The following is a 55,471-nucleotide window of genomic DNA, read 5'->3' on the forward strand; positions in this document are numbered from 1 at the left end:
CAGGCGCGGAACTCATCGTGGCGCGGGCATCATTGCCCATAGTGACGCCGGATAGATTTAAGCAAGCCCATCATTAATCAAAAATCAGTGTTGCAAAAATGGGGGTGACCATAGATTTTTCCTTACGGACCAGCTCTTTTTCCAGTTGTTTAATCCGTTTCTGACTCTGCTTCAGGGAAGCCTTATCATCAGGCGCAGTCACCTGTAAAAATCCCTGTTTCCACTGACTTATCTGCTCAGGGTAGAGACCCTTTTTACGGCAATATTGCGCGAGTTCCGTTTCAGTGAACGTGGCGGTTTCAATAATCACGGCCAGACGGGCTTCCGCTGGCCATTGTTCTGTGGTTTTGTCTGCGCCGGGCACCGGTTTCCCCTCTGCTTTTGCCTGATTACGCCAGTTATAGAGGGTAGCTTCCGATATTCCTTCCAGTTGAGCAACTGCCGTGACGGTCATGTTGTAAGGTGGCAGTAATTTAGCCAGTGCCGCTGATTTTCGTTCGGGCGAAATGCGTTTCATGGTGTTTCCCCACCGCCCCATTAGAGTTTTTGATGGGGGTGACATCTATCCTGACAGAGGGGGCTCCAGGGCCAGTAGAACTTGATTAATAGCAATTGATTGTTATTTAAGCTATAATGGATTAGCATCAGTGACCCATGGAGGGTGCTATGAACCAGACAAAACAGCAGCACGCTTACCAGCGAGGAGTCCGCCTTGCGAGGCTTTGGAACAAAGTTTTGTACTGGGATCGGCGCTGTGTAGCTCTGGTAAACAAGAAGCATATCCCATCATGGGTTGGGCATATCCCCGTTGTTTTCCTGCTTGCCATTTCTATCGTGACTTGCTTAGCCGGCGGGTTACTTTTCGTTGGAATAGCGATATTGATATGGGCGTTCTTACTGCTTCCTTCAGTAATCGAAGCAATAAAGCCTACTGCGAATGTAAAAGTCACAAATTGGGAAGAAAAGAGCCATAATTTTAATTATGGCTCTAATGGGTCTAACGGATCTGATGGTTCAACAGGCTCTTGACTATTTTCCACCTGAGGAAAGTTTTGACGCTGCAGCATCGCCGACAAGCCCGCCAGTCTGCTGAGGTTTAGAAACTCCATCAGAAACCATACGCGCCATTTCCCCAATACGCACACCGGCCCATGAGAAAGCAGCAAGCCAAACCATCGGCAGTACGATAAACATAGTTCCCATCACCAGATTCATGATCAGATCATCGGCGCTGTTCTGGAACCCGGCCACGTTCCAGCGGCTGTGGGTATCGGAGCTGTAAAGCGCCTCCAGCAACCAACTGTCCAGCCACCGCGCCAGCTCCCACCAGAACGTCAGAAAGTTCAGCGCAAACACCACAAACGTCACGGTAATCACGGTTTTGTACTCGTACGCCGCAAACGCCAGGATTAAGGGGATCATCACATAGATGGCCATCAATAACACCGCCTGCACCATCGGCAGTGCCTGACGCATCGCATCAAAGGCGGGGAACGCCGCCAGGCTGCCCAGGGCGGTGCCGCCCAGCGATGCGATACGGTTGACGGAGTTGTCTAGCGTAAAGTCCGCATTGCCGCCATAACCGGCATAGGCACGCCCGCCCTGGGAAACCGTCAGGTTATCCGGACTGACCAGACGACGCACCACCGCTTCCTTATAGTCCGCGTCGCTTTGCCCCATCATCTTCAGGGCTGCGGACATGCGCAACAAAACGCCCGAATCGACCTGCGCCAATACACGGGCTTGAAGGCCAGTATCGGCCGTTGCCCACCATTCGCTGCACGTCGGATATCCGCCACGGCCGGTGTTTGGCCGGCCGTTGTCCCGAGAGTCGTTCCAGGGAAAACTTGCCCGCGGTGTTTTTGACTGCAGAGTAGCGTAATAGCCTCCATTCAGGAACGTGCTGGAGCCCAGCCATTCAATATCCCGTAACGTGGTTTTATCTGTCGTCTGCCCCTGGTCACGGTTCTGCCAGGTATAGAGCGCCAGCGCGTAACAGTCATTTGTAAAATCCTGCAGCTCTTTTGCCAGCGCCGGATTATTCACCCGGCTATGCTGGACCTCGAAACGCACCTGCCGCAAATCCGGTCGGCACGGAATGCTGGCCACCGCCGCCTGAGTGATCCCCTTGGAGAGCTTGTGAACCAATACCCACCACACGGGTACCTTTGCCGTCTGACCATTCATGCTCGATATAATATTGGCATACCCGGTTTCATCCGGTTTTTTCGGTGTCCAGGTGCCACATGTCGATGCCCGACTACTGTCATATTTGATGGTGTCCAGGCTGACGTTGATCAGCGGCAGGCAGCAGGCGATCATTACAAAGAAAGCACCGTAAAGCAGATTCTCGATGCGCGGCAGCGAAAGCATCCCTTTATTACCTTCGTCATCACCTTCTTCCCGCACTTTCAGCCAGATACCGATAACTCTAAACAGTAGTGGCAGCACGAACAATCCAGTGCTGACCAGCAACTCCCACAGGCCGTTATTAACCAGCCAGCCGAGCAACGTCAGGAAGTATTCCAGGTAGCTGTTGGTCATCATAACGGCAGCCCTCCACCGAAAATGGTGTATTCACAGACCAGCGCAAACACCGTGCAGGCCAGAGCCATACGTTTCAATGGCCCCTTGTACGCCGGCTTGCAGCCCGGCGCATGCCATACCTTCCAAAATCCCCAGACCAGGGCTGCGTAAAGCGCCAGACGCCAAGCCAGCCAGCTGTAACGGGTCCTCTGCATCCACTCGCGCAATGCGGTGCTATCGTTGGGGTGATTGACGCCCCAGTGCGCTACCACCAATGCAATCGCCATCATGGCCACAAGTGTGCCCAGCAGTTGCAGAATACGCTTTGCCCGATGCCTGAGTTTATCGCGGCGGGGTGACAACCCCTTTTTCTCTGTTACGGTCATCAATGTATTTCCCCTGATTACTGGTCGCTTTCTGGCACGGACAACTGGTTGAATTTGGTATCCGGGCTGTCGGTTGACTGGCGCTGAGGGTTGGTTTCGACACGGTTGTTCTCACGCTCAATGATGGTCAACACCGCGTTACGGGAGATCTCACGTTTCATTTCCATCTCGTTTTTCAAGGCGGCAATTTCCCTGTCCAGCGCCTCGATTCGACGCCCACCTTCATCCATAGCGGTTTTCAATGCAGATGCGTTCGGCTCCGACATCCCGGTGGTGATCATGCGGCGCATAATGAATGCAGTTTCGATAGTGTCTGCCATCGCCAGTTCGCTGGCCAGACGGCCCACTAATGCCGCATTATCTGGATCTCGCTGCAGCGCCTTAATAACGCCGGCAGTTACCGCCAGACTCCCGGTTTTTAATGCAGTCAGGTTGGTCGCGTTGGGCTTTTCTGTCCCGTTGACCAGTTTGGCCAACAGTTCATTATTGGTTTTGGTGGCTTCTTCCAGCATTGGCGCAAAGCCGGTTCCGGCCACGGTGCTGCCCGGCTGCTCTGAACTGTCACCACTGGTACATTGGTTGGCGTCTTTGCAAGTCCGCAGCGACGCGTCTCCCAGCACCTTCACGACCGCAGCGGCAGCTTCTTCGCTGTTGGCATATTTGGCACAGGCGCCACCGGTACAGTTGCTGCCCGTGACGCTGGCGGTACTCCTTACATCTTGCCCATTCATCATGTTATAGCCTGCAGCGGCCAGGTCATGCGTCGGTTTAATGGACGGCTGCCCGGCTCCACCGCGCTTCTGACCACCGATCCAGGTTTGGCCGGATTCCCCCGTAACCTTTTCAGTGGCGTTCATTGAACGCACCGCATCCGCATCGCCGCTGTTGACCAGGCTCTTGGCTTCCTCCATCGCAGCCGCCTGGCTCCAACTGCCGGTATCGGCCATGTCCATCATTCGCTTGGAGAGGTTCTGGCAGTTCAACTGAGCCTTATCGAAAGCGATGCCACCCTGCAGCACCCCATTGGTGAGCATTTCATACAAGCCCGGGTTGGCTCGTTGGATGACCATCGCCGGCAGGCTGGCTACCGCACCAGTCGCTCCCTGGATAACCTCACTCATCAGATTTTTGAAGCCAGCGGTAACGCCGTTGAGCTGGTTGCCGATCGTGGTTTTCAGGTCAAAATTCCCGCACATCAGATCCGAGCTCCAGCCCAGATTCATGCCGAGGCGCTGCATATTGCTACGCGTCGCTGGCTGCGAAATCACCGATCCGCCGCCCAGGGAGTAGAACAATTTATCCGATACGGCTCCGCTGGAGTTCAGTCCATAGCCCATATTGCTTTCATTTATCTGGGGTAATGACACCCCAAATAACGTGTCATTATCATCAGCCAATACGCCCGTACTGGCCGAGGCGCCAGCCACGAGTAAGCTCCCGGCCATCCACAGGGACAAGGCGCTTCGCTGTCTCGCAACGACCTGATTTTTTTCTTTTTTTTGCATTATTCGTTACCTCATCAAAAATTTGTGCTGTACAGGAACGTCTGGCCGCGCCTTCGGCAGCAACTGTAGGGTTGCCATAGGGCAAAAGCGGCATTGGCATCCGTCGCTGGGGTGTGGTCACCGTCGGGGAATACGGCACAGGACTGGCTAAGCTGCGGGGAAAGGCGCTGCCATTTGTGGTTTTGAGTGCCGGTGTTTTCCTGGACAGCATCCGGTGGCCAATAGCCTGCAGAATGTTGACCAACCAGTGGCTGGTAAACATGGGGTTGTCCCGAACGGGTGATAATGTCCGCCACCCGCTGCGCCACCAGAGCACCGGCCCTGTCATCATCAACCTGCGTGACGAACCCCGATCGGGGATAGACGTTTCCCCACATGTTGCCGGCAGCCTGACTGCCGACCTCGCGTTGCCCGGGGACCAAGGCTTCCGGATACAGTGACTCCGGCATGCCGGTACGCCATACCAGGCTATCCAGCGTGCTGAGAAAATAGGGAACGAACGGCGTCGCCGCACTGTTGCACGAATAGCCAGGGATACTGCCGCCAATCAACGACGTCGCCGGATGGCCAATGGCATCGGCATATTTAAAATGCAGGTTGGTTTTACGCTGTCCTGGCGTTTTCTGTTCGTTGTTGCCGCCACCGGCAGACAGGCCACTCAGCGCACTGGTGATCGTGTTCTCCAGTCCGCCGGCGGCCTGACTGACAAAGGCCATTTCCTGCCATGGGTTACCGCCTGGGACGTTGTAAGATGAGATAACCGCTTCCGGAATAAAGTGGGTGACTTTGACGGAGGTTCGCACCGAACAGCCGAATGGTGTACAAAACAGCCAGTAGCAGATGCCGGACACGCGCCAACTGATACAGGACTGAGAGACAGCGCTGGCAATAATCTGGGCGCTGTTAAGCGAAGCATTAACGGCAGGCACGCTGGCTGCGGACAGCATGATAGCCACACTGAGAGACTTGAGATTAAGACGTGGTTGATTTGGCCATTGCCCGGGGATCAAATGGAGATGAGTAAGTTGCATATCACTGCCCTCCCTGAGCCTGGATGCGCAGCGCCCTGGCGCGTGCAATATCGGCCGTGCCATACACCACGTCCTGATCATCAAACACCACCGCTGGGACTTTTTTAACGCCCAGTTCCCAGGCACGAACCACGGCACGGTAAACCGTCGCTAGTTGCTGTTCCTGAGCTTGCCATTGCGGGGATTGAAGTACCGCCTTCGCTTGCTGCTCGGCAAGTTCAGGACTGGAAGAAAGTTCACCGAAAATCTGTGTCTGCAGTTGGTCTGGCCCGTCAAGATAAATGACGGAGACTGACGCATCACTATTCGTCGGGGGATGGAGGGAATCGGTATAGAGCACTGTGCCGGCAAGCACCGATGCCGGCATCAGCAGTGGGAACAATGTTAGTAACGTGCTGATTTTCATGGCCTGCACTCCTGCATGGATAGAATCCATACAGGGTGCTACGGGGAGCTCAATAAGGCAGCAAAGAAGTCTTTATTGGATTGTGAAAATTTCACCGACAACTGCTATCATAAATCCTGCAAGGCTTATGGGTACTGGAGACTCGAATGGACAATGAAGTTGTCGAAAAAAAATTAGCCAGAAACGGTTTCTCGGATAAGGAAATCACACGGTTACGCGAAATTACAGAAAAAGAGAATGAAACCTATCTGGATCTGCTTCGCGATTTGCGTAAGCGGTTCTTTGCTGGCATGTCCATGATTGTTGTTATGCTGGTACTTTTCTTAATTGCGGTTATCACTTCACCCTCTGAGCATGGTATAGGTATGGGGATTGCTTCAATTATTGTATTCGCGGCCGTGTATTTCATAACGCCGATGAAACTGGCAACAAAAGCTTATCGATATCTCAACAATAATCATTAGAGCGATTTTCCGCGCAGCTATTTAGTATCCTCTTGGGGAACTGCTCCCGTACGGATATCATATATCAACTTGATTTTTGGACCATTACTAATAACTTTTAGCGCCAGCGCAGCTTTGCTGATGGTACGAAAGTAATTGGTATAGTCTGAGTCTATATAGCGATACAAGCGCCATGCATCGGGTTTAAGCGTGAGCTTAAGCAGTCCGTATGCAGATAACGCAATGTCCATACCGGTATAAGCTTCCCTACCAATACGGGGATCAAATCCCATAAATTCAGCTGTGGCGACATAACCCTGCTTAATTAAACCCGTATGATTTTCGTGGCCCATAAGCGCATAAACCTTTTCTTCGATAGAATTAATACCGTGCAACGTCAGCATAAAACCTGCGCCTACACCAATGATATTACCGGTTGCAAATGAGCCGGCCATCAGACCATAACCAGCCACAACCTGGGCTGTACCCAACACAATACCAATGCCATTGATAAGATATCCAATCTCACGTTCGTAACCTTTTACCAGCTCGATAGACGCATGAACAACGGCTTCGCCCGTACGCAACATCCGATCTTGAATCGTCAGGTATTCTCTTTCTATTTTAAGGCTCTGAATACATTCCTGGCACTGGGTATCTGACGCACCTGAGCGAATGGTTTTTAACTGATTGTTGATGAACGTACGAACCTCCTGCATAAAGCGCATACGTACCAAGCCATCTTTAATGTTAATCAACGACACCTGGCTGGCGACATTATGAAGTGCTCTGGCCTCAAGATTTGCCATCGTCAGGAAGTAATCAGGGAAACGGTTCGGGGTCCAGATGTCCATACACACCTTTTTGCGTTCAGTTGTCGAAATGTGTGCCCTTATAATACACACGAACACTAAAGGATCCATAATGTGTTGATGCACCCAATAAAAAACCGGCCAGATGACCGGTGAAAGTAATGTGCTATTTTTTTTTGGAAAAAACTAATAGATTCAATGCGGAATCGCGCTAACTAACCTGAAACCTTTCGCACAGGTCATTTAGATGGAGCAGTAGGTACACCACGTCGGCCGCATCCGGGACGGTGATGTACCAGCGTGGATGGCTGTATTCCTCAGGCTGTGGCCACAGAGTATTGCCGGTCACCGTTATCAGGACATCAATGCACCGCCCGAGGCGACCTTCCAGATGCAGCGCCACACTGGTGCGGCTTCCAATCCGATGGGGATGCGCGGTCAACGAGACCGGCCCCGACAGCCGATCGCGGATAGCCTGACAAAATACATCCAGCGTCCGGGCATCGGTTTCACTGATACTGGCCGCCCCCTGGGGCGGCAGGGTAAACAGAGACGGCTCCCGATACAGGTTATGCGAACGAACCGCGAGGGCGGGGTATTTCAGTGTCATCATGCAGCCTCATCCCCCTCGACTGTCAGCAACCCACGCAAACGGTCTAGCTTTTGCGCCACCTTACGGGCAGCTTCAAGCTCGCTGCAGCCAAATTTCTGCATCAGCGCGCGACGCTCAGCTTTTTCTTCCTTTTCAGTCATTCCCAGAGCCAGGTACAAGCTAGGCGGTACTGCACGGAACAGCGCCTCCACTTTTTTTGACAGTATCACCCCTTCGGTATAGCAACCGGACAACTTACTGGCTGACAGCAGCACCGCTTTTTGTTCTTCGGTCAGGGCTTTGAATCGGGCAATGTCATTAACCTCCTCCGGAGGCATCGTCAGACAAACCCACCACTCCGCCATGTTCAACATCTTCTCGGCGATGTCCGGGAAGTCTTTCAGGTTCTGCGTGGCCAGCCACAGCCAGGCGCCGAGCTTGCGCCACATCTTGACGATTTTGGTCATGTACGGCGCCAGCAGCGGGTTCACAGTCACGATGTGCGCTTCATCCACGGCAAACACGATATCCCGCTCCGAGTACTGATCACGTTCGGCAATGTTGTTGATGGTGTTGGTCAGGCTCACCATAGTCAGCGCCATTTGTGCTTCATAGCCTTCACGCGCCAGGTGGCCCAGGTCGATCAGCGTTACATCCGCCTCCGGCCACAGACTGCCTTCACGATTGAACAATTCGGCTTCAAAGCTGCCCGACTGTGTGAACATCCCCAGCGATTCCGCCATTTCGGCGGCTTTTGCCCGCCGTTGCGCATTACGCACATCGTTGCCGTCATCTTTGGAGATATCGTACAGCGCTTTCTGCAGGTCGGTCGGCAACATTTGACGCCCCTCTCCATACGTCTGATGAGCCGCCATCAGCAGGGCTTCACGGATCATAGCGCGATCGGCGCGTTTCAGTTCAGCCTCTTCCTTCGCATCCCCACCGGTGATCATCATACGCGCTGAAATTTCCATTTCGCCCAGGTAATCACGCTTGTCCTCATCTTCATCATCAGCATCGAGATCCGGCAGATCGTTTTCATCCAGATTCAGGGCGGTTTCTTCAACCAACTTATGTGCGTAGGTGAATGGCGGCAGTGACACACCACTACCTGGCTTGATGCTCACTTTGTTAACTGTGAGCCCCTGGTTTTCATAATAATCTGCCAGCAGGCCAAAACTGTTGCCCGCTTCCGCAATAAACAACCGGGGACGGTGTATGGCCATCAACTGAGACAGTACCGCGCACAGCGTCGCGGATTTCCCTGCGCCGGTCGGACCAAAATACAGCATGTGCGCATTCTGACTGCGATCGTGCTTGTTCAACGGGTCGACCGTCAGCGTATCGCCGCCACGGTTGAAAAAGCTCATCCCCGGGTTACCGGTACCGGTTTCTCGCCCGGTTACCGGCAACAGACCGGCCAGGTGTTGTACCCAAGTCAGGCGGGTATACCAGTGTTTTTTATCCGTCTCCGGGGTAAAACACATCGGCAGCGCCCGCAAATAGGTATTGAGAGGCGCCACGTCAAATTCGGGACGAATGGGCTGCATGCCGGCGCCGAGCAACACGTTAGTCAGTTCCACGCGTTTGTGATTAAGTTCGTTCAAGTCACCGGCGCGCAGCAGGAACGTGATGCCGGCTCGGTACAATTTGTGGCGATTACCCAGGTATTCTTTCACCTGCGCCACATCCTGGCGCACGCGACCAGACTCGGTATTTTCGCCGACAGCATTCTTGGACAGCTTGTTGAAATCGTTCTCCAGCGTATCCTGCGGTTGCACCACAATGGTCATGCACACCATTGTCCCTTCCGGGAACAAATCCATCAGTGCATTGATTTTTTTCTCACCGCGTTTCATTTCCCCGGTGATCGTACCCGGCTCTGGCGGGCGACGCAGCTTCTCAACCGGAATGGCGCAATGTGCCTGGTTATCAAACCACCACACGCCGTTGTCTGGATCGGAGCGGGGCGGGGTAAACCACAACGTTTCGGCAAAATCGTTAATCACCGGCATCTCGCCATCCGGCGTTTCTCGACGGTCAAAATAGGCCGCCTCACGGTAGAGTTTTTCTTTGCTCACCCATTCGGGATTAGGATTAAAGTGGCGCAATAACCAGTCATGCACCTGTGAGCCATTCTGCCGCACACAGAGAATACCTGCGCCTGCGAGTGCGCCGGTGACGCGTTCGCAGGCCTGATCGAGCATCGCTATTGGCGGCATCGGATCAGCGTTGTTTTTACCTATCCAGCGATAGACCACCATGCGAGTGCGACGCTGCTGGCCACGCCATGGCTGATCGGTGATAAGGGTATCCTTAAACAACCCCTCTGGTCGGGCAATACCTCGCAGATGACGCTCGGTTTCTTTCAGCCAGGATTCTGACAATTTACTGCCCTGCGCATGGGGTTTAACGTAGGCTCTGAGGTGGTCGATATAGGCTTCAACATTGTTTTCATCCTGGCAGAAAAATTGTACCACCCAAGGGTTTTCGTCATGTTCATCGAACGAATCCTGCAGCGCATCCTCGATCGTGTCGCGCATCTGCTCAAGTCGGTCGTCAGTACGCCCTTCTGTCGCCACAGGCGTGACATCAAATACCGCGCCCACGGAAACACCGTCATCCAGTAAAATACATTGCTCGCGATCCAAAAATTCTGCCCAGGGCAGGTAATCAATGATGGAGGGATTGGCGTGATACAACTGCTTTTCATCATCAATCGTCATTTTTCCCGGGCGCGTCAGCGCCTCTCGCCCAGCGACGATCAGGGAAACACCTTCCTCAGCGGCAGTGAGCGGGCCGGTCGTATCACCAGCGGGAAGTGCCGGACTTTTTCGTATCAGGCGCTTTTTATCAAACAGAGGAAATCGCATCAGTAGGCCTCCGTCCGCTCACCCGGCATCGCGTATTGAACCTGGCTGTAGAAGGGGAACACCGTACTGTACCCCGGAACAGGGGTGTTACCGTCAGCCAGGTGCGGGAACACGTACATCACCAAGTCGGGATTCGGCAGCCGCGGGAACTGCTGGCTGATTTCACTTTCCTGAGTACGGCTGTAGCTGTGATCGTCTGCCAGGGTTGCCTGTTGTTCGCTCTCGGTAAGCGGACGACGTAGGCTATCCCGGGCAGCAACCGCATTGCGCGAGGAGCCGCCGCCATCTTCTCCCTGCCACAGTTCAAGCATCGTGCTGTCGCCTGCAGGCAACATTTCATCTTTTGACGTTGAACACCCTGCCAGCATCATCACGCTGACCATCATCGTCGCGAGGAAGCTTCTGATTTGAAATTTCTGCATATTCATGACTCTCTCATAACCCAATAAAGCAGCAGTAACACGCCCAGCCAAAATGTGCTGCAGGACAACATGACAAGTCTCCAACACCAGGCACGGCTAAGGCTAATGCTCATGTTTTCTTTACAAAACCAATGCATACATTTTCACCGACCATTGTTAATCAAGCCCGCTCGCACTACTGCCGGAGCCTGGAAGACTGAAGTCGTCATAGCGGACCTTGCGTCCCTGGTCTTCATAGTCGATTGCCAACTGGCGGGTGATATGGATAGCCAGCTTCTGGCCTGGTGGTACATAAATGGCATCAAACATCATCCCGTAGCGCTCACGTACCCAGTCGGCCGTTTCCTTCATACTGCCGGACAGTGCCTTGCCCAAAACAGCCTGGCCGGCACTGCCTGTCATGGTCGAGGTGATGCCGTTGACATTATTTTGGGTGGTGTATTGCCCCTGACTGAATGCATCACCGGCAGCACTGGCGCCAGAAAGCGCCGCAATGGTAGGCAGGTAGGTCGAGGCATTAGACTTACGCTCACCACTAATACACGGGATACCATTGTCATCAGAAATCCAGCCAATGCCGGCATTGGTGCTCACATCCTTGCCGTTGCCGCCGCCATTGCTGTTACCGCTGCCGGTATTGGCGTTGGTTTTCGGCAGCGTACGAATCGTGCCATCGGCAAAGACAAACGTAATGCTGTTGACCTGGCCACGCACGCATGAGAGCGTCCAGTCCCCGCTGGCGGTGCCTGATACGACGGCACCTTCGACGTCCGGCAATTCAATGCCGTTAGCCGTCAGGTTGTCTTTACCGATGAGCAACTTAAAGGGGTAGGGATCAGTGACCGTCCCGTTAATTGGCACCCGCCCCAACAGTGCGGTCATCGCGCGGCTACCCACCAATGTGGCATTCTCCGGCAGGGTATATACCGGCTCAGCGTTCTCCTCCTCCCCTTTTTCATGGGGGTGGCCTTTTACTTGCTGCTCATACGCGGCTTTTTGCCGGGTTAACGCATTGTCAGCCAGGAAAGACGTCGGGAACTGAGGCCCTTCTTTCGCACTATTGGTATTGCGTGGATCGGGTTCTTTCTGATCTTTTGGGTTCACCCACAGCAGGCCGTCCTGGCCGGAGGCAGCGCTTCCGTCACTGGCTCCCATGCCATCCAACCCCAGCCCTAACGGGATATCTGAGTCGTTTTTCTTCTTATCCTTATTGTTGGCCAACTGATCGGTCAGACTCTGAATTTTACCCATCAGCGTCTGCTGCTCCTGCTGGAGCTGCTGCTGACGCTGCTGAGCCTGTTTCTGGAACCCGGCAACCGCCTCGCTCACCTGACCCGAAACGTTCTGATTACGCTTGCGCAATTCCTCATTTTCTTTCAGTACATTAGCGATATTTTTTTGCAGTTCCGCTTGCTGAGTACGCGTGGTACGCAACGTGCCAACCAGAGTGCGAAGCGTATCCTCCGGGGTATCCCCCTCAACACCTAACGCACGCAGTTCGTCTGGAGACATATTGGCTAGTACGCTTTGATCGTGCGGGTTTTTTTCAGGTGATTTGTTACCACCGCAGCTTTTCAGCCCGACAACAATCGCAGCCGCCAACACCCCACCCACAATCACCTTAGGCAGCATATTGGATTTAACGCTCGCCATACTCACCTCCTTGCTTCACCGCTTTACGCACAACGTTAGGTTCTGCAACAAAAGCGCCGTCCGGACGCCCGGCCGTGACCAGATACAGCGTAGTCGTGTCCTCTGGCGTGCCGACCGGACCGAGGAAGCGATGCTGGAATGTCGCCGTCACAAACTGTCCCTGCAGATTGCGTGGATCCAGGACGATCTTGCGGCTGGCGGTGTTTTGTACCTTGAGCGCGACGACATTGCGACGGCCGATCCCCCATCCTCCCAGTGGCGTGACCGCTACCGGCGCTGACGGGTACAGCGTGGTGATACGTTTTGGCAGGTGAGGGTTAACCGGATGAATACCCGGTACCGCCTCAACCGTTCGCACAGGGCCGTATAGGCTTTGCGCCGCATAGCGTGTCAGCACAATCGGAAGCGGGGCGTTATATTTCACCGCTTTGCGTTTCGTCTGGGTACCGTTATCAGTGCCGGGAGTTGAATTTTCTTCGCCAGTGGTGACGGCATTGTCCTTATCACTGCTGACCGACGTCACATCACCGCTGTAAACAAGACGCACCGGTTCAGTGGGGCCATTTTCTGCGGCCGTGACATCAAGGAGAATGAATTCACCACTCTCCACATCCTGTAACTGCAGCCGGGTTTGCGGAAAGGCGCTGTCGGCTTTCAGATATACCGCGCCACCGCTGCTTTGCACTCGTAACTTATCGTTCAGCGCCGGCGGGAAACCAACGCGCACATTTTTATCGACGAACAATACCCGCTCCTTACCCACGGCCAGCGGGATTTGCAAAGGAATACGCTCCCATTTCATCAACTCGTCTGCCTTGGCGGTCGGTGTGGTAAACGTTACCATCAGTGGTAGAAGCCCCAGGGCAAGCGCCAATACTCGTACGTTCATCATTGGAACACTCCTTTCTTCTCCGGCGTAGCTTCTTGCGGTGCCGCTGTCAGGCGCTGAGGAATACCGTCGTAACAATCCAGTGCCATACCGAACTCATTACGTTCCGGATCGCCTTCCCAGCGAACGACTTTCAGCGGATAACGTGTCAGTGCACGCTTCACCGGCTCCCCGGCAAACGACTCATCGGCCACCAGATCAAGACGCACAACCCAGTTGTCCCGGCCTTTGACCGTAACCGGAGCCTGGTTGTAGCGTCCGTTATAGCCATGCTCCGGAATTTCAAACACCACGCGAGTTCTGCCGGTTAACTCACCGTTATCACTGCGTTTTTTTGCTTCCGCCCTCAGAAACCCTTCGCACGATGGCGTCAGATAAGCGGACAGTGTGTTAATTTTGGCCGGGTAATCCACGTCACCGTTTTTAGGCCACGCATTGAGTTGCTGGAAAATATAAAAGGCGAAGCTGTACACGGTGCTTGGTGGTATTTCCCACCAGGCACGGGTAGAACCGCTACGCAAATCAGGAGGGTTATGGATGGTGAGATTTTCAGGTGCCCGTATCCAGCCGACACAGCTCACCAGAAGGAAAAAGACCAGCACACCGCAGGCAATGCGTAACGTGAGAATATGCTGGTCGCGGTTTTTCACCGCATGTCGGAAACGGCTCATTTTAACCTCTTAACAGCTCGACTGCGTCGTAACGACCAGCCTTGTTTGTCGATAATCAGGGTGGGATCCCCCCACCCTATGCGACGTTTGCGCTCCTCGAGACGCTGCCAGATATAGTTCTCCGGTTTACCGCGCTTGAGACGCGTCAGCCGGCTACCGCCAAACCAGATAACGAGGAGAGGCGTCACCAGCATGCCGGTGGGGACAACGACCCAGCCGGCAAGCGGAAGTAACGGCAGCGACACAAGCAGACCCAGTCCCACGCCAGCCAACGCAGCCAGACCCATCTCCGGAGTGGTAAAGCCCCGGAAAACCACCGGTTCGGCATTGAGGCGATCGGGTAAAAAACGGATAGTCTGCATGGCCTGCGACCTCAGAACAGAATTTCGGCAGATTTGCCAACCAGCCAGATAACAATGACCAACAACACGACACCGACCAGCACAATGGCGCCAAATTTGGCCCAGTCAGCCTTACCGTTACGCACTTCTGCAAAGGTTTGAATAGCCGAATTGGCGACAATCAGAAAGGCCACCGCGGCCGCGACCAGACCAATGACGACAATCCCATCCTGGAAGTAGCCTTTGATGGTTGCCATCAGGCCGCTGCCACTACCTGACGAGGGAGCTTCTACGGTAGGTAACGCAGCCTGCGCAGGTTGGGTAGCGGTATAAGCCAGTGACGTGGCCACGGCCAGTCGTGCAGCAATATGACGAAAAAAACGTACAGCGTTCATAATCGATTCCTTTTGGTGAGAAAAATACTTCAGCTGGCGAACATCCAGGTTGATACGAGCAACAAAATCACGAGCCTGACGGTGAAATGGATAAGCGCATTGTTACGCACTTTCTCGTTGCTCCACCCTTGCCAGATATCAACCAATGCCCAGGCGGACCAAACGAATAGCGTTGCCAGTAGTCCGCCAAGGCAGATCAGTGAAAGGATGCTGCTATCAACCCCGCCGCTGGCGGTGTTGAATGCCTGCTCCTGCGCGCTACTCATGGCCATCAGGGGCGCTCCCGTCGGTAATTGCCGGCGACAGCGCCAACATCACGCGGTTGCGCCCGGGACGGTTCCAGATAACGATCGATACCGGAGTTGATGGTTTTGAGGTCGGACGTGGCGCGTTGATAGTCAAAGTAAAAACGGCCTTGTTCTGACGGATCCGCCTGAACAGCGGCGACACGGGCACGTTCCAGCGCCGACTGCACCTGAATCAACATGCGTTGGGCAGAAGCCAACTCATCCTTTTCAGATGCCTGCGATGGCAAAGCGGCCAGAAGTGTCAGACCCAGCAAACAGCCGGCGTTAATACGTCGGGTTATAACGGGGATAGGCATACGAGCACTCCTTAGTGATTTAGGGTGCTGTCAGGGTGCGGTATAAGGCGGAGAAGGTCAGCGGTTAAATCTTTATGGTTTTTTGATAATTTTCGGGAAAAGCACCAACTGATATGAATCAGCAGAAGTATACTTCTCACTGTTTAGCAAAAGGAGAAGCAAGGAAATGACACTGAAAGAAATCAATGATATTGCAGTAGTTCTTTTATATAGCGTTATGCCGATAGCCTTCGCTGTGGTGGCATCGGGGATTATCATCTTCATCGGTTGGTATATAACAACTCTTCGCTATCGTAGAATCATAAGAATAGCCATACAAAACAATAAATTAAAAAATGAAGACTTACACATATTCTTGAATAAAAAATATATAAGCTATAGCTCACTCAACCTGGTTTTAAAAAATTTATTCGAAGAAGAGCTAAAAAAAACTAGGGGTGATAATCATACGAATACCCTAAGAGACATTATCAATTGGTACGAGGAACAAGAAGGACTGATTGAGCTACCCAAGGACATAAGAGCTAACCTTGAAGTAATCCGAAAACAAACGCCAGAAAGCGAACATCAGATCAACCAATTAGCAGCCAGTTTGAAAGATCTCTTCATAACCCGGCAACGGCGTGAAAACAGATTAAGACGGTTCAGCTACATATCGGGTGGGGTCGGGATAATTGGCGTTCTATATGGCGTAATACAATCTATGTTGTGAAATTATCACTGACGCGCCGCTGATCGCGGCTTGTCTGCTGACGGAGGCGCACAAAAACAAGTTTTGCACGCCACCGTCCAGCCCGAATAACAGCCTGAGATCAGAGGTATTTTTTGAAAGATGCGGTGGTTACAGTTACCGCGATACCCAGCAGAATAGCAGCCGGCAATAACAGCAGATTGGGATACACGGCCGTTGGCCAGGACAGATACAGCATGCAGGGGATATAAACAGCGGGTTTCACCATCCGTTTCGCATGGTGATAGACAAAGCTCGACTCATACCCAGCGCCGTAACGCCGAATATCACGCCGCCCCATCCCTTCGGTCAACGCGACCAGCACCACCAACACAAAGAGCGGGATAGACAGCACCAGAATCGTGACCCGAATCAGGGCGATCACCGTGACATACATGCTCGCCAGCAGGAACCCCTGCAATGAATCGGCCAGTTGAGCACTCCAGTTGTTCAATTCTCTGGCTATCGCATTCTGGCTGTGCGCTTGCGTCTCATAGGCACGATGGATCCATGCAAGGAAGCCGCTGTCGACAAATGCCCACTGATAGGTCGCGCTGATCCAGCGAACCAGGGTGATCGACGGTTCCGACAACAGCAGGCTGCGGGTAAACTCCGATGACAAATACCCGATTTCCGTATGCATCACCGCTTCACTGTGCGACGCCCCCAGTTCCGGCCAGAAGAACACCATTCCGACATATTCGATCACCAGACTCACAAAGAGCGAAGCCATGAACATCCCGATCAATGTCCAGGGCCAGCCCCACAGCACGTTGTAAATCAATCCGTGCTTTCGCGGCGGCACAGGATGCTGCGGCTGAGTATTATCCGTTTGCGACATGCGTTCTCCCTACCGTATCCGGCATGATCTGGCTCGCCGACCACCAGGACTCACTGGTCCGGTAGTTACGCCTCATCTCCTCGGCAATTTTTTGCAGATTAGCGGGCATCAGTGCATCATCACCGTCACCGCTGGGTAACGGCATGCGGATTTTCCATAACTGCCCGCCTTCCAGCAGGGCAAACGCCTGGCCTTTGGGCAGATTAATCACATCAGCTGGCGCCAGTAACGGTGTCTTCACTGTGCTGACACGATCCTGGGTGCTGGAAGTAAAATCCTGCCCTTTCTCAACATCGGCGGTGTCTGCATGACCAGATACCAGGGTCTTGGTATAAACCTCCACCTCCGGCAATTGTGATGTCAGTAACTGAGCCGTACGTTGCTCACGCACACGCAACATAATCAGCGTATTGAAGTTACCGGTGACCTGGGCCGCTTTGGCTGCATTGCCGATACGGGCTTCTATGTCTGATTCAGTTTGCGTATAGGCCGTCACCTGAATACCGGCACCGCCGCCCTTATTGATGAGCGGAATAAACTCGTCACCCATCAGTTCATTGAACTCGTCACAGTGCAGGTTTATCGGCAGCTTGCCGTCGGCTCGGGTTGGCAGTCCACCGTGCATACCGTGTTTATAGATATGGCCGGCCACGGATACCAGATCAGCGAACATGCTGTTACCGACAGCTGAGGCCACCACGCCATCGGACAACGCATCCAATCCGACATAAACAATGCCGCGCTTGCGAATGACCTGCTCCCAGTCAAAAATGGGGCGCGGGTCGGCCATGTTCGTATAATCGGGTGCCAACAATTCAGCGGTTTTACCGGTTGTCAGTTTTTCCAGCAGTGGCAGCAAAGATGCCACGATTTTGTCAAAATAGGTTCGGTCATAACGCACCGCACTACGCAATCCATCCAGAATAGGATCATACAGCTGCTTACCGGCTTCCGAGCTCAGGGCTATTTCTACCGCCATGATTTTTATCGCGTTCGGCTGGCCCTGCATATTGCGCGGCACATCATCTTCCGTCAGCACTTTCAGGCTGTTCTCGATCTGCTGCTGTAACGCTGGCATACGCTCCCCGATAACCTTATGCGCATAGGTTTCATAAAGCTCATTGATATTATTCACATAGCGGGTGATCAAGGTGTAGTCAGGGCGTTGGCCCAGGGCGACCAGGGCGCGGGCAACGATGTTGACGAACCGCCAGGCAAACTCGCGGAAGGCAGCGCTGTTCCCCTCTCCACTTAACTGCCCGGAAATACGGCCCGCCACTTCCGAAACACGCTCAAACCTGCCGACGGCGTTATAACGTGCAGAGATATCCGGCCACCCGAGATGAAAGATATACAACTCTTCACCGCGGCCAGCACGATGGGTTTCAGCCCAGACCCGACGTAGCAGGTCTGCATCACCTTTTGGATCAAATACGATTGTGATATCGCCACGGCGGATATCCTGGGAGATCAGCAGTTCAGCCAGGCGGGTTTTGCCGACTCGCGTCGTGCCCAGCACCAGAGTGTGGCCGACACGTTCACCGAGCGGCATCGAGACGTCGAGCTCATCCGGCTCAATGCCATGGATTGCCGGATTGCCCCCCACTGGCGGCAAAGGCCGGACTGGATTCAACGGCGAATCGGTTCGCAGCAACTGGGACAACCACGGCATGTTGTATTCGGTTTGCAGTTCCAGACGCCGCGCCATCTGATAAAGTTTTGGCGGGAGAACATACTTCTCGACTTCCGGCCGGCGCGTATCCATCAGGCGCTGGGTGTGTTTCTGTTGCCAGCGAAAACCTTTGCCAAGAAAAAGCCGTTGCCGGCTGACAGGGATCTGCGCGCTGGTCATGACATAGCGGGGTAAACGACGCAGATTACGACGGTAACGGATCACCTTCATGCCCTGACGCGCCCGAATAACCGACAGAACCGCGAAACCACTGGCAGTGACATAACTGACCGACGGCGCCAATGCCACCGACCAGGGTGCCACAAAACAAATCCCGGCCGCGGCGCCGGCGACGATTGCCGTGTTGAGTTCCACTGCTGGACGCAGTAGGGCTTCCATTACATGGCGATTACTCATCGTTTTTTCTCCATCCATATAGGCACGGTGCCGGCAACCGATTAAAAGTAAGACGCATCGGATTTACTCCGTTGAGATTTTGAATAGGGGAAGGGAGCCTCATACCAGGACGCTTTGCCATTCAGCAGATCCAGCAAGCGTTGTCCGCTAATAAGTTGGATTTGCGGATGCGCACGTAGCAACGACCGGCTGAGTTCTCCCGTACGCCCGGTATGGATAAAAAAGCCGCCACAGCGCTCACGTAACAACAACGCCCCAAAATGCTGAATATGGCCAGGAGTAATCGTCTTACCATAGCGTTTGGCCTGGATAAGATAACGCTGGCCGTCGATAAACACTTGGCCATCCAACCCACCATCACCGCTGTAGGAGGCATTGCGGATAATCGGGCATCCCTGGCGTTCAAAGGCAAGTAATAACAACTCCTCAAAAACATAAGGGTTGATTTTTCGCAGATAAGCCAGGCGTTGCGCATCCCCTGATAATTGCGGTACCCGTTGAATCAGCCGTTCGGCTGTAGCACGATACCGCCGATGACGCCGTTTGGATGCCGTCTCACGTCCTCGCAGGTTTAGGATGGCCATCGTGCCGATAAACAGCCCAATCAGCAGGGCTGAAAGCAACGGGCTCGCCAACAGAGCGGCAACCAGATGCTGCACGGGCATCATGGGGTAACCTGCTGCGATAATCCGGTGTCTGTGATAAGTACCGGGTAATGGCTGAACTGCAGACGGCGCGCCAGCTCGCTGCCTGACGCCGGCGCCATAGGCACGCCGGGGGCCATTTCACGCAGTGACTGAAGCCCCGGAAAGTGGCTGACGTTCACCACCAATCCGGCGGCACGCTGGGACTTCAGGCTTTTCGCATTTGCCTGCAGCCAGACACGGGAGGCGTCATCATCCCCCACAATAAACAAGGCGCCGATGCCAGGTAGATTCAGCGGTCGTGAGGCGACGTTCCCCGGGGTCAGCTCCGGCGTGCTCACTGGCAACATCGTCGTTTCCGTTTCAGGTGCAGACAACGGGAGCGGCGGTTCTAGAGGGGGGGAAGGCCGCACGTCCTGGCGATTGATCCCCTCAAAATAGGGTGCGGCATCATCGCCCCCTACATCGGCAATGACGTTCAAATTCGCTAACGCGGTGGCCGTTACCAAGTACAAGCCGAACAACAGAAAATTCACTTTACGCATAATTATTGGCTCCGTGGTTCTATCCAGGTCAACGCCGTGGTCTGTACCGGAATTGGCGTCATACGGGGTACGATGGCTGGAGCCGTCGTTCCGCCGTTAATCCGTGCCAACTTGGTTTTCACGATGGATTTGTAGCGAGCGGCAGGAGCGCCGCCGGCGGGGTGGTGATAGCAGCCGGCGGCCGCCATCCAACTCCCCGGGTTACGGTCATAGCACTCTCGCAGAATGCTCGCGGCAGCGTTGAGGTTGGTATAAGGGTCAAATGCCTCCCAGGTCGACGTAAAATGGTGACCGTTCCAGCCCAGGTTGACCTGGGCAATACCGACATCAATACGTTTACGCGGATGCGTTTTCAGGAAATTCTGCAGGGCTTCCCAGGCCTGCAGACGGCTGGCATATCGGTAACCTTTCCCGGCCACATTAATGGTCCATGGCCAGGGACGTTCTACCGAAGGGGGCTGGCCAGCACCCCGGGTAACAGAGGAAATACTTTTGGGCGCCATCGAGGTTTCAGCCAGCGCCACCGAGTAGAGCGATTCCGCCGGCACCCCGTGACGCATAGCCACTTCGCGGTAACCAGCCGGGATATCTTGTGCCGTAGCGGCCTGTCCGCAAACCGGCACCCCACATCCCACTAACAACGCCAGGGTCAGAACGCGGCGATAGTCCATCCGTTTTCCCCCTGTTGCAACACAACCGGCATCAGGCCGTTGCCGAATTTCATCCAGCGGCCACCGTCATGATTGAGCGTAATTTGGCGCGCGCGAACCTTATCAACGGGAATGTGGTGCGCCCGGGCCCAGTCACGCAGAAAACTGTCGTTGCCCTGGCTGTCGACCAGGTAAATATCGACAGGTCGGTTGTCCGCCAGAACCGCCGCCAGACGCGCATCACACTGGGCGCAATCTTTGGCCTTAACAAACAGGGCCAGGCGGCCGCCGGTATCGTGCGCAATCCCCGCAGCATTCCCCATACTGACCGGCAATACTCCCAGTCGCTGCCAGGCCGCATCCACCTCACGCTGGAACTTCAGTTCTTTCTCGGTACGGGCAAATTCTTGCCTGACCCATTGTTCGGCATATTTTTTCCGTTCAGCATCGCTTCTCGCCTCAATGCCCAACGCCGTTAATGGATCGAGCCCGGGTGACTGCATACCGCGGGGGCCATCCATTAATTGTTGGTAACGCTGGTAATCTTCAGCATTCAGCCCCCATTCGCTGGCCTGTTTCTGGAGATGCTGAGAAGTGCTCTGTGCGGTTTCCTGATTGGAAACGTCCTGTCCCTGACTGTTTACAGCCTGGATCCTGGCGTGGGCAGAACCGCATGACAGGAGCAGTACCGACAGGATAAAAAACGTGTTTTTTTGTCTCATCTAAAATTCCTTACTGCACGTTGAGCGTCTGCAGACGGCCATTTACGCGGAATGTAGCTTGGCCAACCCCGGCGCTGACCAACTGCCATCCTGATACTGACTCCCCCTCGCCGATTAGACGCACCTGGGATAAATCACTGAACCCCTGCGGTGCCACGGCGGCGAATGCGGCAGTACCTCGCCGCTCAATCCCCGTCAGCACAAAAGGCGCTTTGCGTACCACGCGGACGGCTTCGCGTGCAGGCGATTTAATCGGCGTAGGCGGGTGCTTTGGGATGATTTTGGCCGTCGCAGACGGCGCTGCGGGGACGGATGTTGATGGCTTTGTCGATGCATCAGTTGAGCTTGCCGGGGTATCAGTCGTTGGTGTTGGGGCTAATGACGCCGATTTTTTGTATGCGGCGAGGTCATCTTTCAAAGCGTTCAAATCCGCTTGCTGAGCCTCCAGTTGCACCTGCAACTGCTGCGGCGATACTGGGTTACTGATGATTGCCGCAAGTTTCGTCTCGAATTGCGCCTGGCGGCTTTCCAGCATGGCGACTTGCTGCTGTTGCGCCCCGAGAGCGTTGCGCAAAGACGCCACATCGTCTTGTGGCGACAGGGTTCTCTGAGCCTGCTCCAGTTGTGCAACACGTTGATTAACGCCCTTAAGCGCATGACTGCCTGCCAAGCCCATCATGAGGACAATCAATGCGCCTCCGGTAAGCCCCCAGAATGTTTTGCTGCGAAGGAGACCTTTTTGAGGCGCGGTCATCTGGGGCATTTGTTCGTTTTGTCCTGTCATTTTTTCAGCCATCCTCCCGTTGCTGGTACGGGTTTTACTGGCGGCGGCGCAATAGACGTCGCCGGTGCGCTGATCGGGGCAGATACAACCGGCGCCGGCGGCAACTGCGTGGCCGGCAACTGGTAGCCTTCGCGCAGGCTGTGGCAAACGACACGCTGTACATCGTCCACTTCAAGCTGCCACGCAGGCCCCGCCAGTACCTGCAACGCGGTACGTAAACGCATTGGCCCTAATTGGTACTGAACGGCCGGCAAAGCCTGCCGGTACAGCACACCGTTTGCCGGCCCCGTGGCGCACAGGGAGTATCCCGACTGGCGCAGGGCATAACGCAAGGCATCCGCCACCGTCGGCTTAACCGACGCCGGGATGCGAATATCAATAATCTGGGAGAGCGGATCGCTCTGGACGGAAGCAGGATCAGTGCTGACCAGTAAATAGCGGTCATAACGAACCACTTCCGGCGCCCGGGCATAAACGTCCGGGCTAACCGGTTGCACATTACGGGTAACGGTAACAGGCGGCGTGACTGATGAAACATCACGTTGTTGCAGAGGTTGCCGGGGGGCGCACCCGGTTAGCATGATGGCCGCCAGGGAAGTGATGACGAGTGTTTTTTTCATCCGGATGGTTTCCTGTTCAGTGACAATTGACAGGTGTCACTGTGCGGTTACCGCCCACGGCCCTCAATTAACAACTCTTTTTGCAAAACAAAAAAAAACGCCAACCCGAAAGTCAGCGTTTTGTTAGACGAAGAGGATTAAAATAAAGGGACTAAGTTAAAGAGGGAGAACGATTAACGCCTCTCGCTCCCAACAGCAGTCCTTCCGTACTTAAGTCCTCATCCAGATCTGGCCAGTGTATGCCTAAACCCGCACCACACAGCTCCCAGTTTTCACGTTGAGCCTGAGTGCCGGCCGCAAGACGAGGATACCAGGCCAGAGGGGCTGAAATGGAACGGCCATCCATCAAATCGACAGTCAGACGATCGTCATCGATATGGACGTTCATTACACGCAGATCGTTCTCATTGTGCAAAGTAAGCATTCCAGGCCTCCTGTAAAAGTGTCTGATGTTCAGCGACCAAACGTTGTAGTAAGCGCAGTTCATGTGAAGCAAACCCCACACTACGCGCAACACTGCCATCATGTAACCATATTTTAGCCGTTGCATTGCCCTTATCAATATGGACATGCGCAGGCTCATTCGGTTCATGGCTGTAAAAGTAAAAGCGAAAACCGTCCACTCTGAGAATTGTCGGCATAGTGATCTCCGGACAATCAAAGGGCGTAAATGACGGATTTTGCTACTCCGTACCCAACCCCCAGGAACGGTATATCATCGTCGAAGTCTATCGGCGGTTCGTTTCCTCCACCTCCAGATTGAGGTTTCTGAGTTGCGGAACCACTATGCATTGGCTGCTGTGGCTGCCCCCATCCCCCCTGAGCACGTTGGCTCGGGTTAACAGCCTGGGAACGACCACCTAGCATTTGCATGGAGCCGCCCATATTGACCACGACTTCGGTAGAATAACGATCCTGCCCGCTTTGGTCTTGCCATTTTCGGGTCTGGAGTTGACCTTCAATGTAAACCTGAGAACCTTTACGCAGGTACTCACCGGCAATTTCAGCCAGTTTTCCGAACAGCACAACGCGGTGCCATTCTGTTTTTTCCTTCTGCTCACCGGTCGCCTTATCGCGCCAGCTCTCAGAGGTTGCCAGGGTAATGTTAGCAACCGCACCGCCATTTGGCATATAACGGACTTCCGGATCTTGGCCGAGATGACCGACAAGTATGACTTTGTTTACGCCACGAGACGCCATAATCAAATCCTCATAGGGAATAGAATCAGAAGGGGAAAAACGCCCCGATAAATCGAGGCGTAGAGGGCGTTATCAGAAGGAGTTTTCTGCGTATTGCTGCTGTGCAGAACCTTGCTGAGGCGGCATAGAGTCGGATTTTTCAGCCTGGTAAACCTTCTCATGGCCGATTTTTATCCAATCGACCTTGATAAGGCGGGCTTTCAGACTGACACGCTGTTCACCGGCATGTTCACCGCTGTTGAGCGTATAAATGTCCGTTTTCAGGTTGCTGAGCACAAACCCAATCAGGACTTTTTTGTCTTCATCAACCGACTTTTGACAGCGATTGATGAGGCTGCTGGCTTCTTTACCGGCGACCGTGACATCGAAACGCGTATAACTGGCGTTATCGGTAGGACCAGAAAGTCCATTGATGACACAGCTGATAAAAGTACCGTTAGGACCATTGACCTGGCGAACATTACTGAGATACCCCATCCCTTTGATGGTCAGGTTGAAATATTCAGTTTTGTTGGACGTGTTTTGCGCTTGAGACATGATGTTTTCTCCATGGAGTGTAGATTCGGTGACGGAGAAAAACACCTTCCCCGACGGGAAAAGTGTTTCCCGTCGGGGACCTGCAAAGTCGTATGTCAGTGCAGGCTGTCTTGATTGTGAAATAGACCTTCATCACCGCTAAGTGATCCCCGTTCTCAAAGGCTAAACGGAGTTACCACCACATGGGCTTCCTCTTTCAGGCTACGAGGCTATTGGCAGTCACCCTAAGGCGTTTCTCACAGACCGCTGAAACTTTGGCTGGCACTCACCCGAAGGCGCTTCTCACAGAGTGCTGAAGCATTGGCTGGTTGTCCGAAGACAACAAGTAAGCCTGTTCATTTTTAATGCAAGTTATGTGAGTGTCAACGTTAATAATACGTTTTGCGAGCGATAAAAATAAAAACGGCGTTGATCCGAAAATCAACGCCCTGGGGTCGGTACCTTAACCTTTCATATAATCAAACAGACTCCGGGGAGGAACCTAGTGTCCCGGCGCGTTTTTCACGGAGTCGCATGCGCCTTGTCAACCAACCTGAGTGTGAAGGCCGCTGACCGGACTGAAGTAGAAAAAAACCATGGAAGAATTTTCCTACCACCGCAGTCACGGGGTACCCTGCATCAAAGCCCGTTCACCTTAGCAAAAGTTTCCACCATATACATCAGACAATCTCTTACTCCGGTGAGGTTGCTTTATTTTTAGCCGCTGCTTTCCCTTTATATCGTTTACCGTTACGGTTGGTTTTCGTCCCAATATTGACAATACCCTGGCAGGTTGGGTAATTGATACATCCCCAAAAGGCGCCACCGCCTTTCTTGCCCGCACGCCGGCGCATCGCTCCGCCACAGACAGGGCAAGGAGGAGACGGCGGCGCAGTGAACTTCACCGCCTGCGTTTTACCTTTCTCGACCAGATGCCCCGTCCACTGCGCCTGCCGCGACATAAACGTTTCCAGACTCATCTGCCCCTGGGCAATCTCATCCAGCGCCTGTTCCCATAGCGCCGTCATACCCGGGTTTGTCAGCGCTGCCGGCAGGGCATCAATTAACTCGCCGGCAATCGGTGTGGAGAACAAGAATTTTCCCTTTTTCTCCAGGTATCCTCGCTTGAATAGCGTTTCCAGGATAGCGGCTCGCGTCGCTTCAGTCCCCAATCCGGCATTCTCTTTCAAAATTTTCTTAAGTTGAGGATCGCTGACGAATGCAGCCGCATTTTTCATCGCCGCAATCAACGTCCCATCAGTGAAGTGCGCCGGCGGCTTTGTTTGCATGGTTTTAAGCTCAGCGCCGGCTACGGCACAGGACTGTCCTTTAACAAGCGTCGGGAGACGAGCCTCATCGTCGTCCTCCTTCGATTCACTGCCTTCGTGCTGAAACAACGCTTTCCAGCCAGCTACGATCTCAACCTTGCCGCGGGTACGAAACAGTTGGCCGCCAATATTGAAGGTCGCTTCAGTGACATCGACTTCATGGAGCGGCAGGAACTGCGCCAGGTAATGCTGGCGTATCAGTTGGTAGACCCTAAGCTCATCGGCAGACAACTTACTCAGGTCGAACGGCTGTTTTGTAGGAATAATACCGTGGTGAGCGGTGATTTTCTTATCGTTCCAGATCCGTGAAACAAAACCTGTATCGAGTTTAGCCACTGTCGCGCTCAGTGTGGGATCCGTTCGCGTGATGGCATTAAGAACCTGTGGGATTTCTTCACGCATTGACGTCGGCAGATAACCGCAATCGGTGCGGGGATAGGTGGTCGCCTTATGGGTTTCATACAACGATTGAGCAATGCTCAATACCTGGTTTGCGCTCATTCCCCATTGGCGAGAGCAGGCCTGTTGCAGTGTACCCAGATCAAAGGCCAGAGGAGCTGACGCTTTCTTACGCTCCGTCCCCACATCAAGAACCAGGGCACTCCCCGTTTGCTGGCAAAGCTGCACCACGGCCTGCGCCACATTTTGCTGAATACAACGTTTCTCCTCGTCACAGTAGTTGGCGGCGGGCACCCAGTTGGCAGGGAAATTGATCCCCTCCTTCTGCAAGGTAGCCTGTACCTGCCAGTGCGGTTTTGACACAAAACTGGCAATTTCACGGTCACGGTTCACGACCAGCGCCAACGCGGGCGTCTGCACCCGGCCGATCGACAAGACCTCGCCATACCCTTGTTCCCGGGCTTTCAGGGTATAAAGCCGGGTCAGGTTCATTCCCGTCATCCAGTCAGCCCGCGCTCGCGCCATGCCTGCATGGTAAAGCGCCGCCGTCTTTTCACCAGGCAGCTTATTCGCCAGTGCCTGGCGAATACTCGCCTCATCCAGCGCGGATAACCAGAGCCGCTGTACGGCCCCCGTAAAGTGGCAATATTCCAGCAGCTCGCGGGCGATGACCTCGCCTTCCCGATCGGCATCAGTGGCGATGACCACGGAATCCACTTGCTTCAGAAGTGATCTGACAACGGCAAACTGATCCGCCGTATCTTTTTTAACGGTCATTTTCCACTGCGTCGGCACGATGGGCAGTACGGACTCGCGCCATGGGTTGCCATACTGTTCACCGTAGGTCTCAGGTTGAGCCTGCTCTAATAGATGCCCTACAGCCCAGGTAACAATGACTCCGGGCCCGGCAAGATAACCCTGCTTACGTTGGGTCGCCCCAAGGATGGCGCCAATATCTTTACCCTGGGACGGTTTCTCACAGAGATAGAGTTGCATCTGATCGCCTCCAGTCAGCTCACCTGACCGTTAGCAACCTGCTGCAGTTGCTTCATTAAACGCCCCAAATACGCATCGGTCAGATGCGAACTATCCGGGGAACTGTAAGTCACCTTCAAACGACTGCCGGCACCGGATTTCTCAATTTCCAGCACCAGGCGATCGCTTCCTTTCCATTCCTGCCCCATTTTATAGTAGCTGCCCTTTACCGCTGACCATACGGAGTGGGCTTCATCAACAGAGCCGGCACTCCAGTCACCGTACTGATCACGTTTACGCAAACTTTCCAGTTCATCTGAAGAGATAAACTGATAATGACTTTTGAGGCGGGCCGCGGCGGTATCAACATCCACGGGAAGAGTATAAACATGGAGCACATTTTGACGCGGGCCGGTGTTTCCGGCTTTTGTCATCCAGGGCATATCATTATCATTAGTGCTACTGGCACTGCCGCCGGCCAGCGAATGGGCGGCATCACTGATTTTTTGATTCCACGCAGCGAGGTCGCTACCGGCGCAACCGCTTAAAATCAGCGCCGTGCAGAACAGGGCAGGTATTAACGCTTTCTTGTAAGGGCTCATGCATTGCCTCCTTTATCAGAGGAAGAATCAGCAGAGACTGTGACAGGATTACGTAACGGCGGGGAGAACGTTGAACGTTTCACACCAGTTAAGATATCTGCATCCGGCTCACCTAACCGTTTGATAGCCTCAAGACCGGCAGGCGTTTGCAGACGAATATCATCGCGGGTCACGCTGACAGAACGATATTGTTGCACCACCCCGTATACCTGACGAACCCAGTGCCCCCCCTTACTCAGTAAGTCATCGCGTTTCTGGCGTGAAATCAAACCGTAATGCCAGGCCTGGAAAGCTTTCATCGCAAGCTGGTCGAAACCAACCAGTAGCCAGACACAACGGTAGCCCAAGGGAGTTCGGCTGAATACACCGATATTTAAAGGCGAAACGGAGTAAACATCGGACATCGTGATCTGGCTTGGCAAATCGGATAAGGTTTTTTCGAGCTCTGCGACTTTCTTTTGTAAGCGCGCGGTTCCTCGCTCTATCGCCAGCTCCAACAACAGCATAGCGGAGTCTGCATACGGGTTGTCATTATCCGAATCGGCATTGATTTTACCTGCCCTGGCGATGACCTGGGGCATGCTAACTATTTGAGGTTTTTTTGACTCTTTCTGACGTTGACGGCCTTCCCATAAAAGGATGGCATATTGGGTATGCAGTTGAACTGTTAAAGTCGACTTCAGTGCCCCCGCCTTTCCCCGTGCGGGAGTATCTGGAGAATTGTTTGCTGTATCTGCCATGTTGAGCATCCTTCTGTCTGCTGAGAGTATGTTTGGCTTGAAATAGTCTCGGCAGGGCCAGAAAGCAGCAATTCAAAACTCTTTTTGGTTTGTGAAGAGAAAGAGTAAAAGGCGGGGTGTTCATTTTTTAATCTTGTTGGCACTACCAACAAGGTCAATTTTTAATCAACAATGCCCCCCCCGGTAATTCTGAAGACTAAACTCTGAGAGAGAGAGGTAAACAGGGGGCGGTTCATAGCGATATCTACATGAAAAATCAGAACGTTATTCTATCAGAGCCTATTTCGGGACACAGACTGGCATTCAGCCAGTGCGGTTTTCAGACGCTGAACTGACTCCGTCGCCTGTTCGCCCGTGATGAAGCCGGCAAACCCCATCAGCAAGCCTCCTTGCTGCGACCTTCGTATCCGCCACCTGCTCAAGGCTTGGACAGCCAGGCCGTGGGACTCTGCCGCTGCGGCCAAGACCTTGTCGTTGTGTCGAGTGTTTAGGTGCGCCAGCACATGAATGCCGCCAGCTTGGGGCTGGACGTGCAGGCATGAACCGAATGCCTGTAAAAGAGCATCGACCAAATAGCCACGCCGGACCGCATACAGTGAGCGCATCCTGCGTAGATGCCGGGCAAAGTGGCCCTGCTCCATGAAATCGGCCACCGTCGCTTGGGGCAGGATCGAGCCGGGCCCGCAAAGGTGGTTCGCCGCGTCCCTGAACTGTTCAATCTGTGCTTCAGGTACGACCAGATAGGCCAGGCATAGGCCGGGAAACATCACCTTGCTGAAGGTACCGGTGTAAAGCACGCGCCCGTAGCGATCCAGGCTTTTCAGTGCGGGTAGAGGCCGGCCGTGGTAGCGGAACTCGCTATCATAGTCGTCCTCGATGATCCACGCTTGATGGTGGTTGGCCCATTCCAGTAGTTGCAGCCGCCGGGGCAGAGACAATGCCATCCCCATGGGACTCTGGTGCGTGGGTGTCACCACAGCGAAACGTGCCCTGGCAGCCCGCTGTTGGCCGATATCCACGTTCAGGCCTTCGATATCCACGGGCACCGGCTCCAGGCGCATGCCTGTGCGCTCCAGGAACTGGCGGGCGAAGATGTAGCCGGGGTCTTCGTACCACCCGACATCTCCGGCTCGCAACAGCGTGCGGCACACCAGCTCCAGCGTGCCCCGGTAGCCGGCGGTGACGAACACCTGCTCGTGCGTGCAGGCGATGCCGCGCGAGATGCCGAGATAGGCTGAGATGGCGCGGCGTAACGGTTCATAACCCGCCGGGTCGGGATAACTCATGGCCGCCGTATCCAGAATGCGCAGATTGTGGCCGGCCAGGCGCACCCAGGTCTTGCGCGGGAATGCATCCAGTGCCGGCAAGCCGAGCTGGAAAGGCCGTACTTGACCGGTCTCGATCTGCGGACGTGAGCGTGACGGTGCAGGAGGGTTGGACGCAGAGGCGTGCCCCGGTTCGCTCAGATTTTCCAGTTTGGGCGAGACGAAGGTGCCGGCTGGGCCGCGCGTCAGGAAATAGCCCTCACTGGTCAGCATTTGATAAGCCATTTCGACCGTGCCGCGCGCCAGGTTCAGTTCACTGGCGAGGCTACGCACCGACGGCACCCGATCGCCTGGATGGAGTTTTCCAGCGGCAATCGCATCCCGGTAACGCCGGTACAACTGTAAATAGATAGGCGAATCGTGCTCTCGGCTTGGCTTCAACTGCTGCATGTTCATACGCTATGACCTATTCATTTATTCAATTCTTGCACCTTTTTACCAGGTCATTATTTTCCTAAAGTACTGGCTCCATGACAAGGAGATCGACATGCGCACTTTTCGAATGAGCCCCATCAACAGCGATCAGGACTACCTGGCCTGTTTCGACGTTATGCACGAATTGCGACCTCATCTTCCCGATGCTGCCGCATTCGCTGCGCAGGCCCGCCGCCAAGCCGGGGAAGGCTATCGTCTGCTGGCCGCATGGCAGGGCGATCAGATCATGGCGTTGGCGGGCTACCGCATCCAGGAAAACCTGCTGTATGGACGATTCCTCTATGTTGATGACCTAGTGGCGGTTTTGGGTGCCCGGCGCTTGGGCTTGGGCAGCAGACTGATTGAGGCACTTCGTGAGGAAGCACAGCGACAGGAGTGTGCCCATTTGGTGCTCGATACCGCATTGGGCAATGCTCTGGCGCAACGCTTCTATTTCCGTCAGGGTCTGCTGTCCAAAGGACTGCATTTCAGCCAGGCACTATAGGCATGACGAACTATGAACCAACTTCTTTTCCTAAGGTGTGTCCCGTAACTATTTTTTGTACAGATCAGTATTGGTATAACTGTGCAAAAAACGCGTTTAAGCGATAAAAATCGGCCCGAAATCGTTCAATATTCAACCGAAAATCACATTTCGGAGATGATTCCTACAGCACTTTTGGGTATGCAGGGAGGTTAAGGGACACAGCCTAGAATGTAGCCCTGCCGACCACGAATCACTCGGCGCTCAGCAAGTGTTGGCGGTTTTGGACAATTGCAACGCCCTCGACTGCAGCATTTGTATGACAACGCACAGCCTGGCTGTGGAGCCGCTTGTGCCGCTGCCAGCGCAATACGCCCGGGCCGTCATGGGGAACCACAACGTGCAGTTCGTGTACTTACCGGGGCTATCCCCGACTATTGAAGTATTGGCTCAAACTCGCCTTGCGCTAGCTTCGTTTCTCGTTTCTTCACTTCCTATCGGAGACCTTCCATGAACACACTTCGCCTGCCTTATCAAACCCTTTCGCCTGAAGCCTACCAAGGACTCGGCCTCACCAAGAAAGCCCTGGACAAGAGCAGTCTTGGAAAACAGTTGATCGAATTGGTCTATCTGCGAGTTTCGCAAATTAATGGCTGCGCTTTCTGCCTGGAGATGCACACAACGGCCCTGCGCGTCGGCGGCGTACCAGATGCAAAGCTGGACAGTCTGGCAGGTTGGCGCGTGAGCGCGCATTTCAGCGAACGTGAGCGCGTGGCGTTGGCCTGGACGGAATCACTGGTAGACGTGGCTCGCAGCCACGCGCCTGACGAGGATTTCGAACCACTCAAGGCACAGTTCAGCGATACGGAAATCGCCGACCTGAGCTTCGCCATCGCGCTGATGAGTGCCTTCAATCGCCTGGCGATCGGCATGCGTCAGTAGAATCTGGGCATGTGGATGGCTTTACTGCCATCCACAATGAACGGGAATCTTTTTTGAGCATAACGATCATTTTTTAATCTTGCTGGCACTGCCAACAAGGTCACTTTTCATACAAATATGCTAAACCCCATTCATGTTCTGATTTTAGCTCGTGCCATTTGCTGACGTAATTTAGCGACAATACTGCTGACATGTTCCCGTGATGCAGATTTTCGGTGAACAGGTAATTCTGTTTTTGCAGGAACAGCAGCACGTTGTGATTTTCCAGTACCGCTTGTTTTCGCTGACTGTATCGGTTTTGCCGGCGAGTACAATTCCCCGTTCCGGGCGCGTTTTATCACCGTCAGCAGCCAGGCAGTCGGGTTATGCAGGTTTCCTCGGGCCATTGTTTGAACAAGACTATCCAACACTTGCCGGGCAGCTTCAGCAGGCAATGCGCAAAGCTGAGCGGTGATCTGCCGACGATCATCCTCGGCCATGCTGCGTTGCAGTTCGGCTGGCAGTTCTGGTACGTACGTTTTTTTATTCACACTGTGTGTGAAATTACGTACGTTACAGTTCGGTTTGGTTGAATCCTTGTAAGTGATTGATTCCAGAATGAGTTCGGAAAACGAACTCTGCATGACATTACCCGTTTCATGACTGAGTTCGGCATCCGAACCAGGGGGATTATTACCGGGTTCGGTTATAGAACCATGGGAAATGGGCTCCCTGAAGGACACGCGGTTCGCCATCTGCTGAGGCGTTTGCGGTGCTCCCAGGCGTTCAACGATAGCTGCCATCTGCGAATGCTGATGACGCATTGTCGGGTCATTTTGGATGTCGGACAACACTGACCAGGCCGTTTGATTCACTGTGCGGTTTTTATGCTCACAGGCCGAAGCCAGCGTATCAAGCCAAGTTGGATCTAACGTCTCGGCATCACGGGCTGATAATGGTTCATCGTGTTGCGCATAGATGTTTCCCCGCACACGACCTTTGTCGTCACGTACACGGCGACACAGGCTGAGCCAGCCGGTCAGGCGTAACATCAACAACACTCGGCTAACGGTCTCACGGGATGCTTTGCCGTTAAATGGAGAAGCGAGTTGCAACTGCAGCTCGTCATAGGTGGGAAATACAGCCCCCTGATTCTGTTGCGCATATAGACGGATCATTATCCACGCCGTTTTGTCCAGCGGTGACAAACGCGTGTCCAACAATAATCGGCGGGGTATGGAATCATGCACATTGCCCATATAGAGCAGGCCACTACGCAGATTCGTAACATCGGCGCTACCCGTATGTTTTTCAGCGCTTATTCGCTCCGCCATTCGGGCATTCATTTGCGCCAGTGTAAAGGAGATCAGGCTATCATCAGGTATTCGAGTTGTAGTCATCGATTTAGCGGATCCTTATCACGCTGCTCACGCCAGCAAATATGGCGAAGTAGCCAAATGGTTGTCGTGCAATAATTCTGCACATGGCCTAAAGGCATTCAGGCCTGTGCCCGGGATCCAGACACAGGGTGAATGTCATCACTTCCAAATTTCATTGTTGTAGCGTTCGTGGGTCAGCAACTCCCAATCTGCGCCGCTGTTACGGCTCAACAGACGCCAGGTGGCCCCAACATTAATCTTTATCCACGCACGCCCGGGGGCGTGCTTACCTTTTACATGGATATTTTTGTAATTACGCTCACCCCGGCGAAACTGCTGAACCAGCGCTTTCGCTTTTTTCTGACAAGATGGCGGTGCAGAACGGGGGGCCAGTAAACCGGGCATTAAGGTCATGGATTTCATGCCTGCCCCCTCGCCGTTCCTCTCACGGCATTATTACGGATCGCTTGAATGGCTTTTTTGGCCTTGTTGGTATGAGGAGCATCAAAGCCGCATACCGCGTGCCACACGGCCGTGAGTGACACATCCATTTGCTCTGCGGCCAGCATCATGACATCCAGACCATCCGCGCTTGAGGGATCGTCAATGCCTGATTTTTGCCACTGACGCCACAGCGTCGCATTCTCTTCATCACTGAGTGCGGCGCAACGCCCCTGACGGATACAGATACCGGTCATACGCCGACGGGCGGCAACTTCAACCGTCGTCAACCCAAAATAGTGCTGCATCATCTCAATAGACCCTCCCAGCGCCAGGGCACGGTCAATACGTTGCATGCGTTGCTGTTCGCGACGCGCATGCTGCAACATCAATGAGAAGTTTTCATGATGGATTTGAAATGTCAGTACCGATACCGGGCTGTTCAACAGGTAATGCAGATCTTCAACGGTTAAACCATGCAGCAGTTGCATTTCCTCTGTGGTCAGTCCCAGAGACTCACAACGGCGTATATAGCCGGACTTCAACTCCATAACCAACTGCGTTAACAAGCTATTGGTCGCCTGAGATAAACTGTTACTCATCGTTGGTTCCCCCCAGATATTCAGCCACCGGGCTCAAGGTAGTGAATGGCGAAAAAATAAAGCGGTAAGACAAGCCGGTCAGAAAAACAGGCTCCAGGGAAGGGGTACCCATTAGTGATAATTGAATGCGCATCACTGAACCTCCCGGCGATAACCAAGCTCGGCAGGCCCGGTTCCCTGTACACCGTGATGCAACCGGGCGTTCTGTCCTGCCTCATACCCCTGCCGTCGGGCAATATCGTCACCGCGGCATGCCTTGAGTGCGCGTGTTTGTAACTCGCCCATTCTCTGGTTTTCCATCCATGACACCATCAACTGGCGCTCCTGTTCAGAAACCCGAAACGTTGTAATGACCTGCCGTACGCCCAAAACCCATCCGGCCCGAAACTGCTCAGCTCGCGCACGGCGCGTAGTCAGTTTCAAACGCTTGTTCTGGGTTTTCAAATAGGCCGAAGTAGCATCTTTCAACTGGCGGCTCAGCACATCAAACGCATAAGCGGCAACCGCCGGGCGCCCGCTAAAGCCATAGAACGTCACATTACGGCGATACCCGGACGAAGTTTCTCGCCAGGAGAAATACAGGCGGCATCCAAAGGCATGGCAAACCGCCCATGCCAGACTGGACATCCATTCGGGGAGTTTGCTTTTAGCTTCTGACGGTGCTCCCTGACTTGGGGCCTGCTGTATTGATGAAAGGCTCGCATCCAGCTCGCTGATACCGTATTTTTCCATCAGTTTTTGCGCCCGGGCCAACGCCAGGCCGGCTTCATGGGAATTGCTGTTGCTACGAGCCAGCTCAAGAAGTTTACGAACCAGTTTCACCAGGCGTTCTTGTCGTTGCGAAAAATTCATCAGCTATTCTCCTCTGTTGCTGGTACGTCACGCTGCAGCTCGCGCAGACGACGCATAATCCGGATAAGGCGCATCAGCTTGACAGCGTGAATGTCGTCAAACAGCGGTAAGTCAGCAGCCCTCTCCGATCCGATTAACACATCGCCCAGCGAACAACCGTCATGGTCGGTGTTGTTGACGCCGGCAAGAGAGAGCAGAAAAACAGTAAAAGGGGAAGGTTGTTCAATACGTCCGGCCGCCAGATGCCGATCGGCCAGCGTATAGCCGACCGCGTACAATCCAGATCTATCAGCTTTGATTTCAGCTTCGCACCCCGCGACTTCGGCCAGTTCGAACGCCAGACGGAACGTCATGACCTGCAGATGTTCAATATCATCCTGCAGTGTTGGAATGGCCCAGATAGTGCCGACAGGCTCCAGGCCTACTTCAGCAAAAGCAACCTCAGAATGTTCGGTGTTATCTTGTTGTGGCTCCATGACCAAGTGCGCGGGCTGGAATGGAGAACGCGTTAATATCTCATCGTTGTCCGGTAAGGTGGCGCGCCCTGAGGCACTTTCGGTTTCACCAGAGAGTATCGCCGGCGCACCGTATAAATCAGGCTGTGTCTCTACACGCGTCGTATTGAAGGAAGGTGCAGATTTCTCTTCCTGCTGTTCCTCCGATGCGTTGTCCTGCTTGCTGTCTGAATCAAACAAAGCACTGGCCAGGGCTGTCGGCGCAATATTCTGATCGCCCGAGTATTCGGTTACGCCCGGCGGTAATTGACTGCTTTTCTCCTCAGAAGATCCCTCTGACGACAAGGAATCATCAACTTCTAAAGATTGTACCGAGAACGATGTTGGTTCCCCCAAATGCTTACGCCGATTTTGCTCCTTTGGATCGAGTTCCAGTAACCAACGGTCATAGTTAAGTGAGGGATGTGGCAGTGCTTTTACGAGAGCACCAATCAGCTCATCACGGAACATATCCAGCGAATACATTTCAGGCGCGTCGAAATGACGGCAAACGGCACCAAATACTTCATCAAAAGAGCGCGTTGTAGAAACATCATTAGTAAAGAGTTTCCAGGTTTTTTCAGCGTCACTATGCAGGGAAAGTAACTGCCTGATTTGCGGCGCCCCCAGCCCTGACTCAAGCAGTGCCGGCATGGATGGATACAGATACTTCACCGTATCTTCCATTCGACTGATCCCCGAGAAATGCACCGGATAACCTTCTGCAGCAAGTAATGAAGAAAGCTCCCGGAGAGTGACGCTCTTACCCAATTGTTCTTCATAAATAGAGCGAGCCTTTCTGATACCCAGCGCTTTTTCAATGAAACTCAGGTCGCCACGCACGTCATTTTCGGCCAGATGTCCAATGACACAGGACAAGCGGCCCGGCCACGGTTTGAACAAACAAGGAAAACGGTAAAAACGCTCTTCCCCGGTTTCCTGCCACAGTTCGCACAGAATTTGGTAGCGGGTGTTGCCACCATCACTGAAGATATAAACCGGCGAACCGGCTTCCGGATCCCGGGTAACTTTTGGCACAGTATCCAACCCACGGGCCTGAATAGACGCTTTGATTTCCTCATATTTAGGGTTACGGGAAGTCCGGGGATTGTCCGGGTTGGGCGCTAACTCATCCAAAGTCAGCACCATCGGCAGTTCACTGACAGGAAGCGGAGTGACTGAGGTTGTTTCAGGCTGCGTGCCCAACGCGGTTTTACCCTGTTGCAACAATGCACTGCTAAGATCGAGTACCTTGTTTTTTGAACGCGCCATGCTCATGCCCTCCCTGCGCCAGCATATTGTTCGTCAGGGAAATCGCTGAAAGCGGTATATTGCCCTTCAAACTTAACGCGGATGGTGCCAGTAGCCCCCTGGCGCTGTTTGCCAATGATGATTTCGGCAATACCCACATCCTGCGTGCCAGCGTCATACACCTCGTCGCGGTAAACAAAAGCAATGACGTCAGCATCCTGCTCCAGAGCCCCAGAATCACGAAGGTCGCCGTTAAACGGGCGTTTATCCGCCCGGCTCTCCAATTGACGGTTCAGTTGAGACAACGCGACCACCGGGCAGTCCAGCTCTTTGGCCAGCGCTTTGAGACTCCGTGAGATTTCAGAGATTTCCTGCGTTCGGTTTTCCTGACCAGGGCAACGCATCAATTGCAGATAATCCACCATGATGAGGCCCGGTCTGCCATAAAGGCGGGTATAGCGTCGTGCGCGTGAACGCAGCAAGGCCGGTGTCTGGTAGCTTTCATCATCAATGATTAAGCGATCTTCCCAGGGCGTCATTTCCGCGACAGCCTGGCTGATCCGCGCCCAGTCTTCATCATCCAGTTGACCACTGCGCAGCCGCGCTAACGCTACCCGCCCCAGCATCGAAACAAGTCGTTGCAGCAACTGCGCTCGCGGCATCTCAAGGCTAAAGCAAAATGCCGGCTTACTGGCGTCCCGAAGAGCGCCGACGCAGAATGAGAGACCCAGAGAGGTTTTCCCCATGGAAGGGCGCGCAGCGAGTAAAATGAGGTCTCCTCCCTGCAAACCACAGGTAATCGCATCCAGTCTGGCGAAACCGGTCGGCGTTCCGGTAATGCCATTACCACCGTTAACCATTTCCAAATGACTGGCCAGCGATTCAAGACCGGCAATCAGACTCACATTTTGCTGTGTTTGTGTCTGCTCTGACAGTTGGAACAATTGCTGTTCCGCCCGTTCGGTCAGTACGGCCGCATCGGCACGAGGAACGACTGCTTCGGCGCTTAATTCACGCCCTAACTGGAGAAGTCCACGCAGCCTGCTGCGCTCAGCAACAATATTGGCATAGGCAACAATGTTGGCCGCACTCGGCGTGTTTTTCGCCATTTCCGCCAGATAGGCAAATCCACCTACTTGCTCCAAGCCGTCATAAGGTTCCCAAGTGCCTTTCTCCAACTGCATCGATTCAGACAACGTAATCAAATCGATCGGCTGTTGACTAGCAACGAGTTGCCCCATCGCTTTGAAAATTCGGCGGTGTGCCGGCAGATAAAAATCGTTTTCCCGGATCAGCGGCAATACGTCATCCCAGCGGTCGTTATCCAGCATCAACCCGCCGATCACAGCCTGCTCGGCATCAGCGGAATAAGGTACGTTTACGGTTTGTTCTGACATGGTCCGCCCCTTAGTCATGATCTTCAGTGAGTGGATGGCTCAGAAAAAAATCACAGGACGAACACACACCCAACCCTGTTTCACGGTTGACTTTGAGCCAGTAACAAACGTTTCGGTTTTCGTCGACGCAGGCATGGCTGTCTGTACAACCACACCCGACACAGGTGGCTTCTTGCTCAACCGCTACCGATAAGGAACCAATCTCATGAAGCGCTGTGGTTAATATTGCGCGTAGCGCCGCTGAGGCGACCAGGATTAGGGGGGCATTATCATAGATTGCGCCCCCTTCAGCTTGATGGCTCCAGCCGATCTCCAGCAGAGGGGCGCCAGGGGAAGACAAAACCCCTAAAGCCTGCTCACGGAGTTCTTCTTCACTATCAAGGTTATAGAAATCAATAAATCCGCGGGAAACACCCCATTCCAAAGACAATCGCTGGTATAACAACTCTTTGGCGGTTTCGTAGTCTGGGGCGTCAACAAACGCAAAAACCTCTTCACGTAAGCGAAGGGGATCTGTACTGCTGGCAACGGCACGCCACAACCGGTTTTGGTTATTTTTGCTCATGCCTGCACCTCCTTATTTCCCATCAGAAGTGCGTCAAAGTCAGGCTTCCACTGCGGAAACAACTCGCAGACCAAACTATGCATAGTGACGGCGGCAGCCTGAGTGGATGTGCGAGTCGTCGTTCTTTCAAGACGGTGAACCGGCTGACCACAGGCATGGCCCATTTTGTAGATTTCTAATTTGGGAATAAGCGTATCGAGGAGAGAAACGTTGAACTGATCTGCCCGAGTGTATAGGCCGTTGGCGATAATGTTGTTTAAGCTTTCCAGCGTTTGCTGGTCAAGGTTCGTGAATTCCATGCAGTTGGTCAGAATACGAATACGTGGTAATGAAACTCCGTAGCAAGTCAGCGGCAATAGTCCTTCCATCAACCCTAGGGTGCCACGCAGGAACTCTCGCGTATCCGGCAGTATAGGCTTGATAACGCCGACAGCGAATTCCGTACTGGCAACCAGAATCATCTCGAGCATCACAGACGCCGCACCTTTGGAGTCAATGATAATGACGTCGTAATCGTTGAACAAAGAGTGCTGCAAAACATTCTTCAGACGTATACGACCATCCGCGGCATGCAGCATGGCAGAAGATAAACGGTCGTGGGGATCGTTGGAAACGATGACATCAAGATTAGGAATAACAGAACGGGAGATAATTTGTTCGGGTTGGTTTAGGTCGACCGTCTTCATTAACAGTTCATACAAACCGTTGGGTGCTTCATATTCCAGGGAGAAAATGCTGCTTGCAGTAGGTTGGGAGTGGTCGCCATCGATGAGGAGAGTCTTTTTACCTGCATCGGCAAGGAAGCCAGCAAGGTTGGCACTTTGAGTGGATTTACCTTCTCCGCCTTTGGTTGAAACCATAGGCACGATTTGCGGCTTAGTACTGACAGAAGCAGTAGTGGCTTTTGTGGCAATATTTTCCATGTGTACACTCGAATAAAGTATTCGATGAGTACAAATTCGATGTGGTAACTATTTCACGCCGCGATAATTCAACTTGCTGGCGAAGAGAGGATTGAAAATCCCCGTGTCCTTGGTTCGATTCCGAGTCCGGGCACCACTTTTTCAAAGAAACCAGCCTGATGGCTGGTTTTTTGCTTTTTGGGATACGAACTCTCCAGCGAGCTTCGTCCGATTACTCGCTTCACGTGTAAGGCTCGCAAGGGCCGACGTCACACATTACGCAAACGCGTTCCCGGTGTTTTTCCTCAAGCTCAATCTCCTCTTTCTTTTTATAGTTCGTATTGTACGCAGGGGTATCGTTCACAACAGCAATACATTCGTAGGAAATTATCGCAGCCGTAAGAGAGAAAAACTTCTGGACTCTAGATTATGGGGTGTTAATGATTTTACTCATTTAACAGCGTATCCACTATTTGTGGGTAGGTTCATGGTAGGAAACCTTGCTCGCTTGAACAACGATGATCATGGTGCCGGATTGACATCAGGATGTGCACACCTTGTATCAATTTTTTTGAATGACCAATTACTAATATTAATTTTGATGCTAAAATGTCAACTGCAACGTTGCTGTTTAATTCAGTATTCTTCCAATATTTCTGTAATTCAGCAGATTAAAAAGAGGGGCAACCTATGGCTTGGGATACCGAGGGCACTAAACGAAAAATTTTGAACGCAGCAGTAGTTCAGTTTGCTGACTTGGGGCCCGATGGCGCCACGATTGAGTTGGTTGCGAAAACAGCAGGAGTTAATAAAGAAAGAGTTTATAAATATTTTGGCGACAAACAATCTTTGTTCAGGACAGTTCTGAGCGAAGAGTTGGCAAAAGTCGCGCAGGCAGTGGCGATTGAGGCATTGACCGTTGAAGATATCGGTGAATATGCGGGTCGGGCTTATGATTATCATCGTGAACATCCGGAACTCAACAGGCTTCTAAGTTGGGAAGGGTTGGTACTGAATGGGAAAGTACCCGATGAAGATGTACGGCGTAAATTCTATATAGTCAAAACGCAAGCTATTCAGGATGCCCAAGAAGCCGGAATAGTCACCCGTGATTTTGATGCCGATCACCTGGCCTTCCTGATTCTGGGGCTGGCTGGATGGTGGGCGGCATTACCGCAAGTTGCACGTATGTTTGCGGGAACTGATGATGCTCGCGAACATGCCCGCCGCAGGGCTTCTGTCGTGCTGGCGGCTCGCCGTCTGGCGCTCGCACCGTAAATGAGCCTGTTTAGGATTTTGTGTAATTTCTTCAGTATGCGATTGAACTGACGGAGATCCTAAGGCGTTTAGAGATTTTTGGCCAGTTCGTTAACCAGAGCCTGCAACTGTTTTTCGTCCACAAATTAATTTGTTTTCGATGTTGGGTAGAACATATCAAAATCAGGCTATTACACAAACCGATGTACAGGCTCTATAGATTTAAACTTAGGCAGATACCCCAAAGTGTGAAGAGCGCTCCAAAGTTATAGCCAGTCCTTGACCACCCCCAACGCACAAAGTAGCGAGGCCTTTTCGCATACTCCGACGCTGTAACTCATGTATCAACGTGACAAGAATGCGAGCGCCGGAGGCTCCAAGAGGGTGTCCTAACGCGATCGCTCCGCCGTTCACATTCACTTTGCGTGTATCCCACTTAATCTCTTTATTTACAGCTAGAATTTGTGCCGCGAAGGCCTCATTAGCCTCTATTAGATCAAGGTCCTCAATGTTCCAACCGGCACGAGCTAATGCCAGTCGAGTTGCGGGGACTGGGCCTATGCCCATTACCGCAGGATCGACACCAACGCTGGCAAATGATTTCACCGTTGCAAGAACTGGTAAGCGCAACGCGTCGGCTTTCTCTGCGCTAGCCATTAGGAGCACTGCTGCACCATCGTTTAGAGTAGAGGAATTTCCGGCAGTGACAGTACCTTCCTTTTGGAAGGCCGGTTTTAGTTGAGCCAGTTTGTCTATCACCGCATCAGAACGAGGCTGTTCATCGGTATCGAAGATACGAACCTCATTATTTTTCAGACGAACAGTGATGGGCACAATTTCATCTTGGAATTGTCCCGCTGCAATAGCCTCAAGAGCCTTCCTTTGCGACGCAAAAGCGTAAGCATCTTGTTCCTCTCTGTTGATGGAATATCTTTTTGCAAGGTTTTCCGCTGTAAGCCCCATGTGATAATCATTAAATGAATCCCAAAGTCCATCATGGATCAAACTGTCCTGAAGCATTGCGTGCCCTTGGCGTAAGCCAGTTCGCGCTTTGGGTATCAGATAAGGAGCCAGACTCATATTCTCTTGACCACCGGCAATAACAAGATCTGCATCCCCATTTTCGATGGACTGCATTGCTAAATGAATGGCCTTCAGGCCGGAGCCGCACACTTTATTTATGGTCATAGCAGGAATGGTATATGGCAACCCCGCCGCAATCGCTGCCTGCCGTGCAGGATTTTGGCCACATCCGGCGGTTAGTGTTTGTCCGAGAATTACCTCAGTTATTTGCTCCGGCTCTACATTGATCTTATTAAGAATATAGCTTATTAACTCAGCGCCTAGCTGATAAGCAGGTAGGGTAGACAAACTGCCTTGAATACGACCAATTGCCGTACGTTGAGCTGCTACGATAACAATATCCCTACTTTTTCCCATAACTCCCCCTGAAACAACACATTATGATATGGTAATACATAAATTCTAACTTGATCCGCTGCTTAAAGTAATTTGCATGAAGATCAGGATGTTTTATAGAAGCTTTTTGGCGAACAAGTCATTGATAAGTTTTTTTAGGTTTAATCTCAGGAGGTAGCCGATGAGTTACTGAGCAGACGATTTTCGCGTTGCAAAAAACGCTAACAATATCTGCCCTTCGCCAATCACCATCAGTTTTAGTATATTTCCTCACATTTTCGAGTTTCGTGGAAATTGGTTGAGAAAGTAATGTTAAACGTGACAATTCGTTCGAAAATGTGATGGTAGTTCTTTTCATCCACAATGTGTTGCTCTTGGCTCGATCCACATTATCAAGATTATACAATAATGTTTGTCCCAGTTGCAGTGATGCCGCGAAACAACTGGAAATGGACCACGTTTCATCAGTATATATCGATAAAGGTTTCACAACTGCAGAAGCGGTAGATTCGTCGTTATCTGCATGAACCATCACACAGGAAACTTCGATAGGTTGTTTTTTTAGGGAGAGGACTGGAAGACTGGCGCTAACTTTTGAGATATAGACGATTTCCAATTGCATATTTGCGATTGATATTTCCAACACATGATTACCATCGCTGTCTTCTAATGATTTTCCGGAAATTTCTATATTATCCAATGCGGTTTCCACAGGTGCGTTCCCTGCAATAATGCTTATTTTTTTAATATGACCGGCACTAACTGGCCTGTTTTGTAAAGTCCTTGCTAGTAATAATTGCCTCAGGCATTCAATGGAAAGTTCAAGCACATCAATAGTACTAAGATGTGGAGTTTGATTGCTTTTTCCTTTTTTCGACCAGACTTCTGGGAGAATAACCACACCATTGCATACAAATTGAGTGTGGTCGGCACCAGTCAATAGCTGAAAATTTTCTATCGATTGATTAGTTTTCAAATAACCATCTCCGAAGTAACGGGATTTTCGGTCACCAAGAAAATCATCAATTTTTTTATAGTATGACAAACTCATAGGTATTCCCTTATTGATTGATAAGTGATTTTTAGAACGGGTGATTTTTGTTACAACAAAATAATGTTATATTTCATTGGGCGAAATTTTTAATGTTATCTGTTTTCTCTATCGATAACATAATTAATATTATTAACAATATATAGTTATGTACATGGTCAACTCGCAAGAAGATAAATCCTGTATATTGATAAACTATTTTCTAAAAAATAAGTTCATGACCTCAATTTATTATAATTATTTTTCTATATAGCTACCGATCACGTTTTTATGAACCTAAAAAGAATGGGAAAGGAAAATTGTTTCCCTTGCAGGCTGCTTAATCTATGCCCAAAGATTAATATTATGCAGTTCTATCCGTTGTGTGAATATTTTACTCACAAAATTTTTTACCCGTAGTTCTTCTCGTTTATAATTTTCCCTGTCATCCGTTACAATAAAGGCGATGTCAAATGGAGAAAATAAATCAAAAAGCTTGTGGCTATCGGCATCGATTCTTAGTTAAAATACATGGTAACCATTTTTTTATTGGTATCACAGGAATACCATAGCCAATATCTGTTCGTTCTGCTGCCGACATAAGTCTATTCTCATTAACCTTACAAATCAGTGCGATGTATTCATACACAGTTGTTTTACCGATCATCTGTTTTGATGCGAGTTTTTAACGTTTGGATGACCATGATTATGCCAACTTTTAACGTTTGCACCGTATCTCTATCTCTGATGCCGGAACCATTCAACGCCATATCGACAATTTTCTCTTTTGTATCGGATTTATGGGCTTCGTCAGCATATTCAAGTAAGGCACCGAAAACGCGGAGATCCGACCTGATTAGAATCAGGTTTACGAATCGGGTGCGTTTGACCACAAAATCGACAAGAAACAAAAATCTTTGCTATAGCAGGAGAGCGCAGGTAAATAGCGTGTCTTATACAACTCTATAGCTCAGAGCCATCACCAACAATAAGTATATATAAATTAACTAGATGCTAAGGATACTTCTATCCTTTCAAGTGAAACTGCAACGTTGGAGTTTAAATTAAACCTATGCAGCATTCGTGTCAAGAGTATTGATTGATTCAAAATTATTAACGTCGTCTGCCATAGCCAGAAAGGAGAACTCATACACGGAGAGCATATCAACACACGAAAGACGATAAAAACAATGATATTCGAGTTTATTGAAGTTGATTTACAACTGGCATTGTCGGCCCAGTGCCACAGTAGGCTAGGCCTGGTAAAAAATTGAGGAAAGAAACCTTGCTTAAATTGGTGTTTATTGTTCTGGGTAAGATAATTTTCGGTTGAAAAATGGTTAATGGATATTTTCTAACCAGACTATTTACAAGAAAAATAATATGAAGTCAATGTGAGATAGCGCTATTTTTCTTGGTTAAGATTATTGCTTTTAACTCGAATGTGCTGCATGGTAATAGGGAGAGGTTGATCGTGTGAAATTCATTTTGAGCGAAATTCGCTTATGTGAGATCTTCTATCTAGTAACATTGCTATCCAAAACATCATTTCGATAAATATGGTAAAAAGCCTCCAAAACGACATTTGTGGTAAAACGGAATCACGAATAAAATACAAATGGTTCGATACATATATTCTCGAAATTTTCATGGAAATAGATTTTTGAACAGGTAACGACAGTGATTAACCGCAGTTCTCTCTGTACAGAGATTGCTTATTTAATATTATAATGAGGAAGGAAATGAATCATCAAGCTATGTTACAGATTAGTGACTGGATATTTGATCTAGATAATACACTATATCCAAAAAATAGTGGCTTATGGGGGCAGGTAGATGCACGTATTACAGCATGGATTACACATTTCTTTGATATAAGTGAAGCTGAGGCAATGGCTATTCGTAAGGACTACTTCCTGCGTTATGGAACCGCGCTTCGAGGTTTGATGAAAGAGTACCAAGTTAAACCGGAAGAGTATCTCGATTATATCTATAAGATAGATTACTCTGTGTTGAGTCGTGATAGTTTGCTTCAAAGCCAGCTTGCTTCAATCCCAGGAAGGAAGATTATATTTACTTCATCTCCAAAATGGCACGCAACTCAGGTTCTTGAGGTGCTTGGTATTTCCTCTCAGATCACGGATATATTTGATATTGCCGACGCAGGTTATGTGCCTAAGCCAGCCGAACAGACCTATGAACGCTTTATTGATAAGTTTGGGATCGTTCCTGAGCACGCGATTATGTTCGAGGATACGCTTGCCAATTTGAGTATTCCAAAGGTGTTCGGGATGAAAACGGTTTTTATTACCACCTCTATGCAACATGAAGATCACTACGCCTGCGAAAATGTGAATGACTTTTTTAAAGCCTTATAGATTATGGCAGCAAGTATTGGTGGCCATCAATTTATCGGCTGTTTTTAGAAAGCGTAAACAAGCGAAGAGCAATCATGTTTTTACGTCTCTATGGCTGATATACGCTTGCCATTCTTGAAGATTATAAAAACTCAAGAGTACACGCCATGATTAGGGGACTTGAGTATAAAGAGAATTATTGCAGAAAATCTGGTGTAGAAACTTATCCAGGCGGCATAATAGAAATGGACTATGCCGCCGAGGGGCTGGCACATAGCGATGAGCCGCTTTCTTATGGAATTCAGTCTCTGGACGGTCACTCACGAGAAAAAGTATCCACATAGAATACCATATAGATTAATATATAGTATGTGACGACTTCGTCAGAGTCAAAAGATATGTGGCCGGCTTATATCGGGCCAGTGTGCATATATTATTTAGAAGCCCAATGTACGTTTTGTGCGGTTGGGCTTCTGATCCTGATTAGATATAAGAGCCGGCAGTATGACAAAAAATAGCATGTTACCAGTCAACGCTTTTATGCGATAGAATCCTTTTAATCTTCTCCTGAATTATTATCAATCAGAATTTATCATGTGTGCATTTTTTGAACGTTCTTCTTCAAAGCGAAGGTCTTGTGCTTTGTAATCTAGTGTGGCACGTTCAATCGCCTCTGTAATAGGCATCACTGGTTTTAAATTTAGATTCTCAGATATCTTTTTAACTCTTTGCTCGACATCACCACTTACTATTACATAGGGAATTCCAATTTCATTCAGTATTTCCAGTAAACGTTGATCAACTAAATCCCGGAAATCAGCATTCATTGGACGATGACCATCAGCTATAAGCGGTAGTTCATGTTTGAGGTGGAAAAATATGTCATATGTATTGGCTACATGGGTTTTCAAAGAGCGACTAATTTCCTTCAATACCCGAGCAAAGAATGGAATATCTGTAGCGTATTGACCATTCTCTTTGGTACCGACTGAAGGATTAATACCATGTACTAGCCGTGCTTCGCCATATAAAAGTTCCTGTAATGAAGTGCCATCTGATATATAGCTGGAGCCTTGAATAATTTCACACTCCACTCGACCAATATGACGTGCAATCACTAAATGCAGAAATTCCTCAGGCGATACTTCCGCAAGGCGTTTCCCGGGTATCAGCCCCGGCATTATCTCCCTCATTGTTTTTGAAAGGAGACGAGGTACACCTGTGTAATGAGCAAGAACCATTGCGGTGAAAGTTTTTCCCGATGAGTAAGTGCCTGAGATTGCAATTTTCATAGTTTTATCCAATGTATTTTGATTCTATAATCAATAGAGCGTTGACGGAAAATTGTGTGCGAAAGTTATGCAATTTTCTTATTGTAAAGCGCTTATTAGATTCTGATTTTTTTGCCATTTATTTCTATTTGGTCCTATTGTTTAATTTATGTAAATGGATTTTATCTCCCTAATTTAAAAATTAACAATTTCGGATTTTAGCCTATATATGTTGAACACGACATTCATGATTTTTATTAATCTAGCGAGTGTGTCTCGCAGGTATGTATAGGTGGCCAACAAGACCCTCAATGGATTTTGAGCCTTCAAACTTAACTGTAGACACTTGCGAAATCCTAGTATTAGCATTTTCAGTATCTCTTACCTTTTGTTTAAAGGTAGTTGTCATTTATTGAAAATAGCACTAAATTAAACTCCAACGTTGCAGTTAGTTTTCTCATGATAAAGGAATTTAGACATGAAGACCAGCATTGTCATTTGCGTATACAGGACGGTCATTTTAGATGCAGTGACACGATAGAAACCAACGCGGCACCGCGTAAATTTTTTGATTTTCTATTCAGGTAACCTACATGCCACACCAAGCTTGTTGGAGGCTTACGCCACTGTTTGCCATTGTCATTTTGGCTGGCTGCGCCTCCGATAAAAATATTGCTCCTCAGTCTTCGCTGCTCGATACGCAACAGCTTCATCTGCAGCAGGCAACGGTCAGCTCTTTGCTCGTCGGCCCACAGTGGTGGCGTAGTTTAAATGACCCGCAGCTCGAGAAGCTGATGATAACGACGTTGCAAAACTCGCCATCGTTACGTCAGACAGCGGCCCGCGTGCGGGAAGCGCAAAGCGTGATGGGCGAGGCTGATGCGGCCAACGGCCCTTATCTGGATTTAAATGGTTCAATGCGACGTGAACGTGTGGCGAAAAACACGATTCCGCCGTTCCTGACCAGCTACCCTGAAGCGCCGATTTACGACAACAGAAACAGCCTCGGGATGAATCTGAGCTATGAATTTGACTGGTGGGGAAAATACCGCGATCAGGTGAATGCCGCGAAGGCACAGGTGGATTCCACCCGTGCTGAACAGGCCGAAGCCGCTCTGACGCTGACCTGTGCGGTGGCGTCAGCCTATTATCAGTTGCAGGCCAATCTGGCTTTGCAGGATGTCTTGCAACAGGAAGTGGATAACCATCAGCGTCTGGTAGATTTGCGTAAAGCGCAGTATCAGGCCGGTGTGTATGGCATTGACATCCCGCAGCAAACGCGGGCTCAGGCCGATAGTGCCAAACAGCAGATCATTGGTCTGTTATCACAAACCGAACAATTGAGACATCAGCTTTCCGCACTGGCGGGGCGTGGCCCGGATGCGATGAACGGGCTACACGCCGTTACGCTGCCATCACCTGACGCACTGGCGCCGAAAGGCGAATTGACGCTGGATTTACTGGGCAAACGACCTGACATTACCGCACAGCGTGATCTGGTGGAAGCCTATGCTCAACGTGTCAGCGCAGCGAAGAAAGCGTTTTATCCCAGCCTTTCTATCAGTGCCTTTGGTGGTTTGACGACCACTCATTACGGAGGCACCAGCCCGAATTTTCTGGAGGCCGCCAGTAAAGCCTGGAACATCACGCCAGCAATTTCGCTGCCGATTTTCCACGCGGGGGCTTTGCGTTCCAAACTGGGTGAAGAGTCCGCGTTATTTGATCAGTCCGTCGAGTCGTATAACCAGACCATCCTGAACGCCATCCAACAAACTGCGGATGCCATAACCCTGTCGAAAAGCCGTGTTGAACAATGGCAGCAGGCATCTTCTGCCGCGAAATCGCTTGAAGAGGTGTATCGCGTTTCTGATGCAAGGTATCGCGCGGGCATCATCGGCAGAGATGCGCTTTTAAGCAGCCAGTCAGCGCTTCAGCAACAACAACAGGCGCAACTTCGCGCCAGCAGTCAGTTGATGCAGGCAAAAATCCGTCTCATCCGTGCGCTTGGGGGGGGCTATCAGGCCCCTGCAGCGAGCCAAAAATCATAATAATAGACACATGTGGAGAAGATCATGAGCGCACATGCCGAAGCTCAGGCAACACCGCAACATCCGAAAAATAAAAAGAAAACGCGGAAAATCGCGATGCTTTTGTTAACCGGGATTTTCATTATTATCGCTATTGCCTACCTGTTTTACTGGCTATTGGTTTTACGTCATTTTGAGTCTACTGATGATGCGTATGTTGCCGGTAATCAGGTTCAGATTATGGCTCAGGTGTCGGGCAGTGTGACCGACGTTAATTTCGACAACACCGACTTCGTGAAAAAAGGCGACGTACTGGCATCTATCGATCCGACCGATGCGGAACAGGCTTTTGAGCGCGCTAAAACGGCGCTAGCAAACAGCGTGCGTCAAACGCACCAGTTGATCATTAACGGCAAACAGTATCAGGCGAATATCGCGCTGCGTCAGACGCAATGGCAGCAGGCACAAACAGACCTGAAACGCCGGATTGTGCTGGGGAATGTTGATGCGATTGGCCGTGAAGAACTGCAACATGCCCGCGATGCCGTGGAAACGGCCAAAGCGCAATACGATGTCGCCGTTCAGCAGTATAACGCCAATCAGGCGATGGTATTGAATACGCCCGTTGCGCAGCAACCGCAGGTTTTGTGGGCCGCCGCTCAGGTTCGGGATGCGTGGCTCGCTCTCCAGCGCACCAAAGTTCGCAGTCCGATAGAGGGTTTTGTGTCGCGCCGTGCCGTACAGGTTGGGCAGCGGATCACGCCGTCTACGTCTTTGATGGCTGTTGTACCTGCCCACCACATTTGGGTTGATGCCAACTTTAAAGAAACGCAGTTGGAAAAGATGCGCATTGGTCAGGGAGCCACCGTCGTCAGCGATATGTATGGTGATAACGTAAAATATTCCGGCAAAGTGGTCGGTATAGACATGGGCACCGGCAGTGCGTTCTCACTGTTACCTGCTCAGAACGCCACCGGCAACTGGATCAAAGTCGTTCAGCGTCTGCCGGTGCGTATTGAGCTAAACGATCGGGAGGTGGCGGAACACCCGCTGCGGATCGGTTTGTCCACGCTGGTCACGGTCGACACCCAGAACCGGGATGGTCTGGTGCTGGCAAATACGGTCCGTACAGAACCGCTGTATCAGACATCCGCTTTGACACAGGATCTGGCGCCGGTTAATGCCATCATTGCTGACGTTATTCATGCCAATGCAGGCTAACATTTATGGAGGTCTCTGTGGCAAATAAACCGCTGGTAGGTGCCCCACTGGCTTGGATGACGGTGGCTCTGTCTATGGCTACCTTTATGCAGGTTCTGGATTCAACGATCGCCAACGTGGCGATCCCAACCATTGCCGGGAATCTTGGTGCTTCGAACTCTCAGGGCACCTGGGTTATCACGTCGTTCGGGGTGGCAAACGCCATCTCGATCCCGATCACCGGTTGGCTCGCTAAGCGCATCGGTGAGGTTAAACTATTCCTGTGGTCGACCGGGCTGTTTGCCGTCGCCTCTTGGCTGTGTGGTATATCTAACAGCTTGGGAATGCTGATTTTCTTCCGTGTGATTCAGGGGGTGGTCGCTGGCCCGCTGATCCCGCTGTCGCAAAGTCTGTTGTTGAATAACTATCCGCCAGCTAAGCGAAGTACCGCGCTGGCACTCTGGTCGATGACGGTGATCGTCGCCCCGATTTGTGGGCCGATCCTCGGTGGATATATCAGTGATAACTATCACTGGGGCTGGATCTTCTTTATCAACGTGCCGATCGGCATTGCGGTTGTATTCGTGACGCTGAAAACGCTGAAGGGCCGCGAAACTGCGACGCAGATCCGCCCGATCGACTGTGTCGGCTTAATGCTGCTTGTTCTGGGGATCGGCGCATTGCAGGTGATGCTTGATCAGGGTAAGGAGCTCGACTGGTTTAACTCGACCGAAATTATCGTGCTGGCAATCGTGGCAGTGGTCGCACTTTGCTTCCTCGTGGTCTGGGAACTGACGGATGAACACCCGATAGTCGATTTATCGTTGTTTAAATCCCGAAATTTCACCATCGGCGTGCTGTGTATCAGCCTGGCCTTTATGCTCTATGTCAGCTCTCTTGTGTTGCTGCCGCAGCTATTGCAGGTGGTCTATGGTTATACCGCCACTTGGGCGGGGCTGGCATCGGCACCGGTCGGGATATTGCCGATTCTGATATCGCCGGTTATCGGTCGCTTTTCGCACCGTTTGGATATGCGCAAACTGGTGACATTCAGCTTTATTATGTACGCCTACTGTTTCTTCTGGCGTGCGTATACGTTCGAACCAGCGATGGATTTTGGCGCTTCTGCATGGCCGCAGTTTATTCAGGGGTTTGCCGTGGGCTGCTTCTTTATGCCGCTGACCACCATTATTTTTTCCGGGTTACCGCCGGAACGTATGGCGGGGGCATCCAGTTTGTCGAACTTTATCCGTATTCTAATGGGATCAATCGGTACATCGATTACGACGACGATGTGGTCAAACCGTGAGTCGCTGCATCACGCGCAGCTAACGGAAAACATCACGCCGTTTAATCCAGCGGTGGCGCAAATCTATCAGCAGCTCGAAGGCAAAGGCATGAGTCACCAACAGGCATCCAGCTGGATAGCGAGAGAGATCACGAATCAGGGGCTGATTATTTCGGCCAACGAGATTTTCTGGTTATCTGGAGGGGCGTTCCTAGTTCTGCTGATATTAATTTGGTTCGCCCGTCCACCGGTCGGCAACAGCGGCGCTCACTGATGCAGACTGGCAACCTGGCTCGCCAGCCACCCTCCCTTTTCTCTGGTAATGACTCTTATCTCTTGTGACATGGTGGTGTTAACGGACCAGAAAAAGAACTTAATATGTCAGGAAGAATATCTCGTGATGATTTTCTTAAGTTACCAGAGATAAAAGAGATAAGAAAAGAAGATGTAGTTTTCTATAAAAATTGGGGTGGACATTCAACTATATTTCTGTCCGAAATTAAAAGATGATTACGATAGGAAATTTCCTGAGAAATGGTTTTCTTATACGCCAGAATATATGGTTAAATTTGGCATGAGAAATATTTATTATGCAGGTTCAGCCGCTCAGTGGCTTAATTCAATGAGAAAAAAGAATGTCATCTTTGCCAGCTATTGTAATTAGGATGAAACGAGGCGTGAAATATCCAGCACTGATGCAACTGGCTGATGGTGGAGGTCAAGGCCGCAAATGCCGCCGTGGACCGGCGGCGTATTGATAATCTTTTTGGAACATTGAGCGGCCTCTGCGCTCTATTCAGCCAATCGTTCGCCGCTTGCCGCGTCGAACAAATGGAGTTTCTCCGGTCTGATAACCAGCGGCAGCGGGGTTCCTGGCCGTGCCGTCACGCGTTCGGCCACCTGCACGTGCAACGGCGCGCCCTGCCAGTCGAGGTGTAGCAGCGTCGATTCACCTGTCACTTCCACAATCCGCACTGTCGCCGCCACCCCCTCTGGCGAGGGTAGGATGTCGTGGGGGCGCAGCCCGACCAGCACCTCTTTTTCCCCCTGCGCCAGTGCAGCGGCGTGCCAGCGCGCCGGCAGCGCCAACCACTGTGCACTGCATTTTACGCCGGGGTGGCCGTTGCGTACCTCAATGTTTCCCGCCAGCAGGTTCATTGGCGGCGAGCCGATGAACCGAGCGACGAAAGTGTTGACCGGGCGATCGTAAATGGTCAGCGGAGCACCTTGTTGCACAATCACGCCGTCGCGCATCACCACGATCTGGTCGGCCAGCGTCATCGCTTCCACCTGATCATGCGTCACATACAGCGTGGTGGTATTGAAACGCTGGTGCAGCGCTTTGATCTCGGCGCGTAGCTCCATGCGCAGCTGAGCGTCCAGATTGGACAGCGGTTCGTCGAACAGGAATACCCGCGGGTTGCGAACCATCGCCCGGCCCATCGCCACGCGTTGGCGCTGGCCGCCGGACAGGGCTCGCGGGTAGCGGCTGAGCAGTTTGTCGATGCCTAGCATGGTGGCGATATGCGCGATTTTGCCTTGCTGTTCTTCCCGTTTCACTTTCTTTACCTGCATGTGAAACGCCAGGTTTTCCGCCACCGTCAGGTGGGGGTAGAGCGCGTAGCTTTGAAATACCATGGCGATATCGCGCTCCGCCGGGTCGAGCTCGTTGATTTGCTGCTTATCCAGCAGGATGTCGCCGTCAGACAAGGTTTCCAGCCCGGCCAATAAGCGCAACAGGGTTGATTTTCCGCAGCCGGACGGCCCCACCAGCACAGTGAAACTGCCGTCGGGAATGGTGAGATCAAGCGGATGCAGCACCGTTTGTTTACCGTAGCGCTTGGCTACCTTTACCAGTTCTACGCCGGCCATGACTCAATTCTCCTCAAGATCGGGTGTGAATAAGGATTGTTGTAAGGTTTGCCAGTCGGGATAGCGGCGTGGCGAACTGCTGATGGCATGCGCCGACACCTCAATACCCCAGCGCAACGCTTGCGCGTGGGGTTCGCCGCACAGCAGCGCGCTGAGAAAACCCGCGTTGAAACTGTCGCCGGCGCCGATGGTATCGACCACGGCCACCGGCTGCGCCGGCGCGTCTAACTGCGTTTGGCGTGTCCACAGGCTGGCGCCCTGTGCGCCGCGTTTCACCACACAGCCTCCGCCACGGTGCAAACGGTCTGCCAGCCAGCGGGCCGACGCTTCCAGCGTGGGCTGTTGGGCAAAGCCCAGGGTTTCCGCCTCGTTGAGCAACAGCCAATCGCAATCGGCTAACCAGTGCAACAACTGCCGGCGCAGAGCATCGCTCCAGCCCTGCGGTGGCCAACCGGTATCCACCGCCACCAGAAAACCGCGCTGTTGCAGCGTGGCCAGCAGCGCGGGGTAATCGTCAAGCAGCGCGGTGCATAAAAACGTGCCGCATAACAGCACGATATCGCCCGGCTGGGCACGCTCCGGCAACTGCGCCAGCACGTCCGCGGCGGTCAGGCGCACGATGTGGCCCTGATTACTGATGAACGAACGCTCTTTGTCCGGATGGGTCACGCCCACGGTCAGCGAAGTATCGCAGGCGTAGCGCGGCCAGGCGTCGGCGCTGGCGGCGAAGTGCCCGGCCAGCCAGGCGCTGAAGCCGTCGCTGCCCTGATTCGCGACGACCCGATGCGGCACGTTCATCTGCGCCAGCGCCAGCGCACAGTTGCCGGCGGAACCGCCGGGGCGCAGCTCGCTATGCTCCAGCATGATCTCAGTACCGGGGCGTGGCCACTGCGCCAGCGTACCCATAATTAAATCGATGTTGATATTGCCTGCCACATACAACGTGGCGTTTGGGGTTCTGTCCATGGTTATCCCTTACTGCCGCCATTGGTGAGGCCGCTGACCAGCGCTTTCTGCAGCCAGATGGCGATAAATAGCGGGGGCGCTGAAGCGAGGATGCCGACAGCGGCGATCAGGCCATCGTCGGTGGCGCGCCCGGCGGTGAAACCGGCGATGGTCACCGGCAGGGTTTGTGCGCTGAGGTTACTGGTAAACAGCAGCGCGTAGAAAAACTCATCCCAGGCCAGTAGCCAACCGAAGATCGCCGCCGCGCCCAGCATCGGCTTTGCCAGCGGCAGGGTGATGCGCAGCAGCACCTGCCAGAATCGCAGTCCGTCCAGCCGCGCTGCCTGTTCGATGTCGCGCGGCAGGCTATCGAACTGATTTTTCAGCATCCAGGTGAGGAAAGGCAGGATCAGCGAGCAATAAACAAGCGTTAGCCCGCCGCGGGTATTTAGCAGATCCAACTGTTGCAGCACGGCGTACAGCGGCAGCGCGAACGCCACTGGCGGCACCATATAGACCGCCAGCCCAGCGAACAGCCAACCGTCGCGCCCCGAATAGCGGGAGAAACTGAATGCCGCCGGGATCGCCAGCAGCAGTGAAAGCAACGTCGCGCCGCTGGCCACCAGCAGGCTGTTGCCCAGCGCATGGAGGAACAGTTCACCTGGCTGGCCGGTTTGCAGAGAGAGCAGGCGGCCGTAGCGGCTGAAATCCCACTGGCGCGGCAGCCATTCTAGCGGCACGCGGGTTAAATCGGCCGTGGAACTGACGCTCATCAGGAACAGCCACAGCATCGGGCCGACGATGCTGGCAGCCACCAGCAGCGCAGCGCCGTAACGCAGTAGCG

Annotated in this window: 60 protein-coding genes and 1 pseudogene (1 of these 61 cut by a window edge); 10 read left to right on the forward strand and 51 right to left on the reverse strand. The window is 52.1% G+C overall.

Annotated elements, in window-relative coordinates:
- Nucleotides 1–73 precede the first annotated feature (73 nt).
- Both AC559G_RS19450 and AC559G_RS19455 read right to left on the reverse strand, forming a co-directional pair.
- Complete coding sequence (locus AC559G_RS19450) at nt 74–202, reverse strand: hypothetical protein (RefSeq protein WP_498914174.1); 129 nt, start codon at nt 200–202, stop codon at nt 74–76.
- A gap of 15 nt (nt 203–217) precedes the next feature.
- Nucleotides 218–517: pseudogene (locus tag AC559G_RS19455) on the reverse strand (transposase); the annotation flags it as partial.
- Between the two features lie 149 nt (nt 518–666).
- Here AC559G_RS19455 and AC559G_RS19460 point away from each other — a divergent pair.
- Nucleotides 667–1,029: a hypothetical protein gene (locus AC559G_RS19460; RefSeq protein ID WP_498914052.1), complete on the forward strand. Its 363-nt coding sequence runs from the start codon at nt 667–669 to the stop codon at nt 1,027–1,029.
- Here AC559G_RS19460 and AC559G_RS19465 read toward each other — a convergent pair whose 3' ends face one another.
- The 5 genes from AC559G_RS19465 to AC559G_RS19485 form a co-directional block, all read right to left on the reverse strand.
- A complete protein-coding gene (locus AC559G_RS19465) occupies nt 1,030–2,547 on the reverse strand; it encodes a conjugal transfer protein TraG N-terminal domain-containing protein (protein ID WP_498914054.1) in 1,518 nt (505 codons plus the stop codon). It abuts the gene before it with no gap.
- The gene (locus AC559G_RS19470; protein ID WP_498914056.1) at nt 2,544–2,912 is read right to left on the reverse strand and encodes a hypothetical protein; all 369 of its coding nucleotides are present in this window, start codon (nt 2,910–2,912) and stop codon (nt 2,544–2,546) included. The genes AC559G_RS19465 and AC559G_RS19470 overlap by 4 nt, the downstream gene beginning before the upstream one ends.
- A 17-nt stretch (nt 2,913–2,929) precedes the next feature.
- Nucleotides 2,930–4,417 (reverse strand): integrating conjugative element protein, encoded by a 1,488-nt coding sequence (locus AC559G_RS19475; RefSeq protein ID WP_498914058.1) that lies wholly within the window; start codon nt 4,415–4,417, stop codon nt 2,930–2,932.
- Between the two features lie 14 nt (nt 4,418–4,431).
- A complete protein-coding gene (locus tag AC559G_RS19480; RefSeq protein WP_498914176.1) occupies nt 4,432–5,364 on the reverse strand; it encodes a TIGR03756 family integrating conjugative element protein in 933 nt (310 codons plus the stop codon).
- Nucleotides 5,365–5,449: 85 nt separating this feature from the next.
- Nucleotides 5,450–5,854: a TIGR03757 family integrating conjugative element protein gene (locus tag AC559G_RS19485; protein ID WP_462615035.1), complete on the reverse strand. Its 405-nt coding sequence runs from the start codon at nt 5,852–5,854 to the stop codon at nt 5,450–5,452.
- Nucleotides 5,855–6,000: 146 nt separating this feature from the next.
- Here AC559G_RS19485 and AC559G_RS19490 point away from each other — a divergent pair, with 146 nt between their 5' ends.
- The gene (locus tag AC559G_RS19490; RefSeq protein ID WP_498914060.1) at nt 6,001–6,318 is read left to right on the forward strand and encodes a hypothetical protein; all 318 of its coding nucleotides are present in this window, start codon (nt 6,001–6,003) and stop codon (nt 6,316–6,318) included.
- A 17-nt stretch (nt 6,319–6,335) separates the two neighbouring features.
- Here the strand turns inward: AC559G_RS19490 and AC559G_RS19495 are convergent, their stop codons facing one another.
- The 11 genes from AC559G_RS19495 to AC559G_RS19545 form a co-directional block, all read right to left on the reverse strand.
- Nucleotides 6,336–7,151 (reverse strand): DUF4225 domain-containing protein, encoded by an 816-nt coding sequence (locus AC559G_RS19495; RefSeq protein ID WP_498914062.1) that lies wholly within the window; start codon nt 7,149–7,151, stop codon nt 6,336–6,338.
- Between the two features lie 169 nt (nt 7,152–7,320).
- Nucleotides 7,321–7,722, reverse strand: coding sequence for an acetyltransferase (locus AC559G_RS19500; RefSeq protein ID WP_498914064.1), 402 nt, complete (start codon nt 7,720–7,722; stop codon nt 7,321–7,323).
- Nucleotides 7,719–10,574 (reverse strand): conjugative transfer ATPase, encoded by a 2,856-nt coding sequence (locus tag AC559G_RS19505; protein ID WP_498914066.1) that lies wholly within the window; start codon nt 10,572–10,574, stop codon nt 7,719–7,721. Before AC559G_RS19505 ends, AC559G_RS19500 begins: the two co-directional genes overlap by 4 nt.
- On the reverse strand, nt 10,574–10,996 hold the full coding sequence (locus tag AC559G_RS19510; RefSeq protein ID WP_498914178.1) for a TIGR03751 family conjugal transfer lipoprotein: 423 nt from the start codon (nt 10,994–10,996) through the stop codon (nt 10,574–10,576). Before AC559G_RS19510 ends, AC559G_RS19505 begins: the two co-directional genes overlap by 1 nt.
- A 156-nt stretch (nt 10,997–11,152) precedes the next feature.
- Nucleotides 11,153–12,649: a TIGR03752 family integrating conjugative element protein gene (locus AC559G_RS19515; RefSeq protein ID WP_498914068.1), complete on the reverse strand. Its 1,497-nt coding sequence runs from the start codon at nt 12,647–12,649 to the stop codon at nt 11,153–11,155.
- A complete protein-coding gene (locus tag AC559G_RS19520; protein ID WP_498914069.1) occupies nt 12,636–13,541 on the reverse strand; it encodes a TIGR03749 family integrating conjugative element protein in 906 nt (301 codons plus the stop codon). Before AC559G_RS19520 ends, AC559G_RS19515 begins: the two co-directional genes overlap by 14 nt.
- Nucleotides 13,538–14,209 carry a TIGR03746 family integrating conjugative element protein gene (locus AC559G_RS19525; protein ID WP_498914070.1) on the reverse strand — a complete coding sequence of 224 codons (672 nt, stop codon included), beginning with the start codon at nt 14,207–14,209 and terminating at the stop codon, nt 13,538–13,540. Before AC559G_RS19525 ends, AC559G_RS19520 begins: the two co-directional genes overlap by 4 nt.
- Entirely contained in the window at nt 14,206–14,571 is a 366-nt protein-coding gene (locus AC559G_RS19530) for a TIGR03750 family conjugal transfer protein (RefSeq protein WP_498914071.1), read from the reverse strand. The genes AC559G_RS19525 and AC559G_RS19530 overlap by 4 nt, the downstream gene beginning before the upstream one ends.
- Before the next feature lie 11 nt (nt 14,572–14,582).
- Entirely contained in the window at nt 14,583–14,945 is a 363-nt protein-coding gene (locus tag AC559G_RS19535; protein ID WP_498914073.1) for a TIGR03745 family integrating conjugative element membrane protein, read from the reverse strand.
- Nucleotides 14,946–14,974: 29 nt separating this feature from the next.
- Nucleotides 14,975–15,217 carry a TIGR03758 family integrating conjugative element protein gene (locus AC559G_RS19540; protein ID WP_498914074.1) on the reverse strand — a complete coding sequence of 81 codons (243 nt, stop codon included), beginning with the start codon at nt 15,215–15,217 and terminating at the stop codon, nt 14,975–14,977.
- Nucleotides 15,217–15,549, reverse strand: coding sequence for an integrative conjugative element protein, RAQPRD family (locus AC559G_RS19545; protein ID WP_498914076.1), 333 nt, complete (start codon nt 15,547–15,549; stop codon nt 15,217–15,219). Before AC559G_RS19545 ends, AC559G_RS19540 begins: the two co-directional genes overlap by 1 nt.
- 166 nt (nt 15,550–15,715) lie before the next feature.
- On the opposite strand from AC559G_RS19545, the gene AC559G_RS19550 reads away from it, so the two are divergent.
- Nucleotides 15,716–16,261 (forward strand): hypothetical protein, encoded by a 546-nt coding sequence (locus tag AC559G_RS19550; protein ID WP_070082786.1) that lies wholly within the window; start codon nt 15,716–15,718, stop codon nt 16,259–16,261.
- A gap of 100 nt (nt 16,262–16,361) precedes the next feature.
- On the opposite strand, the gene AC559G_RS19555 is transcribed toward AC559G_RS19550, so the two are convergent.
- From AC559G_RS19555 to pdxR, 16 genes are all read right to left on the reverse strand, one after another.
- On the reverse strand, nt 16,362–17,120 hold the full coding sequence (locus AC559G_RS19555) for a TIGR03747 family integrating conjugative element membrane protein (protein WP_498914077.1): 759 nt from the start codon (nt 17,118–17,120) through the stop codon (nt 16,362–16,364).
- Complete coding sequence (gene traD, locus AC559G_RS19560) at nt 17,104–19,209, reverse strand: type IV conjugative transfer system coupling protein TraD (RefSeq protein WP_498914079.1); 2,106 nt, start codon at nt 19,207–19,209, stop codon at nt 17,104–17,106. The genes AC559G_RS19555 and traD overlap by 17 nt, the downstream gene beginning before the upstream one ends.
- Nucleotides 19,210–19,250: 41 nt before the next feature.
- Nucleotides 19,251–19,877 carry a restriction endonuclease gene (locus tag AC559G_RS19565; RefSeq protein WP_498914081.1) on the reverse strand — a complete coding sequence of 209 codons (627 nt, stop codon included), beginning with the start codon at nt 19,875–19,877 and terminating at the stop codon, nt 19,251–19,253.
- Complete coding sequence (locus AC559G_RS19570) at nt 19,874–20,398, reverse strand: integrating conjugative element protein (protein WP_498914083.1); 525 nt, start codon at nt 20,396–20,398, stop codon at nt 19,874–19,876. Before AC559G_RS19570 ends, AC559G_RS19565 begins: the two co-directional genes overlap by 4 nt.
- A gap of 2 nt (nt 20,399–20,400) precedes the next feature.
- Entirely contained in the window at nt 20,401–21,069 is a 669-nt protein-coding gene (locus tag AC559G_RS19575) for a lysozyme family protein (RefSeq protein WP_498914084.1), read from the reverse strand.
- Nucleotides 21,048–21,770: a TIGR03759 family integrating conjugative element protein gene (locus tag AC559G_RS19580; RefSeq protein WP_498914086.1), complete on the reverse strand. Its 723-nt coding sequence runs from the start codon at nt 21,768–21,770 to the stop codon at nt 21,048–21,050. The genes AC559G_RS19575 and AC559G_RS19580 overlap by 22 nt, the downstream gene beginning before the upstream one ends.
- A gap of 10 nt (nt 21,771–21,780) precedes the next feature.
- The gene (locus tag AC559G_RS19585; protein ID WP_498914088.1) at nt 21,781–22,566 is read right to left on the reverse strand and encodes a hypothetical protein; all 786 of its coding nucleotides are present in this window, start codon (nt 22,564–22,566) and stop codon (nt 21,781–21,783) included.
- A complete protein-coding gene (pilL2, locus tag AC559G_RS19590; protein ID WP_498914090.1) occupies nt 22,551–23,174 on the reverse strand; it encodes a PFGI-1 class ICE element type IV pilus protein PilL2 in 624 nt (207 codons plus the stop codon). The genes AC559G_RS19585 and pilL2 overlap by 16 nt, the downstream gene beginning before the upstream one ends.
- A 151-nt stretch (nt 23,175–23,325) precedes the next feature.
- Entirely contained in the window at nt 23,326–23,598 is a 273-nt protein-coding gene (locus tag AC559G_RS19595) for a DUF2442 domain-containing protein (protein WP_498914092.1), read from the reverse strand.
- Nucleotides 23,579–23,815 carry a DUF4160 domain-containing protein gene (locus AC559G_RS19600; protein WP_498914094.1) on the reverse strand — a complete coding sequence of 79 codons (237 nt, stop codon included), beginning with the start codon at nt 23,813–23,815 and terminating at the stop codon, nt 23,579–23,581. Before AC559G_RS19600 ends, AC559G_RS19595 begins: the two co-directional genes overlap by 20 nt.
- A gap of 16 nt (nt 23,816–23,831) precedes the next feature.
- Nucleotides 23,832–24,374 carry a single-stranded DNA-binding protein gene (locus AC559G_RS19605; RefSeq protein ID WP_498914096.1) on the reverse strand — a complete coding sequence of 181 codons (543 nt, stop codon included), beginning with the start codon at nt 24,372–24,374 and terminating at the stop codon, nt 23,832–23,834.
- Nucleotides 24,375–24,446: 72 nt separating this feature from the next.
- On the reverse strand, nt 24,447–24,911 hold the full coding sequence (locus tag AC559G_RS19610) for an STY4534 family ICE replication protein (RefSeq protein ID WP_498914098.1): 465 nt from the start codon (nt 24,909–24,911) through the stop codon (nt 24,447–24,449).
- Between the two features lie 671 nt (nt 24,912–25,582).
- Nucleotides 25,583–27,613 carry a DNA topoisomerase III gene (locus AC559G_RS19615; RefSeq protein ID WP_498914100.1) on the reverse strand — a complete coding sequence of 677 codons (2,031 nt, stop codon included), beginning with the start codon at nt 27,611–27,613 and terminating at the stop codon, nt 25,583–25,585.
- A 14-nt stretch (nt 27,614–27,627) separates the two neighbouring features.
- Nucleotides 27,628–28,194, reverse strand: a complete 567-nt coding sequence (locus AC559G_RS19620) for a hypothetical protein (protein ID WP_498914102.1) — start codon at nt 28,192–28,194, stop codon at nt 27,628–27,630.
- Nucleotides 28,191–28,934: a PFL_4669 family integrating conjugative element protein gene (locus tag AC559G_RS19625; RefSeq protein WP_498914104.1), complete on the reverse strand. Its 744-nt coding sequence runs from the start codon at nt 28,932–28,934 to the stop codon at nt 28,191–28,193. Before AC559G_RS19625 ends, AC559G_RS19620 begins: the two co-directional genes overlap by 4 nt.
- A 272-nt stretch (nt 28,935–29,206) precedes the next feature.
- The gene (gene pdxR / locus AC559G_RS19630; protein ID WP_498914106.1) at nt 29,207–30,655 is read right to left on the reverse strand and encodes an aminotransferase-like domain-containing protein; all 1,449 of its coding nucleotides are present in this window, start codon (nt 30,653–30,655) and stop codon (nt 29,207–29,209) included.
- 91 nt (nt 30,656–30,746) lie between these two features.
- On the opposite strand from pdxR, the gene AC559G_RS19635 reads away from it, so the two are divergent.
- Complete coding sequence (locus tag AC559G_RS19635) at nt 30,747–31,178, forward strand: GNAT family N-acetyltransferase (RefSeq protein ID WP_498914107.1); 432 nt, start codon at nt 30,747–30,749, stop codon at nt 31,176–31,178.
- Between the two features lie 489 nt (nt 31,179–31,667).
- Complete coding sequence (locus AC559G_RS19640) at nt 31,668–32,099, forward strand: carboxymuconolactone decarboxylase family protein (protein ID WP_498914108.1); 432 nt, start codon at nt 31,668–31,670, stop codon at nt 32,097–32,099.
- A gap of 131 nt (nt 32,100–32,230) precedes the next feature.
- On the opposite strand, the gene AC559G_RS19645 is transcribed toward AC559G_RS19640, so the two are convergent.
- From AC559G_RS19645 to AC559G_RS19685, 9 genes are all read right to left on the reverse strand, one after another.
- Nucleotides 32,231–33,478 carry an STY4528 family pathogenicity island replication protein gene (locus AC559G_RS19645; protein ID WP_498914110.1) on the reverse strand — a complete coding sequence of 416 codons (1,248 nt, stop codon included), beginning with the start codon at nt 33,476–33,478 and terminating at the stop codon, nt 32,231–32,233.
- A gap of 138 nt (nt 33,479–33,616) precedes the next feature.
- Complete coding sequence (locus AC559G_RS19650; RefSeq protein ID WP_498914112.1) at nt 33,617–33,880, reverse strand: ParE family toxin-like protein; 264 nt, start codon at nt 33,878–33,880, stop codon at nt 33,617–33,619.
- Nucleotides 33,877–34,500 (reverse strand): DUF2857 domain-containing protein, encoded by a 624-nt coding sequence (locus AC559G_RS19655; protein WP_498914114.1) that lies wholly within the window; start codon nt 34,498–34,500, stop codon nt 33,877–33,879. The genes AC559G_RS19650 and AC559G_RS19655 overlap by 4 nt, the downstream gene beginning before the upstream one ends.
- Nucleotides 34,493–34,633, reverse strand: a complete 141-nt coding sequence (locus tag AC559G_RS19660) for a hypothetical protein (protein ID WP_498914116.1) — start codon at nt 34,631–34,633, stop codon at nt 34,493–34,495. Before AC559G_RS19660 ends, AC559G_RS19655 begins: the two co-directional genes overlap by 8 nt.
- The gene (locus AC559G_RS19665) at nt 34,633–35,352 is read right to left on the reverse strand and encodes a DUF2786 domain-containing protein (protein ID WP_498914117.1); all 720 of its coding nucleotides are present in this window, start codon (nt 35,350–35,352) and stop codon (nt 34,633–34,635) included. The genes AC559G_RS19660 and AC559G_RS19665 overlap by 1 nt, the downstream gene beginning before the upstream one ends.
- Nucleotides 35,352–37,118 (reverse strand): ParB family protein, encoded by a 1,767-nt coding sequence (locus tag AC559G_RS19670; protein ID WP_498914119.1) that lies wholly within the window; start codon nt 37,116–37,118, stop codon nt 35,352–35,354. The genes AC559G_RS19665 and AC559G_RS19670 overlap by 1 nt, the downstream gene beginning before the upstream one ends.
- 2 nt (nt 37,119–37,120) lie before the next feature.
- Nucleotides 37,121–38,494, reverse strand: a complete 1,374-nt coding sequence (gene dnaB-PI / locus AC559G_RS19675; protein ID WP_498914120.1) for an SPI-7-type island replicative DNA helicase — start codon at nt 38,492–38,494, stop codon at nt 37,121–37,123.
- 10 nt (nt 38,495–38,504) lie between these two features.
- Complete coding sequence (locus AC559G_RS19680) at nt 38,505–39,059, reverse strand: hypothetical protein (protein WP_498914122.1); 555 nt, start codon at nt 39,057–39,059, stop codon at nt 38,505–38,507.
- Entirely contained in the window at nt 39,056–39,982 is a 927-nt protein-coding gene (locus AC559G_RS19685) for a ParA family protein (RefSeq protein WP_498914124.1), read from the reverse strand. Before AC559G_RS19685 ends, AC559G_RS19680 begins: the two co-directional genes overlap by 4 nt.
- A gap of 669 nt (nt 39,983–40,651) precedes the next feature.
- Between AC559G_RS19685 and AC559G_RS19690 the strand changes: the two genes are divergently transcribed.
- Entirely contained in the window at nt 40,652–41,239 is a 588-nt protein-coding gene (locus AC559G_RS19690; protein WP_498914126.1) for a TetR/AcrR family transcriptional regulator, read from the forward strand.
- A 207-nt stretch (nt 41,240–41,446) separates the two neighbouring features.
- On the opposite strand, the gene AC559G_RS19695 is transcribed toward AC559G_RS19690, so the two are convergent.
- From AC559G_RS19695 to AC559G_RS19710, 4 genes are all read right to left on the reverse strand, one after another.
- Complete coding sequence (locus AC559G_RS19695) at nt 41,447–42,658, reverse strand: acetyl-CoA C-acetyltransferase (protein ID WP_498914128.1); 1,212 nt, start codon at nt 42,656–42,658, stop codon at nt 41,447–41,449.
- Nucleotides 42,659–42,776: 118 nt separating this feature from the next.
- Entirely contained in the window at nt 42,777–43,688 is a 912-nt protein-coding gene (locus AC559G_RS19700; protein WP_498914129.1) for an AvrD family protein, read from the reverse strand.
- A 324-nt stretch (nt 43,689–44,012) separates the two neighbouring features.
- A complete protein-coding gene (locus AC559G_RS19705) occupies nt 44,013–44,183 on the reverse strand; it encodes an IS1 family transposase (protein ID WP_498914180.1) in 171 nt (56 codons plus the stop codon).
- A 140-nt stretch (nt 44,184–44,323) separates the two neighbouring features.
- Nucleotides 44,324–44,578 (reverse strand): IS1-like element transposase, encoded by a 255-nt coding sequence (locus tag AC559G_RS19710; RefSeq protein ID WP_498914131.1) that lies wholly within the window; start codon nt 44,576–44,578, stop codon nt 44,324–44,326.
- Between the two features lie 831 nt (nt 44,579–45,409).
- Here AC559G_RS19710 and AC559G_RS19715 point away from each other — a divergent pair.
- Nucleotides 45,410–46,045 carry an HAD family hydrolase gene (locus AC559G_RS19715; protein WP_498914133.1) on the forward strand — a complete coding sequence of 212 codons (636 nt, stop codon included), beginning with the start codon at nt 45,410–45,412 and terminating at the stop codon, nt 46,043–46,045.
- Nucleotides 46,046–46,602: 557 nt separating this feature from the next.
- Here AC559G_RS19715 and AC559G_RS19720 read toward each other — a convergent pair.
- Entirely contained in the window at nt 46,603–47,316 is a 714-nt protein-coding gene (locus AC559G_RS19720; RefSeq protein WP_498914134.1) for an AAA family ATPase, read from the reverse strand.
- A 572-nt stretch (nt 47,317–47,888) separates the two neighbouring features.
- On the opposite strand from AC559G_RS19720, the gene AC559G_RS19725 reads away from it, so the two are divergent.
- Genes AC559G_RS19725 through emrB form a run of 3 tightly spaced genes read left to right on the forward strand, consistent with a single transcriptional unit; the run spans nt 47,889 to nt 52,084 of the window.
- Nucleotides 47,889–49,343, forward strand: a complete 1,455-nt coding sequence (locus tag AC559G_RS19725) for an outer membrane factor lipoprotein domain-containing protein (protein ID WP_498914135.1) — start codon at nt 47,889–47,891, stop codon at nt 49,341–49,343.
- 24 nt (nt 49,344–49,367) lie between these two features.
- Nucleotides 49,368–50,543, forward strand: coding sequence for a multidrug efflux MFS transporter periplasmic adaptor subunit EmrA (emrA, locus tag AC559G_RS19730; RefSeq protein WP_498914137.1), 1,176 nt, complete (start codon nt 49,368–49,370; stop codon nt 50,541–50,543).
- A gap of 5 nt (nt 50,544–50,548) precedes the next feature.
- Nucleotides 50,549–52,084, forward strand: a complete 1,536-nt coding sequence (gene emrB / locus AC559G_RS19735; RefSeq protein WP_498914138.1) for a multidrug efflux MFS transporter permease subunit EmrB — start codon at nt 50,549–50,551, stop codon at nt 52,082–52,084.
- Between the two features lie 518 nt (nt 52,085–52,602).
- Here the strand turns inward: emrB and AC559G_RS19740 are convergent.
- The 3 genes in view from AC559G_RS19740 to AC559G_RS19750 are tightly spaced (at most 3 nt apart) and all read right to left on the reverse strand, a layout consistent with a single transcriptional unit that may run on beyond the window.
- On the reverse strand, nt 52,603–53,682 hold the full coding sequence (locus tag AC559G_RS19740; protein WP_498914140.1) for an ABC transporter ATP-binding protein: 1,080 nt from the start codon (nt 53,680–53,682) through the stop codon (nt 52,603–52,605).
- A 3-nt stretch (nt 53,683–53,685) separates the two neighbouring features.
- Entirely contained in the window at nt 53,686–54,648 is a 963-nt protein-coding gene (locus AC559G_RS19745; protein ID WP_498914141.1) for a carbohydrate kinase family protein, read from the reverse strand.
- 2 nt (nt 54,649–54,650) lie between these two features.
- On the reverse strand, nt 54,651–55,471 hold the 3' portion of the coding sequence (locus AC559G_RS19750) for a carbohydrate ABC transporter permease (RefSeq protein WP_498914143.1). It continues 19 nt past the right edge of the window; only the last 821 of its 840 coding nucleotides appear in the window; its start codon lies off the right edge, out of view — the gene reads right to left on this strand; it ends in the stop codon at nt 54,651–54,653.

The sequence above is a fragment of the Gibbsiella greigii genome, assembly GCF_039540155.1.
GTDB lineage: Bacteria > Pseudomonadota > Gammaproteobacteria > Enterobacterales > Enterobacteriaceae > Gibbsiella > Gibbsiella quercinecans.

What these genes read in the sequence shown, in the direction of transcription:
- AC559G_RS19625 (WP_498914104.1), bottom strand. Translation starts at nt 28,934, where the DNA reads ATGGCAGATACAGCAAACAATTCTCCAGATACTCCCGCACGGGGAAAG.
- AC559G_RS19685 (WP_498914124.1), bottom strand. Translation starts at nt 39,982, where the DNA reads ATGGAAAATATTGCCACAAAAGCCACTACTGCTTCTGTCAGTACTAAG.
- emrA (WP_498914137.1), top strand. Translation starts at nt 49,368, where the DNA reads ATGAGCGCACATGCCGAAGCTCAGGCAACACCGCAACATCCGAAAAAT.
- AC559G_RS19545 (WP_498914076.1), bottom strand. Translation starts at nt 15,549, where the DNA reads ATGCCTATCCCCGTTATAACCCGACGTATTAACGCCGGCTGTTTGCTG.
- AC559G_RS19645 (WP_498914110.1), bottom strand. Translation starts at nt 33,478, where the DNA reads ATGACTACAACTCGAATACCTGATGATAGCCTGATCTCCTTTACACTG.
- dnaB-PI (WP_498914120.1), bottom strand. Translation starts at nt 38,494, where the DNA reads ATGTCAGAACAAACCGTAAACGTACCTTATTCCGCTGATGCCGAGCAG.
- AC559G_RS19640 (WP_498914108.1), top strand. Translation starts at nt 31,668, where the DNA reads ATGAACACACTTCGCCTGCCTTATCAAACCCTTTCGCCTGAAGCCTAC.
- AC559G_RS19725 (WP_498914135.1), top strand. Translation starts at nt 47,889, where the DNA reads ATGCCACACCAAGCTTGTTGGAGGCTTACGCCACTGTTTGCCATTGTC.
- AC559G_RS19585 (WP_498914088.1), bottom strand. Translation starts at nt 22,566, where the DNA reads ATGGCTGAAAAAATGACAGGACAAAACGAACAAATGCCCCAGATGACC.
- AC559G_RS19615 (WP_498914100.1), bottom strand. Translation starts at nt 27,613, where the DNA reads ATGCAACTCTATCTCTGTGAGAAACCGTCCCAGGGTAAAGATATTGGC.
- AC559G_RS19745 (WP_498914141.1), bottom strand. Translation starts at nt 54,648, where the DNA reads ATGGACAGAACCCCAAACGCCACGTTGTATGTGGCAGGCAATATCAAC.
- AC559G_RS19570 (WP_498914083.1), bottom strand. Translation starts at nt 20,398, where the DNA reads ATGCGTAAAGTGAATTTTCTGTTGTTCGGCTTGTACTTGGTAACGGCC.
- AC559G_RS19715 (WP_498914133.1), top strand. Translation starts at nt 45,410, where the DNA reads ATGAATCATCAAGCTATGTTACAGATTAGTGACTGGATATTTGATCTA.
- AC559G_RS19695 (WP_498914128.1), bottom strand. Translation starts at nt 42,658, where the DNA reads ATGGGAAAAAGTAGGGATATTGTTATCGTAGCAGCTCAACGTACGGCA.
- AC559G_RS19465 (WP_498914054.1), bottom strand. Translation starts at nt 2,547, where the DNA reads ATGATGACCAACAGCTACCTGGAATACTTCCTGACGTTGCTCGGCTGG.
- AC559G_RS19700 (WP_498914129.1), bottom strand. Translation starts at nt 43,688, where the DNA reads ATGAGTTTGTCATACTATAAAAAAATTGATGATTTTCTTGGTGACCGA.
- AC559G_RS19720 (WP_498914134.1), bottom strand. Translation starts at nt 47,316, where the DNA reads ATGAAAATTGCAATCTCAGGCACTTACTCATCGGGAAAAACTTTCACC.
- AC559G_RS19655 (WP_498914114.1), bottom strand. Translation starts at nt 34,500, where the DNA reads ATGAGTAACAGTTTATCTCAGGCGACCAATAGCTTGTTAACGCAGTTG.
- AC559G_RS19665 (WP_498914117.1), bottom strand. Translation starts at nt 35,352, where the DNA reads ATGAATTTTTCGCAACGACAAGAACGCCTGGTGAAACTGGTTCGTAAA.
- AC559G_RS19565 (WP_498914081.1), bottom strand. Translation starts at nt 19,877, where the DNA reads ATGATGCCCGTGCAGCATCTGGTTGCCGCTCTGTTGGCGAGCCCGTTG.
- pilL2 (WP_498914090.1), bottom strand. Translation starts at nt 23,174, where the DNA reads ATGAAAAAAACACTCGTCATCACTTCCCTGGCGGCCATCATGCTAACC.
- traD (WP_498914079.1), bottom strand. Translation starts at nt 19,209, where the DNA reads ATGAGTAATCGCCATGTAATGGAAGCCCTACTGCGTCCAGCAGTGGAA.
- AC559G_RS19595 (WP_498914092.1), bottom strand. Translation starts at nt 23,598, where the DNA reads ATGCTTACTTTGCACAATGAGAACGATCTGCGTGTAATGAACGTCCAT.
- AC559G_RS19500 (WP_498914064.1), bottom strand. Translation starts at nt 7,722, where the DNA reads ATGATGACACTGAAATACCCCGCCCTCGCGGTTCGTTCGCATAACCTG.
- AC559G_RS19495 (WP_498914062.1), bottom strand. Translation starts at nt 7,151, where the DNA reads ATGGACATCTGGACCCCGAACCGTTTCCCTGATTACTTCCTGACGATG.
- AC559G_RS19550 (WP_070082786.1), top strand. Translation starts at nt 15,716, where the DNA reads ATGACACTGAAAGAAATCAATGATATTGCAGTAGTTCTTTTATATAGC.
- AC559G_RS19535 (WP_498914073.1), bottom strand. Translation starts at nt 14,945, where the DNA reads ATGAACGCTGTACGTTTTTTTCGTCATATTGCTGCACGACTGGCCGTG.
- AC559G_RS19540 (WP_498914074.1), bottom strand. Translation starts at nt 15,217, where the DNA reads ATGGCCATGAGTAGCGCGCAGGAGCAGGCATTCAACACCGCCAGCGGC.
- AC559G_RS19525 (WP_498914070.1), bottom strand. Translation starts at nt 14,209, where the DNA reads ATGAGCCGTTTCCGACATGCGGTGAAAAACCGCGACCAGCATATTCTC.
- AC559G_RS19605 (WP_498914096.1), bottom strand. Translation starts at nt 24,374, where the DNA reads ATGGCGTCTCGTGGCGTAAACAAAGTCATACTTGTCGGTCATCTCGGC.
- AC559G_RS19520 (WP_498914069.1), bottom strand. Translation starts at nt 13,541, where the DNA reads ATGATGAACGTACGAGTATTGGCGCTTGCCCTGGGGCTTCTACCACTG.
- AC559G_RS19610 (WP_498914098.1), bottom strand. Translation starts at nt 24,911, where the DNA reads ATGTCTCAAGCGCAAAACACGTCCAACAAAACTGAATATTTCAACCTG.
- AC559G_RS19575 (WP_498914084.1), bottom strand. Translation starts at nt 21,069, where the DNA reads ATGGACTATCGCCGCGTTCTGACCCTGGCGTTGTTAGTGGGATGTGGG.
- AC559G_RS19660 (WP_498914116.1), bottom strand. Translation starts at nt 34,633, where the DNA reads ATGCGCATTCAATTATCACTAATGGGTACCCCTTCCCTGGAGCCTGTT.
- AC559G_RS19485 (WP_462615035.1), bottom strand. Translation starts at nt 5,854, where the DNA reads ATGAAAATCAGCACGTTACTAACATTGTTCCCACTGCTGATGCCGGCA.
- AC559G_RS19460 (WP_498914052.1), top strand. Translation starts at nt 667, where the DNA reads ATGAACCAGACAAAACAGCAGCACGCTTACCAGCGAGGAGTCCGCCTT.
- AC559G_RS19620 (WP_498914102.1), bottom strand. Translation starts at nt 28,194, where the DNA reads ATGAGCCCTTACAAGAAAGCGTTAATACCTGCCCTGTTCTGCACGGCG.
- AC559G_RS19515 (WP_498914068.1), bottom strand. Translation starts at nt 12,649, where the DNA reads ATGGCGAGCGTTAAATCCAATATGCTGCCTAAGGTGATTGTGGGTGGG.
- AC559G_RS19740 (WP_498914140.1), bottom strand. Translation starts at nt 53,682, where the DNA reads ATGGCCGGCGTAGAACTGGTAAAGGTAGCCAAGCGCTACGGTAAACAA.
- emrB (WP_498914138.1), top strand. Translation starts at nt 50,549, where the DNA reads ATGGAGGTCTCTGTGGCAAATAAACCGCTGGTAGGTGCCCCACTGGCT.
- AC559G_RS19650 (WP_498914112.1), bottom strand. Translation starts at nt 33,880, where the DNA reads ATGAAATCCATGACCTTAATGCCCGGTTTACTGGCCCCCCGTTCTGCA.
- AC559G_RS19480 (WP_498914176.1), bottom strand. Translation starts at nt 5,364, where the DNA reads ATGCTGTCCGCAGCCAGCGTGCCTGCCGTTAATGCTTCGCTTAACAGC.
- AC559G_RS19600 (WP_498914094.1), bottom strand. Translation starts at nt 23,815, where the DNA reads ATGCCGACAATTCTCAGAGTGGACGGTTTTCGCTTTTACTTTTACAGC.
- pdxR (WP_498914106.1), bottom strand. Translation starts at nt 30,655, where the DNA reads ATGAACATGCAGCAGTTGAAGCCAAGCCGAGAGCACGATTCGCCTATC.
- AC559G_RS19680 (WP_498914122.1), bottom strand. Translation starts at nt 39,059, where the DNA reads ATGAGCAAAAATAACCAAAACCGGTTGTGGCGTGCCGTTGCCAGCAGT.
- AC559G_RS19490 (WP_498914060.1), top strand. Translation starts at nt 6,001, where the DNA reads ATGGACAATGAAGTTGTCGAAAAAAAATTAGCCAGAAACGGTTTCTCG.
- AC559G_RS19505 (WP_498914066.1), bottom strand. Translation starts at nt 10,574, where the DNA reads ATGCGATTTCCTCTGTTTGATAAAAAGCGCCTGATACGAAAAAGTCCG.
- AC559G_RS19690 (WP_498914126.1), top strand. Translation starts at nt 40,652, where the DNA reads ATGGCTTGGGATACCGAGGGCACTAAACGAAAAATTTTGAACGCAGCA.
- AC559G_RS19530 (WP_498914071.1), bottom strand. Translation starts at nt 14,571, where the DNA reads ATGCAGACTATCCGTTTTTTACCCGATCGCCTCAATGCCGAACCGGTG.
- AC559G_RS19510 (WP_498914178.1), bottom strand. Translation starts at nt 10,996, where the DNA reads ATGCAGAAATTTCAAATCAGAAGCTTCCTCGCGACGATGATGGTCAGC.
- AC559G_RS19670 (WP_498914119.1), bottom strand. Translation starts at nt 37,118, where the DNA reads ATGGCGCGTTCAAAAAACAAGGTACTCGATCTTAGCAGTGCATTGTTG.
- AC559G_RS19580 (WP_498914086.1), bottom strand. Translation starts at nt 21,770, where the DNA reads ATGAGACAAAAAAACACGTTTTTTATCCTGTCGGTACTGCTCCTGTCA.
- AC559G_RS19470 (WP_498914056.1), bottom strand. Translation starts at nt 2,912, where the DNA reads ATGACCGTAACAGAGAAAAAGGGGTTGTCACCCCGCCGCGATAAACTC.
- AC559G_RS19475 (WP_498914058.1), bottom strand. Translation starts at nt 4,417, where the DNA reads ATGCAAAAAAAAGAAAAAAATCAGGTCGTTGCGAGACAGCGAAGCGCC.
- AC559G_RS19555 (WP_498914077.1), bottom strand. Translation starts at nt 17,120, where the DNA reads ATGTCGCAAACGGATAATACTCAGCCGCAGCATCCTGTGCCGCCGCGA.
- AC559G_RS19635 (WP_498914107.1), top strand. Translation starts at nt 30,747, where the DNA reads ATGCGCACTTTTCGAATGAGCCCCATCAACAGCGATCAGGACTACCTG.